We start from the raw sequence: 54,801 nt of genomic DNA, 5'->3' as shown, positions 1-54,801 counted from the left end.
CCTGCACAACCCCCAGTTCACCACGGTCGAGGGCGAGATCCTCCTGGACGGCCAGGAGTTGATCACCGCCCGCGAGTCCGAACTGGAGAAGGTGCGCGGCAACAAGGCCGCCATGATCTTCCAGGACCCGCTCACCGCGCTGTCGCCGTACTACACGGTCGGCCGGCAGATCGCCGAACCGTTCATGAAACACCGGGGCGCCTCCAAGCGGGCGGCCTGGGACCGGGCGGTCGAGATGCTCGCCAAGGTCGGCATCCCCAACCCGAAGGAGCGGGCGAAGGACTACCCGCACCAGTTCTCCGGCGGTATGCGGCAGCGCGCGATGATCGCCATGGCCCTGGTCTGCGACCCGGACCTGCTCATCGCCGACGAGCCGACCACCGCCCTGGACGTGACCGTCCAGGCGCAGATCCTCGACCTGCTCAAGGACCTGCAACAGGAGTTCGGATCGGGCATCATCTTCATCACCCACGACCTGGGGGTGATCGCCGACATGGCCGACGACATCATGGTGATGTACGCGGGCAGCGCGGTGGAGCGTGGCACGACGAACGAGGTCCTGCGCGCGCCCCAGCACCCCTACACCTGGGGCCTGCTGAACTCGATGCCACGCCTCGACTCCGACCTGGGCACGCCGCTGAGCCCGATCCCCGGTACCCCGCCCTCCCTGCTGACCCCGCCCTCCGGCTGCCGCTTCCATCCGCGCTGCACCTTCCAGGACCGGGTGGCGGGCGCGGGGCGCTGTGTGAACGAACGCCCCCTGCTGGCTCCCGACCGGGCCTCGGCATGCCACCTGACGGCGGACCAGAAACGCACCATCTTCCTCGAAGAGATCAAGCCCCGGCTGGGCTAGGAGACGACACGTCATGACCCAGGACATGGTCCTTCCCGCCTCGCGCGAGGCGGCCGCCGGCGAACCGCTCCTTGAGGTCTCCGGCCTGACGAAGTACTTCCCGGTCAAGGGCGGCTTCCCGATCCGACGCACGGTCGGGCAGGTCCAGGCCGTGGACGGCATCGACCTGACCGTACGGGTGGGGGAGAGCTTCGGCCTGGTCGGCGAGTCCGGCTGCGGCAAGTCCACGACCGGCCGCCTGATCACCCGGCTGCTGGAACCGACGGACGGCACGATCAGGTACCGCGGCCAGGAGATCGGCCATGCCTCACGCAGGCAGCTGGCGCCGATCCGCTCCGAGATCCAGATGATCTTCCAGGACCCGTACTCGTCGCTGAACCCGCGGCAGACGGTCGGCAAGATCATCTCGGGCCCGATGGAGATCAACGGCATAGAACCGGAGGGCGGCCGCGAGAAACGCGTACGCGAACTCCTCGAAATCGTCGGCCTGAATCCGGAGCACTTCAACCGCTTCCCGCACGAGTTCTCCGGCGGCCAGCGCCAGCGCATCGGCGTGGCCCGCGCCCTGGCCCTGGAACCGAAGCTGATCGTCGCCGACGAACCGGTCTCCGCCCTGGACGTCTCCATCCAGGCGCAGGTGGTCAACCTCCTCCAGCAGGTCCAGAAGGAACTGGGCATCGCGTTCCTGTTCATCGCCCACGACCTGGCGATCGTGCGGCACTTCTCGCAGCGCGTCGCGGTGATGTACCTCGGCAAGATCATCGAGGTCGGCGACCGGGAGGCGATCTACACCCGCCCCCGCCACCCCTACACCCACGCCCTCCTGTCCGCCGTCCCCGAGGTCAGCCTCACGGACGACGGCGACTCGGCGGGCCGCGAACGCATCCGCCTGGCCGGCGACGTCCCGTCCCCGATCTCCCCGCCCTCCGGCTGCCGCTTCCGCACCCGCTGCTGGAAGGCGCAGGACAAGTGCGCGACGGAGGAACCCCCGCTGGTCCGGATCTCCGGCAACCACGAGGGCCACCTCACCGCCTGCCACTTCCCGGAGGACCCGACCACCGAGGCCCGCGACGAGGACATCGTGCTGGATCCGGCGCTGCAGGCGCTGGAGGAGGAGGGGTAGGGCCGCCGTGCGCAGCGGGACGGGTCAGGCGCGCCGGGCGACCGTGATGATCTCGGGGCTGCCGGGGGAGAGCGGCCCGCGCGCCCAGTCCCCGTACTGCTCGACGACCTCCAGACCGGCATCGCCCAGGAAACCGGCGAGGGCGTCGGGCCCGAGGAAGCGCAGGGTGGACCGGCACACCTGGGGCCGGGGCCAGGGCGCCCCGTCGTACGTCTCCGTGAAGGTCACCCGCTCTCCGCTGGGCACCCCCTCGACCTCGTGCCAGACCCGGACGGCGCTGCCGTCCGGGCCGGTGACGTGCCGCACGCGGTCGGGGGTCCAGCCCTCCCAGGCCCGCGCGCCGGGGTTGCGGGTCTCGAACACGAAGCGGCCGGTCGCGGACAGCGCGGCGCGCACGGCGGCCAGCGCGGTCCGAATCTCTTCGTCCCCCAGCAGTTCCTGGAACGCGTGACCGGTCATGACGACGAGGCCGAAGCCCTCGGCGTCCCAGCGGCGGGTACGCAGATCACCGAGCAGCCACTCGACGGCGGGCTCTTCGCCCCGCGCCTGCACCAGCATCGCGGCGGCCGGATCGAGCCCCGCGAGCCGCCCGCCGTGCCCTTCCCCACGCGCCCGCCGCAGCAGCCGCCCGGTACCGCAGCCCACATCGAGCACCGACCCGGCGGCCATCACCAGGTCCAGGTAGAAGTCGTCACCCGGCCCCCACGGGTTGAGGCTGTCGTAGAGCGCGGCGAGCGAGAGATCCGCGTACGAATGATCGACCACCGCGGCAGTGTGCCACATGATGTTGAACGAGGGGTCAGGAACGGGCCTCTTCTTGAGCTTCTATCAACTTCCTTGGGGCTGCGGGTGCTTCATCACGTCGAGCTGTGGGTGCCGGACCTGGACCGGGCGGGGGAGTCCTGGGGCTGGCTGCTCGGAAGCCTGGGCTGGACGCCGTACCGGGACTGGCCGGACGGACGGAGCTGGCGGCTGGGGGAGACGTACGTGGTGGTCGAGCGGTCACCGGCGATGCGGGACGGCGGCGCCGGGTACGACCGCATGCGGCCCGGCCTGAACCACCTGGCGTTCCACGTACCGGACCGGGCGACGGCCGACGCGCTCGCGGAAGCGGCCCCGGCCCATGGCTGGACCCTGCTCTTCCCGGACCGCCATCCGTTCGCCGGCGGCCCGGACCACTACGCGGCGTACCTGGAGAACGAGGACGGCTTCGAGGTGGAGCTGGTGGCCCGGGGGTGAACGGCCTGCATGGCGCCGACGAAGGCGGCGAAGGTGCGGGGGCGGAAGGTGAGGGTGGCTCTGGTGGGGGTTTTGGAGTCGCGGACGGATATGTGGGTCCCCCGGTGAGCGACTTCGACGCAGTCGTTTCCCTCGCCTCCGCCGGAGAATGACGACTTCTTCCATGCGGTGGGGGCGATCATGCCGATCCTCACAGCTCCTTGGCCAACTGATGGATGAGCTCGCGCGATTGCCGCGCCGGCAGGGCCTGCTCCTTCACCTTACGGAAAAGCTTTCGAAAGTGCTCCAGTTGGGCCTCGGAGTCTACGAACGCCGTTCCGTGCGGGGCGTCACGCACGACGGTGTCGAGCCGAGGGACCGCTCCTCCCAGGTACACCATGCTGCTACCTGCGCCGGCGAAGTCGTCGAGTGCGAACGGGACGACCCGAACGATCACATGCTCGGCCTCGGACATGTCTAGGATGCGCGTCAGTTGGGCCCTGGTTGCATCGCGTCCGGCCACCTTGAGGCGTAGGGCCGCTTCGTGGATCACGGCTTCGTACGGCGTGGGGTCGGGGCCGTTGACGACGACCCTCCGCTTCATCCGGTGCTCCACTCGCAGGTCCACCTCGGTGTCCGGGAACTCCGGGTTCATGAAGGCGAAGAGCGCTCTGGCGTAGGCCTCCGTCTGGAACAGGCCCGGCACATGGATGACCGCCACATCGTGGCGGAACCTGGCGTGATGGTCCAGCTCGGCGAGGTCCTGGTACGCGGCGGGGAGGACGCCCCGGTACTCCTCCCACCAGCCACGCGTGCGGTCGGTCGCCAAGGCCGCCAGGGCGTCGATCAACTCCTGATCTGGACAGGTGTAGTTGGCCGCGAGTCGACGAACCCGCTGTTCGCTCACTCCGGCGATTCCGGATTCCATCTGGCTCATCTGAACTGAGTTCACTCCGAGCAGGCCCGCGGCCTCGGTCGCCTTGAGCCCGGCGGCTTCGCGCAGCCTTCGGAGTTCGGTCCCCAGGCGCATCTGGCGTGCCGTCGGGTGCCGTCGTGCTGGCAAGGCGTCCCTCTTTCCTCAACGTCCGTGGTGGGGCCACTCGTTCGGAGGCCAGATTACGCGATGCGCTTGCGGCGAATGAAATTTATGACCTACCTTCAGTGACGTAATGCACACGCTGTGGAAGTGCACCGCACCGTTGCTGTGCGGCGATGCCACCGTGCGTGAATTCCCCTTCACCTGACCGGAGTTGATGACGCATGCCCGAGACCTGGGACTACACGCTCTACATCCCCAACGACCTGAGAGCGGTCACGATCTCCCGCCGCACCCTGCGTCTGATCCTGACCATGCACGGGCTCATCGGTCTGGTGGACACGGCGGAGCTGCTGGCTGCGGAGCTGGTCTCCAATGCCGTGCGGCACACGAAGGGGCCGGCGGCGCTGAGGGTCCGGCGTTCTCCGGAGGGGGTGGTGTGGATCGGGGCGTGGGACGCGGATCCCGTGCCTCCGGAGCCGCCGGGGTCGTTGGAGGCGGTGGCGGGCCTTGAGGAGGCGGGGCGGGGGCTGGGGCTGGTGGTCGCGTGTGCGGACTGCTGGGGCTGGCAGCCGTCGTCCCGCTTCGGTGACCGGGGCAAATACGTGTGGTGCGAGTTGGGGGTGGCGTGATGGTGGGGTCTACGCATGAGGCGCTGCACCGGATCTTCCAGAAGGATCCGGCGCTGCTGACCCGTGCTCTGCAGCAGGTGCTGTGTCTGCCGTTTCCGGAGCCGCGGGAGGTCGTCGCGCTGAACGTCGATCTCACGGAGGTCGAACCGGTGGAGCGTCGGGTGGACACGTTGTTGCGGGCGGAGACGGATGACGGGACGTACCTCCTGGTCATCGAGTCCCAGGGGGAGGTGGACAGCCGTAAGCGGGGGAGCTGGCCGTACTACCTGTCGTATCTGTACGAGAAGTACCGCTGTGAGCCGGTGCTGATCGTGGTCACGCAGAGCAGCGCCACGGCACGATGGGCGGCCCAGCCGATCCGGTTCGGATTTCCGGGGTGGGAGTCGTTGACGGTGCGTCCGCTGGTGCTGGGGCCGGACAACGTGCCGGTGATCGCGGATGCGCGGGCGGCCGAGGACGACGTACCTCTTGCGGCGCTTTCGGCCATGACACATGGGCGGGGTCCCCAGGCCGCCGCCATACTGGAATCGCTGGCAACCGCCCTGAAGACCATTGACGCAGACAGCGCCGCGACCCTGGTGCAGTTCGTCGACTCGTGCCTGGCCGATCCCCGGGCGAAGCAGATGTGGAGGGACCTGATGACGGACATCCAGTACTTCTGGCGGCACCCGCTGGCGGAGCAGGTACGCGAGGAAGGGCGCGAGGAGGGGCGTGAGGAAGGGCGCGAACAAGGGCGGGCCGAGGCGAAGGCCGAGACGGTGCTTCAGATTCTGCAGTGGCGCGGCATTTCGGTGAGCTCTGCCGTCAGCGAGCGGGTGAAAGCCTGTCGGGATCTGGATCAGCTGGAGACCTGGGCACAGCGGGCGATGCACGTCGCGAATGCCGCGGAGCTGTTCGCCGAGGAGTGAGCGCACTTGGCGTGAAGGGTGCGTGACGGGGACCTGCCCGAGGCGGCCAGAGCGTAAGGTGCCCGTCCATGTCTGCCGCTGAGCACCCTCCGTCCTCCCTGCTGCGCAACACCGCTTTCGTGCGCCTCGCGTCCGCCCGGGTCATCTCCGTCCTCGGCAACGGGTTCGCCCGGATCGCGCTGGCTTTCGCGGTGCTCTCGCTGCCCGGGTCGACCCCGGGGGACCTGTCGCTCGTCGTCGCCTGCCAGGCGGTCCCGCAGCTCGCGCTGGTCCTCGTCGGGGGCGTGATCGCGGACCGGGTCTCCCGCTCGGCGCTGATGGCCGTGGCGGACCTGCTGGGTGCGCTGTCCTACGGCGGCCTCGCGGCCATGGTGCTCAGCGGCCATGCCCCTGTCGCCGCGCTGTGCGCACTCGCCGTCACGGCGGGCACCGCGACCGCTCTCTTCGCGCCCGCGATGGACGGGGTCGTCCCGCAGCTGGTGCCGTCCGGGGTCCTCCAGCGGGCCAACGGCCTGCTGCGGGTCGGCACCAACACCGCACTCCTGCTGGGGCTGGCGCTGTCGGGCGTGACCGTCGCATGGGTCGGCGCGGGCTGGGCGCTGGCCGTCAACGGGCTCTCCTTCGTGGTCAGCGCCGCACTCACCTCCTCCCTGCGGCTGCACCGGCGGCCGCGGAAGGCCGCCTCGGGCTGGGCCGATCTGCGCGAGGGCTGGCGGGAGTTCGCCTCCCGGCAGTGGCTGTGGGTGGTCGTCGTCCAGTTCTCCCTGGTGATGGCGGCGACGAACGCCAACGCCGGCGTACTGGGTCCGCTGGCCGCGAGCGCCCACTTCGGCGGGGCCCGCGCATGGTCGCTGGTGGTGGCCGCGCAGGCGCTCGGGGCCGTGGCGGGCGCCGGGATCGCGGCCCGCGCGAGGGTGACCCGGCCCATCCTGGCGGCGGTTCTGTTCACCCTCCCGTCCGCCCTGCCGCCTGCCCTCCTCGGCGCCGGAGCACCTCTGTGGGCCGTTGTCGCGGGCGCCTTCACCGCCGGAGTCAGCCTGGACTTCTTCGGCGTGCTGTGGTCCACCACCATGCAGCGCGAAGTCCCCGAGGAAGCCCTGTCCCGCGTCAGCTCCTACGACTGGTTCGGCTCCCTCAGCCTCGCTCCGCTCGGCCTCGCGCTGGCAGGACCCGCCGCCGACGCCTTCGGCACCGACCGGATACTGATCGTCTGCGCCGCCCTGATCGTCACCGCGACCCTCGCCGCGCTCCTGTCGCCAGGGGTGCGGTCGCTGCGGGCGGCTCCGGCGGCGGACCGGCCGGAGCTCCTCGAAGCCGGTACGCCTTCCTGATTCCTGAAGGCGCCCGGTGGCAACGAGAAGGGCCCGCACCTGGGGAGGTGCGGGCCCTTGCTCCCCTGGAGCGGACGTTCGGGCTCGGGTCAATGGGCCGATGAAAGTCCGTTCCGCAGGCGGCGGCTGACGGAAAAGGGGTGTGTCAGGCCGCGGCCTCGGGGTCCTTGGAGAGACGCGGGGCGGGAATCGTGTCCTGCGCCTCAGGGTAGTGGCACGCGGTGAGGTGGCCGGGCTTGTTGCCGTCGGCCTGGACCAGCGGCGGGGCCTCCGTCGCGCACTTCTCCGTCGCCTTCCAGCAGCGGGTGCGGAAGCGGCAGCCGGAGGGCGGGTTGATCGGGGACGGGACGTCACCGACCAGGCGGATCCGCTCGCGCGGCTCCACGTCCACCGTCGCCTCGGGCACGGCGGACAGCAGGGCCCGCGTGTAGGGGTGGCGCGGGTTGTCGTACAGGTCCTCGCGGTCGGCGATCTCCACGATCTTACCGAGGTACATCACCGCGACGCGCTGTGAGAAGTGCCGCACGATCGCGAGGTCGTGGGCGATGAAGACGAAGGCGATGCCCAGTTCCTTCTGGACCTTCTGGAGAAGGTTCACGACCTGCGCCTGGATGGAGACGTCGAGCGCCGACACCGGTTCGTCGGCGACGATCAGCTTCGGTTCCAGGGCGAGCGCGCGGGCCACGCCGATGCGCTGGCGCTGGCCGCCGGAGAACTCGTGCGGGAAGCGGTTGAAGTGCTCCGGGTTCAGGCCGACGATCTCAAGGAGCTCACGGACCCGGTTCTCGCGACCGCCGGCCGGGTTGATGTTGTTGATCTCCATCGGGCCGGCGACGATCTTGCCGACCGTCTGGCGGGGGTTCAGCGAGGCGTACGGGTCCTGGAAGATCATCTGGATCTCGGACCGGATCGGGGCCAGCTGCCTGCGGTTGGCGTGCGTGATGTCCTGGCCGCGGTAGGTGACCTTGCCGCCGGTCGGCTCCAGCAGGCGGGTGATCAGCCGGCCGGTGGTCGACTTGCCGCAACCGGACTCGCCGACCAGGCCCAGGCTCTCGCCCTCGGCGACCTGGAAGTCCAGGCCGTCCACGGCCTGCACCGCGCCGACGGTCCGCTTGATCGGGAAGCCGCCCTTGATCGGGAAGTGTTTGGTCAGCCCGGAGACGTCCAGGAGGGGGTTGGTGTTGCTCATGGTCGTGAAGTCCCGTCTCGTGTCCGTCAGTTGTGGCCGGCAGCGGCCGCGTAGTCGGCGAAGAGTTCGTCTCGCTGGCTCAGTTCCAGGTGGCAGGCGGAGCCGCGGCCCTCGACCAGTTCGAGCACCGGGCTCTCGCTGGAACACTTGCCGCCCGCGACCTTGTCCACGAACGCGCAGCGCGGGTGGAAGCGGCAGCCGGACGGCGGGTTGAGCAGTGACGGCGGCGACCCGGGGATCGGCGACAGCGGGACGTCCACGGGTCCGTCGAGGCTCGGCATGGAGTTGAGCAGGCCCAGGGTGTACGGGTGCTGCGGTGCGCCCAGTACCTGCTTCTTGGTGCCGCGCTCCACGCACCGGCCGCCGTACATCACCAGGACGTCGTCCGCGATGTCGGCGATGACACCGAGGTCGTGGGTGATGAAGATGATCGCCGTGCCGAACTCCTGCTGGAGATCCTTGAGGAGGTCCATGATCTGGGCCTGGACGGTCACGTCGAGGGCGGTGGTCGGCTCGTCGGCGACCAGTAGCTCGGGGTCGCAGACCAGCGCCATCGCGATCATCGCGCGCTGGCGCATACCGCCGGAGAACTGGTGCGGGTAGTCGTCCACCCGGACGTCCGGCTGCGGGATGCCGACGCGCTTCAGCATCTCGATCGCCCGCTCTCGCGACTCCTTCTTGGAGGCGCCGGTGTGCTTGCGGTACACCTCGGAGATCTGCGTGCCGATGGTGTGGTACGGCGACAGCGAGGCCAGCGCGTCCTGGAAGATCATCGACATCTTGTTGCCGCGCAGCTTCTCCAGCTCCCGCTCGGAGGCCGTGAGCAGCTCCTTGCCGTCGAGCAGGATCTCGCCCTCGATCGCCGTACGGTCGCGGTCGTGGAGGCCCAGGATCGTCAGGTTGGTGACGGACTTGCCGGAGCCCGACTCACCGACGATGCCGAGCGTCTTGCCCTTGGCGATGTCGAAGGAGAGCCCGTCGACGGCCTTGACGATGCCGTCCTCGGTGGAGAAGTGGACCTTTAGGTCCTTGACGGAAAGGAACGGCTGCTGATCGGTGCTCGTCACGGTGACGCTCCTGGGGGTGATGCGGGGGGTAGGGGTTACGGGCGGAGGTCAGGCGAGCCGGATCCGCGGGTCGATGAAGGCGTAGACGGCGTCGACGATGATGTTGGAGAACACGATCGCGGCCGCGGACAGCACCGTGACGCCGAGCAGCATCGGCAGGTCGCTCTGGATGACGGAGGTCACCGAGAGGCGGCCGATGCCCTGGAGGCTGAAGACCTGCTCGGTGATGATCGCGCCGCCGATCAGCGTGCCCAGGTCGATGCCGAACACGGTGACGATCGGGCCCATCGCACCGCGCCAGGCGAAGCGCAGGAACACGTTGGCACGTGAGAGGCCCTTGGCGCGCGCGGTGCGGACGTAGTCCTCGCTGAGCTGCTCGACCAGCTGGGAGCGGGCCATACGGGTGTAGTTGGCGGTGAAGATGATCGACAGCACGAGCCACGGCAGCAGCAGTCCCGAGAACCACTGGACGGGGTTGTCGGTCAGCGGCGTGTACGCGGGCTGGTCGAGGATGCCCACCTTGAAGACCAGGAAGTACAGCGCGATGTAGCCGACGAAGTAGATCTGCAGCGAGGAGCCGAGCAGCGAGGCCGAGGTCGCGAGCTTGTCCAGGAACTTGCCCTGCTTGAGCGCCGCGATCATGCCGGTGCCGACACCGAAGATCAGGAAGATGACGGCCGAGCCGAAGGCGAGCGAGAGGGTCAGCGGCAGCCGGTCCATGATCGTGCCGAAGACGGGCTCGTTGTTGGCGAAGGAGTAGCCGAGGCACGGCGCGTTGCAGTGCCCGAAGCCGCTGTACTCACGCCCGACGAAGATGCCCTTGAGCCAGTACCAGTACTGGACCGGTATCGGATGGTCGATGCCCAGGTTGTGCCGAATCTGCGCCAGCGAGGCCGGCGTGCAGTTCTTGCCGCAGGACATCATGGCCGGGTCACGCGGGACGGCGTAGAAGAGCCAGAACGTGATGGCGCTGATGATCAGCAGAATGACCAGCGCGCCGATCGTACGGCGGACAAGGAAGCGGAACATGGGGTCAGGACTTTCCGGACGGGGCGCCGTTGCCGGGGCGTGAGGGGTGTGGAGCCGGTGGGGGGCGGCCCGGAGGGGCCGCCCCTGATGCCGTGTGGCGCCTACGCCTTGGCGTAGAGCCTGGTGAGCGCGATGCCGGTGTTTCCGCCGTCGTAGACGAAGCCGCCGACCTTCGAACCGTGCATCCAGTTGCGGATGGCGTGGTAGTCCGGGACGCAGGCCGCGAGCTCCATGACCTGCTTGTCGATGGCGCCCCAGGCCTTGTTGGCCTCGTCCGCGTCGGTGATCAGGGAGGCGGCCGCGATGGCCTTGTCGACGCTGGCGTTCTTCAGCTGCGCGTAGTTGCTGCGGCCGTCACCGATGTTCTCGCCGTCCCAGCAGGGGTAGAAGACCGAGTAGCCGCCCGGCCAGTCCGGGCTCCAGCCGGCCGCGAACACGTCGTACTGGTTGTCGATCTTGCCGATCTGGGTGTAGAAGGTCGACTTGTCGATCTGCTTGTTGACGACCGTGAAGCCGGCGGCCTCCAGCGCGTTCTTGATCGCGACGGCCTGCTTCACCGCGTTGTCCGACGTCTGGTAGGCGATGACCAGCTTCTGCCCGAGCTTGCCGGCCTCCTTCAGGAGGGCCTTGGCCTTGTCCGGGTCGCCGCCGGGCTTCGTCTTCTTGCCGTAGAGGTCGAAGTCCGTGTAACCGGGCGTCACCGGGCTGAAGATCGTGGTGGCGATCTCGCTGGTGGACGCGCCGCCGCGGATGGTCTGCAGCTGCTGGTTCGGCCAGGCGTAGTTGATGGCCTGGCGGACCTTGACGTCCGTGATCCGGGTGGTGTTGATCGGCCAGTAGTAGGTGACCGTGTCGACCGCGGTGAGCACCTGCTGCTTGAGCTTCGCGTTGGTGAGAACCGTGGCGATGCGCTCCGGGGCGACCTCGTTGAAGATCGACATCGTGTACTGGTCGTTGCCCTTGTCCGCGATGTAGCGGTCGGTCGACGCCAGCAGTTCGAAGCCGAACTGGAAGAGGTACTTGTCCGGGTAGGCGTTGCGGATCGGGTCCGTCGCCGCGTCCCAGTGCTCGTTGCGGGTGTACGTCAAGGACTTGCCGACGTCACGGGCGGAGATCTTGTACGGGCCGCAGGAGAACGGCTGCTTGTCGTACTTCTCCTTGGTGTCCTTCGACTTCTTCACGAAGGAGTACGCGCGCTCGGCGAGCGTGAAGTTGAAGTCACCGCGGGCCTGGTTGAGGCGGAAGGTGATGGTCTTGCCGTCGATCTCGATGGAGTCGAGGTTCTTGCCCTCGTAGGGGCCCTTGTACTTGTCGCCGCCCACCAGGAACTGCTGGACGTAGCGCGGACCCTCGGTGACGAAGGAGGCGAAGAGGCGCTCGAAGGTGTGACGGACGTCGTCCATGGAGAGGTCGGAGCCGTCCTCCCACTTGATGCCGTCCTTGATCGTGAACGACCAGGTCTTGCCGCCGTCCTTGGCGGTGCCCGCGTCCGTGGCCACGTCGCCGACGAGGGTGGCGCCGCCCTTGGAGTCGAGCTTGTAGCCGGTCAGGCCGCGCATGATCGGCGTGGTGATGAGGATCTCGGTGGAGACGTAGATCTGGGCCGGGTCGAGGTGGTCCATGTCGAACTGGTCGAGCCCGTAGATCGTCCCGCCCTTGACCGCGCCGGCGACCTCGGGGGCCGGGCCGGTCGAGTCGGCCTTCGTGCCGACCGCGATCTTGCTCTGCTTGGCCTTGCTGACCGAGGGGATCTTGTTGGCCGACGACTTGCTGCCGCCACCGCCACAGGCGGTCAGCACCGTGCTCGACGCGGCGACCACGCCGGTGGCGATCATGAAGTTTCTGCGGGAAAACGACACAGCAAACCCTGCCTTATGGTGGGACGGGACCAGCCGGACGACGTTGACCGGACCGGGAGATGAGAGATGGGTCAGCGCTTGGACTTCGGGTCGAGCGCGTCGCGCGCCGAGTCACCGAGCAAGTTGAACGCCAGGACGAAGATCACCATGGCCAGGCCCGGGAAGAGCATGAAGGTGAAGTCCTGGGTGTAGAACTGGGCGCCTCGCTGGATCATGACGCCCCAGTCGGGGGTCGGGTCGATCATGCCGACACCGAGGAAGGCGAAGCCCGCCTCCGCGGTCACGTAGGCCGGGAGCATGAGCGTGGACTGGATGAGGATCGGGGTCCACAGGTTCGGCAGCAGTTCTTTGAACACGATGCGCGCTGGTGACGCCCCGGTCACCTTGGCGGCCTCGACGAACTCCCGCTCGCGCAGGCCGAGTACCTGGCCGCGCAGCAGACGGGCGATGGACGCCCAGCCGAAGAAGGACATCATGAAGATGAGTGCGACCGCCCGCAGCCAGGTCGGGATGTTGTCGTCTGCGGCGACGAACAGTCCGAAGACCACCGGCATGAAGGCGATGATGAACAGCGTCGAGGGGATCGACAGCACGATGTCGATGATCCGGCCGACGAGGTAGTCCGTCTTGCCGCCCAGATAGCCCGCGGTCACACCGACCACGACGCCCACGACCGTGGTGATCAGGGTGGCGGCCAGGGCGATGCCCAACGAGGTCCGGATGCCGTAGATCAGGAAGGTGAAGACGTCACGGCCCAGCTGCGGCTCGATGCCGAACCAGAACTGCGAGCTCATGCCGCCGTTCGCGCCCGCCGGGTACGAGAAGGCGTCCAGCAGGCTCGGGTCCTGGCTCGCGTACGTCGTGTACGGATCCTTCCCGTACAGCTTGGATATCAGCGGCGCGGCCAGCGCGATCACGAAGAAGAAGATCACGATGATCGCCGATATGACGCCCGTACGGTCGCGTTTGAAGCGGCGCCACGCGAGCTGTCCCGGGGACCTGCTCTGGCCGGCCTTCGAGTCGGGAGAAGTGATCGACTTCTCGGCGCTCTCGTCGGTCACCTCGAGCGGGGCCGCGGATGGAGTTGGGGGGGTCATGGTGCTCCTGGCCCAAGGGAGGGTCTGATGACTCCGCAGGGCACTCTCCCCTACGGGCTACGCCGGACTTTTTCAACGCAATTCATTCAAGGTCAATAAATTCTCGGTCGGCTTGGGTTTCTCTTTACTTTCTTTGCCCGTTCTTGACCGTTCCGTAGCTACGCGGGTAGCGCCTCGTAATCGCATCGTGCTTTAGATCGGGCAAATGCCTCGAAACGGGCAATGAGTTCGTTATGCGGACGCCTGGGTGCCGAAATGCGTACATCGGAGGGACGTAATCCAACGTTTCGGCATCGTTGCGCGGAGATCCATTGCGCCGCCGTCACAAGATCCTCAAGAGGGTACCGGAGGGGTGCCTGCAATCGGGTGACGTGTCCCTCTAAAGGTCGTCATGGGGCCTCCGGGGGCCTCCGTTCGGGGCAGTTGGTGAGCAGTATCGACCTATTTGGTCGATATTGACCGATAGCGGATCATCTGTGGATCCGCCGGTCCACCGATCACCCTTCACTGAGGAGGCACGCCATGCGTTCAGCCACGCACGCCCGAGGGGCGGCCTGTGCGGTCGCGGTGGCGCTCGCCGCGACGGCCTGCGGGGGCGGTGGCGGCAGCGGGGGCGGCGGAGGCGAGAGCGGCGTGCTCAGCTCCTCCTGGGGCGACCCGCAGAACCCCCTGGAGCCGTCCAACACCAACGAGGTCCAGGGCGGCAAGGTCCTCGACATGATCTTCCGGGGCCTGAAGAAGTACGACCCGAAGACCGGCAAGGCCACGGACATGCTCGCCCAGAAGATCGACACGAGCGACTCGCAGAACTTCACGATCACGCTCAAGGACGGCTGGACCTTCTCCAACGGCGAGAAGGTGACCGCCAAGTCCTTCGTCGACGCCTGGAACTACGGAGCGAGCCTCAGGAACAACCAGAAGAACGCCTACTTCTTCGGCTACATCCAGGGCTACGACAAGGTCCACCCGGCCACCGGCTCACAGAGCGCCGACATGCTCTCCGGCCTGAAGGTCGTCGACGACAAGACGTTCACCGTCGCGCTCAACCAGAAGTTCTCCAGCTTTCCCGACACCCTCGGCTACGCGGCCTTCGCCCCGCTCCCGCAGACCTTCTTCACCGACCACGCCGGCTGGCTGGCACAACCGGTCGGCAACGGGCCGTACCGGATCGAGTCCTACACCAAGGGCTCGCAGATGGCCCTGAAGAAGTGGGACGGCTATCCCGGTGCCGACAAGGCACAGAACGGCGGAGTGACCCTCAAGGTCTACACGGACAGCGACACCGCCTACACCGACCTCATCGCCGGCAACCTCGACCTCGTCGACGACGTTCCCGCGTCGCAACTGAAGAACGTCAAGAACGATCTCGGCGACCGCTACATCAACACTCCGGCCGGCATCATCCAGACGCTCGCCTTTCCCTACTACGACAGTGCCTGGAACAAGAGCGGATCGGAGAAGATCCGCACCGGACTGTCCATGGCGATCAACCGGAAGCAGATCACCGACACCATCTTCCAGAACACCCGCACCCCGGCCACCGACTGGACCTCGCCGGTGCTGGGCACGGCCGGCGGCTTCAAGGAAGGGCTGTGCGGGAGCGCCTGCGACTACGACCCCGCCCAGGCCAAGAAGCTCATCCAGGAGGGCGGGGGTCTGCCCGGCGGCCAGCTCAAGATCACGTACAACGCCGACACCGGCTCGCACAGGATGTGGGTGGACGCCGTGTGCAACTCCATCAACAACGCGCTCGGCAACGACAAGGCGTGTGTGGGAAATCCGGTCGGCACGTTCGCCGACTTCCGGAACCAGATCGGGCAGCACAAGATGACCGGACCGTTCCGCGCGGGCTGGCAGATGGACTACCCGCTCATCCAGAACTTCCTCCAGCCGCTCTACTACACGAACGCCTCCTCCAACGACGGCAAGTGGTCCGACAAGGACTTCGACAAACTCGTCGACCAGGCGAACGCCGAAACCGACACCGCCAAGGCCGTGTCGACCTTCCAGCAGGCGGAGGGAGTCGTCCGCGACAACATGGCCGCCATTCCGCTCTGGTACCAGAACGGCAGCGCCGGCTACTCCGAGCGGCTGTCCCATGTGGCCCTCAATCCGTTCAGCGTTCCCGTCTACAACGAGATCAAGGTCAGCTGAACCGGCATGGGGCGCTATGTCGTCCGGCGGCTGCTCCAGATGGTCCCGGTGTTCGTCGGGGCCACGCTGCTGATCTTCCTCATGGTCAATGTCATGGGCGACCCGATCGCGGGGCTGTGCGGTGAGCGCGCGTGCGATCCGGCGACCGCCGCCCAGCTGAAGAAGGAGTTCGGACTCGACAAGCCGGTGTGGCAGCAATACCTCACCTATATGGGGAACGTCTTCACCGGCGACTTCGGTACGGCGTTCAACGGGCAGCCGGTCACCGAGCTGATGTCCACCGCGTTCCCCGTCACCATCCGGCTGACGATCGTGGCGATCGTCCTCGAGATCGTCATCGGCATCACGCTGGGCGTGGTGACCGGACTGCGGCGCGGGCGCCCCGTCGACACCGGCGTGCTGCTGGCCACCCTGGTCGTCATCTCCGTGCCGACCTTCGTCACCGGCCTGCTGCTCCAGCTGCTGCTGGGAGTGGAGTGGGGCTGGATCAAACCCTCCGTCTCCCCGGAGGCCACCTTCGGCGAGCTGATCGTGCCGGGGCTGGTGCTCGCCTCCGTGTCGCTCGCCTACGTCACCCGGCTGACCCGCACCTCCATCGCCGAGAACAAGCGGAGCGACTACGTCCGTACGGCCGTTGCCAAAGGGCTGCCCAGACGCCGGGTCATCACCCGGCACCTGCTGCGCAACTCCCTCATCCCCGTCGTCACCTTCATCGGCACCGACATCGGCGCCCTGATGGGCGGGGCGATCGTCACCGAGCGGATCTTCAACATCCACGGCGTCGGCTACCAGCTCTACCAGGGCATCCTGCGGCAGAACACCCAGACGGTGGTGGGGTTCGTGACCGTGCTGGTCCTGGTGTTCCTGGTGGCCAACCTCCTGGTGGACCTGCTCTACGCCGTACTCGACCCGAGGATCCGCTATGCCTGAGCAGCCGTTCGAGCCCGACCGGGCGATCGCGGGGACCGGGGCGGGCGGGGCGATGGACCTGGCGGCGAGCGAGGCGCAGACGCTGGAACGGACGCCGGGCGGACCGCTGGGCACGGGGCCGGCCGCCAAGCCGCGCTCGCTCTGGTCCGACGCGTGGCGGGACCTGCGGCGCAACCCGGTCTTCCTCGTCTCCGCCCTCGTCATCCTCTTCCTCGTCGTCATCTCCCTGTGGCCGTCCCTGATCGCCTCCGGCTCCCCCCTCAAGTGCGACCTCGCCAAGGCCCAGGAAGGCTCCCGGCCGGGCGCTCCCTTCGGCTACGACGGGCAGGGCTGCAACGTCTACACACGGACCGTCTACGGCGCCCGCACGTCCGTCACCGTGGGCGTCTGCGCCACCCTCGGGGTCGCGCTGTTCGGGTCGGTGCTCGGCGGGCTCGCCGGGTTCTTCGGCGGAGTCTGGGACTCGGTGCTCTCCCGGATCACCGACGTCTTCTTCGCGATCCCGGTCGTCCTCGGCGGTCTCGTCCTCCTCTCGGTGGTGACGAGCAATACGGTCTGGCCGGTCATCGGGTTCATGGTGCTGCTCGGCTGGCCGCAGATCTCCCGGATCGCCCGCGGCTCGGTGATCACCGCCAAGCAGAACGACTACGTCCAGGCCGCCCGCGCCCTGGGCGCCTCCAACTCCCGGATCCTGCTGCGGCACATCGCGCCCAACGCCGTGGCGCCCGTGATCGTCGTCGCGACCATCGCGCTCGGCACCTACATCGCCCTGGAGGCGACCCTGTCCTACCTCGGCGTCGGCCTGAAGCCGCCCAGTGTCTCCTGGGGCATCGACATCTCCGCCGCCTCGCCCTACATCCGCAACGCCCCGCACGCGCTGCTGTGGCCCTCAGGGGCCCTCGCGCTCACCGTCCTGGCCTTCATCATGCTCGGCGACGCGGTGCGCGACGCCCTCGACCCGAAGCTGAGGTGAGCGCCACCGTGCTGCTCGAAGTGCGCGACCTGCACGTGGAGTTCCGGACCCGGGACGGGGTCGCCAAGGCGGTCAACGGCGTCTCGTACGCCGTCGACGAGGGGGAGACGCTGGCCGTGCTGGGCGAGTCGGGGTCCGGCAAGTCGGTGACCGCCCAGGCCGTGATGGGGATCCTGGACGTGCCGCCCGGACGGATCGGCGGGGGCGAGATCCTCTTCCGGGGCCGCGATCTGCTCAAGCTGAAGGAGGAGGAGAGGCGGCGGATCCGGGGCGCCGAGATGGCGATGATCTTCCAGGACGCGTTGTCGGCGCTCAACCCGGTGCTGAGCGTGGGCGACCAGCTCGGCGAGATGTTCGTCGTGCACCGCGGGATGTCGCGGAAGGACGCGCGGGCCCGGGCCGTCGAGCTGATGGACCGGGTACGGATCCCGGCCGCCGCCCAGCGGGTCCGGGACTATCCGCACCAGTTCTCCGGGGGCATGCGCCAGCGCATCATGATCGCCATGGCGCTGGCCCTGGAACCGGCGCTCATCATCGCCGACGAGCCGACGACCGCCCTGGACGTGACCGTGCAGGCCCAGGTCATGGACCTGCTCGCGGAGTTGCAGCGCGAGTACCACATGGGGCTGATCCTCATCACCCACGACCTGGGGGTGGTCGCCGACGTCGCCGACCGGATCGCCGTGATGTACGCGGGGCGGATCGTCGAGTCCGCGCCCGTGCACGACATCTACAAGGCGCCCGCCCACCCCTATACGCGCGGTCTCCTCGACTCGATCCCGCGCCTCGACCAGAAGGGGCACGAGCTCTACGCCATCAAGGGCCTGCCGCCCAACCTCATGGACATCCCTCCGGGCTGCGCCTTCAACCCGCGCTGCCCGATGGCCCAGGACGTGTGCCGCACCGACGAGCCGCCGCTGTACGAGGTGGACCGGCACCGGGGCAGCGCCTGCCACTTCTGGAGGGAGTGCCTCAATGGTTGAGAGGGTGGTTGAGCCGATCCTGGAAGTGAGTGGACTGGTCAAGCACTATCCCTTGACTCAGGGCATCTTGATCAAGAAACAGATCGGTGCCGTCAAGGCTGTCGACGGCGTCGACTTCGTGCTCGGCAAGGGAGAGACGCTCGGCATCGTCGGGGAGTCCGGCTGCGGCAAGTCGACGGTTGCCAAGATGCTCGTCAACCTCGAACGGCCGACGGCGGGGTCGATCAAGTACAAGGGCGACGACATCACCAGGTTGAGCGGGCGGGCGCTCAAAACCGTCCGCCGCAACATCCAGATGGTCTTCCAGGACCCGTACACCTCCCTCAACCCCCGGATGACCGTCGGCGACATCATCGGGGAGCCGTACGAGATCCATCCGGAGGCGGCTCCCAAGGGCGACCGGCGCCGGCGGGTCCAGGAGCTGCTGGACGTCGTGGGGCTCAACCCCGAGTACATCAACCGCTATCCGCACCAGTTCTCCGGCGGCCAGCGGCAGCGCATCGGCATCGCACGGGGGCTGGCGCTGCGCCCCGAGGTGATCGTCGCCGACGAGCCGGTGTCCGCGCTCGACGTCTCCGTGCAGGCCCAGGTGATCAACCTGCTCGACCGGCTCCAGAACGACTTCGACCTGTCGTACGTCTTCATCGCCCACGACCTGTCGATCGTGCGGCACATCTCGGACCGGGTCGGGGTGATGTACCTCGGGCGGATCGTGGAGACCGGCAAGGACGAGGAGATCTACGAGCACCCGACCCACCCCTACACCCAGGCGCTGCTCTCCGCGGTGCCGGTGCCGGACCCGGAGGCGCGCGAGCACCGGGAGCGGATCATCCTGAGCGGGGACGTGCCGTCGCCGACGAACATCCCGTCGGGGTGCCGGTTCCGCACGCGGTGCTGGAAGGCGCAGGAGCGGTGCGCGGTGGAGGTGCCGCTGCTCGCGGTGCCCGCGGTGTTCCGGCTCACGCCGGGGCCGGCGGCGCATGACTCGGCCTGCCACTTTGCGGAGGAGAAGCAGGTCGTGCCGCCGGAGGAGCCGGCCGGGGGAGCGGCGGACGATCTTGGTAACCCGGGTTCATAACGGGGCGTATGTGCATCAATCGCGTTAACACACAGGCAACTTCGCCGACCCGGTCTCGATATACGGACGCTGCACTCTAATCAACGTACGGCCGTGCGGGTGCCGTAAACGGGCCGGAGCGCGCCATGTCGCTCCGGCCCGTTGCCGTGTGCGGGTGCGTGGGGGCTGGTCGCGCAGTTCCCCGCGCCCCTAGAGGGGCGCCAGCCCCAACGTCCGCTTCAAAAAGTCCAGCTGAAGCAGCAGCAGGTTCTCCGCCACTTGTTCCTGCGGGGTCATGTGGGTCACGCCCGAGAGCGGGAGCACCTCGTGCGCGCGGCCCGCGGCCAGCAGGGCGCTGGAGAGGCGCAGGGAGTGGGCCACGACCACGTTGTCGTCCGCCAGGCCGTGGATGATCATCATGGGGCGGTGGGGTTCGGCGGCGTCGACCAGGCCCGCGTCGTCGATCACGGAGTTGCGGCGGTAGACCTCCGGCTGCTCGCCGGGGTGGCCGAGGTAGCGCTCCTGGTAGTGGGTGTCGTACAGGCGCAGGTCGGTCACGGGGGCGCCCACCACCGCCGCGTGGAAGACGTCCGGGCGGCGCAGGGCCGCGAGGGCGGCGAGGTAGCCGCCGAAGGACCAGCCGCGGATCGCCACCCTGGTCAGGTCGAGGGGGAAGTCGGCGGCGAGCGCCTGGAGGGCGTCGACCTGGTCCTGGAGGACGATTGCCGCGACGTCGTCCTTGATGGACTTCTCCCAGGCGGGGGAGCGGCCCGGGGTGCCCCGGCCGTCGGCGACGAGCACCGCGAAACCCTGGTCGGCGAACCACTGGGAGGTCAGGTGGGCGTTGTGCGCGGCGACCACCCGCTGGCCGTGCGGACCCCCGTACGGGTCCAGCAAAACCGGAAGGGGAGTGTCCCCGTGGTAGTCCTGTGGCATAAGCACGGCGCACGGAATTCGGCGTGCGCCCCCTGCGGTGAGCGTTACGCGCGGGGACAAACCGGGGTCTTCGGCGTATGACGTGACAGTCGCCAGGTGCTTTCCGTCGCGGAGCACCTGGGTGCGGGCGCCCGGGCTGTCCAGCGTGGCGGAGACCAGTACGGTCACGCCCCCGGCGCGCACCGCCGTATGCACGCCGGGTTCCTGCGACACGCGCTCCACGCCGAGTTCGTTCACGCGGTAGACGTGCACCTCGCCGATCTCGGGGGACTCGGCCTCCTCGCCGGCGGAGGCCGAGACCAGCACGTCGTCGGTGGTCACGTCGAGAACCGCACGGATGTGCAACTGGGGTCCCGTGAGCGGCCGTTCACCCACCGCGAGCACCCGGGCGCCGCCCTCGTCGGCGATCCGGACCAGCTGTCCGGAGGGGCTCCAGCAGGGCACTCCACCGAACAGTTCAAGCCATGTTGGATCTTCGTCGGCGTGCACCATCCGGGTCGCCCCCGACCCCGGGTCCACGGCCAGGAACAGCTGGCTGCGCTGGTCGCGCGCCTGTACGAGCAGCAGCGGGGCACCCGCCTCTGACCAGTGCACATGCGCCACATACGGATAGCGCGCCCGGTCCCAGGAGACCTCCGTGCGCTCCCCGTCGAGGTCCTGGACGAACAGGCGTACGTCCGCGTTCCCGGTGCCCGCCGCCGGATAGGCGACATGATGTGGCTCACGCCCCGGGTGGGCGGGGTCGGCGATCCACCACCGCTGCACCGGCGTGTCGTCCACGCGCGCCACGAGCAGCCGGTCGGACTCCGGGGACCACCAGAAGCCGCGCGAACGCCCCATCTCCTCGGCCGCGATGAACTCGGCCAATCCGTAGGTGACCTGTTCCGACTCCGGCTCCGCGAGCGCCCGGTCGCCCTCGCCCTCGGCGCCCACCACGCGCAGAGCACCCGCCGCGACGTACGCGACATGGCGTCCGTCGGGGGACGGGCGCGGGTCGATCACCGGCCCGGGGACGGTGAGTTCACGTGCCGTGCCGGCCCTCAGCTCGGCCGTGAAAAGCCGTCCTGACAAGGCGAAAGACGCCAACTCCAGGGCCGCGTCGGTGGCGTAGCCGACGATGCCGGCACCGCCCTCCCGGCTGCGTTCGCGACGGGCCCGCTCCTGGGGCGAGAGGTGCTCCTCGGCACCGCCGAGCAGGGTGCGCGGGTCCGCCGCGAGACGCTCCTCGCCGCTCGGTACGTCAAGGACCCAGAGGGAGTTGGCGCGGTCGGTGCCGGAACCGGAGCGAAGGAACGCCACGCGGGAGCCGTCGGGGGCCACGGTGAACGCGCGCGGCGCGCCGAGCGTGAAACGCTGGGTGCGGGCGTGCCGGCGGGGGAATGAGACAGCCTCGGTCGTCATCCCCCGACCATATTGGCCATGCGCCCCCTTGTGCGGCCGTGCGCCGAGCGATGCGCGAGCACGCATAGTTATGATCACTACCGCTGGGTGGGTATGAACCTGCTGGCATGCGCATGGATTTGCTGTACCGATCTACAACCCCCATAGTCCGAACCCCCCGCGTCCCTGGGATCTTTGGAGGTGAGCCGCCGTGGCACTCTCGATTTCGGCGGTGGTGCTGCTGGCGATCATCGTCTTCTTGTTGATCAAGAAGTCAGGTCTGAAAGGCGGTCATGCGGTCGTCTGCATGCTGCTCGGTTTCTATCTCGCCTCCTCGACCATCGCGCCGACGATCAGCGATCTGACGACGAACGTCGCCAGCATGATCGGCAGCATCAAGTTCTGACCCCGGTCACGTTTCGCACCGGTCGACCGGGGCTGCGCGGCACTGTCGGTGTCGTTTCGTAGGGTGGGCACATGACGGAACTGCCCACCCGGCGTCTGTTGCTCGTGCACGCGCACCCGGACGACGAGTCGATCAACAACGGCGCCACCATGGCCCGCTACGCGGCCCAGGGCGCCCATGTGACGCTGGTCACCTGCACGCTCGGCGAGGGCGGCGAGGTCATCCCGCCCGAGCTGCGGCACCTCACCGGCCCCGCCCTGGGCGAGTACCGGCTGGGCGAGCTGGCCGCTGCCATGCGCGAGCTCGGTGTCGAGGACTTCCGGCTGCTCGGCGGCCCCGGCCGCTACCGCGACTCCGGAATGATGGGCGTGCCCGACAACGACGCGCCCGACTGCTTCTGGCAGGCCGACGTCGACGAGGCCGCCGGGCACCTGGCCGAGGTCATCCTGGAGACCCGCCCCCAGGTCGTCGTCACCTACGACGACAACGGCGGGTACGGCCATCCGGACCACATCCAGGCCCACCGCGTCGCCATGCGAGCCGTCGAGCTGGCCGCCGGGGCCGGCCACCGCGTCCCCAAGGTCTACTGGAACCGCGTGCCGCGCACCGTCGCCGAGGCCGCCTTCGCCGGGCTCCGGGACGACCTGCCGGGGCTGCCCTTCGCCAAGTCCGCCGCCGTCGACGACGTGCCCGGCGTGGTCGACGACCGCCGGGTCACCACCGAGATCGACGGCACCTCGTACGCCGGCGCGAAGGCCGCCGCGATGGCCGCCCACGCCACCCAGGTCGAGGTGGCACCCGACGGCGCCCGCTACTTCGCGCTCTCCAACGAACTGGCCCAGCCGTTGTTCACCACGGAGTTCTACGAGTTGGCGGGCGGCGCGCCGGGCGCGGCGCGCGAGACCGATCTCTTCGCGGGCCTCGGGGAGGCGTCATGAGCTCCGGTGGACGCGGGTCGATGCTCGCGCAGCCGCTGCAGGCGCCCTCGGCGGGGCGGGCCGCGGCCCTCGTCGGGCTGGTCGTGCTCGGGGCCGTGGTCGGCGCCGCGGGCGCCCTCGTCCAGGCCGGCTGGTTCCCGGGCGGACTGCTGCTCGCCCTGGCCGGTGCCGCCGGGGTCTTCCTCGGCGGGGCCCGGGCCGTGGCGAGCCGCTCCGGAGCCGTCGCGCCCGCGTTCGGCTGGGTCGTGGCCGTCATCTTCCTCACCGCCAGCAGACCGGAGGGCGACTTCCTGTTCGGCGCGGGAGGCGGCTCGTACCTCTTCCTGCTCGGCGGCATGGCGCTGGCTGTGATCTGCGCCACAATAGGTTTGGGGCGGCAACCCGAAGCGGGCGGCGCCCGACTTGGCAAGTGACGTACCACTTCGCCATGGGGCGCCCGTGCGAGTCCGGTGTGGGTTTCCCCAGCGGTCATGGGATAAGCGTCAGAAGTGGCCAGTATGGTGGTGCGCGCCGCCGAGCCGCCCCAGCAAGGTCGTCACGGGCGGTGGAGCCAACCGGGAGAACCTGCCTTGAGTCGTGAAACTGACACTCCGTCCTCCGGGCCCGACGGGCGCGGTGGATCCGCTTACCCCTCGGGCACGCCGCCGTACGGGACCCCCATGGCTTCCGACGACGGTACGGACGCGGCCCGTTCGGCCGCGCAGCCGGAGGAACGCAAGACCGAGACCACGCTGACGACCCGGATCCGGATCAACATCCCCGGCTCCCGGCCGATTCCCCCCGTGGTCGTCCGCACCCCCGTCGCGGACGTCGAGGGCGGCGCGGCCGCCCCGGGCATGAGCGGTACGGCCGAGGAGACGGGCACGCACGCGCGGCCGGCGGGCGCCACCATGCCCACCGGCAACGCCGAGCCGCCCGCCGCCGAACCGGCGCCCGCGCCCACCACCGACTGGTTTGCGCCACGCAAGTCCGGCCCCGCCAAGGGCGGACAGCGCGCCGGTGCCGCCAACGGGGCGGGTGCACCCGGCGGTTCGCCCACCGCCTCACCGAACGCTTCGGGTGCGGCGCGTCCGAACGGCGGCGGCGCCCCCCGTCCCGGCGCCGCGAACGGCGGCCGTCCCGGCGGTGTCGTCGGCTCCATGAGCGTGCCGGGCGCGTCCCGTCCCGGCGGGACCAACGGCGCGGGGCTGCCCGCGGGCGCGACCGGCGGCCCGGTGGCCCCCGGCCACGGCGGCGGCACCGGCTCCTTCGACGTGACCGAGGCGCTCGCCGCGGGCCCGCTCGGAGGCTCCCGCGGCGGCGCGCCGGGCGGCGGCGACGCGCGCCGCGACGACCTGCCGTACTTCTCCGACAACGGCGGACAGAACGGCGCCCAGGGCGGCCCCGGCGTGCCCGGCGGCGGCCCGGCCGGTCCCGGCGGCCCCAGCGGCTTCAGCGGTCCTGGCGGCCCCGGCGGCCTCGGCGGCCCGCAGGGCCCGGCAGGCCCCACCGGCGGCCCGGTCACCGGCGACGGCCCGTTCGTCCCGCCGGTCAACGGCGGCGAGCCCTTCGGCGGCGGCGAGGCCTTCGGCGCCCCGGGCGGTCCCGCGGGTCCCGCGGCCCCCGGCGGCGGCCCCATGGGCCCCGGCGGTCCTCGCGCCCGCGCCGCCCAGGCCCGGCCCGGTGCGCGCACCGCGCCCGGCGGCCCCGGCCTCCCCGGCGGCGGCCTGAGCGACGACACCGCGATCCTCACCCCGCAGAAGCCCGCCCCCGAACCGGGCATGCCCGGCTACGGCTCCCCGGCAGGCTCCCCGGCGGACAACGTCTCCGGGCACACCGTCACCAGCGGCATCCCGGTCGTACCGCCGGGCGCGGGCTCCCCGTTCGCGCCGGGCGCGCCCACCGACGGACCGCTGCCGCACACGCCCCCCAAGCTGCCCGAGCCGGTCTCGCCGCCCCCGGCCGAGTCCAAGTCCAAGGGCAAGGCGAAGGCCAGGAAGAAGCGCGGCAAGCTGCCGCTGCTCGGCGGCGTCGTGGTGGTCGCCGGCCTCGGCGTCTACGGCGCCGGGCTGCTCATGAACCACTCCGACGTGCCCAAGGGCACCACCGTGCTCGGCGTCGACATCGGCGGCGGCACCCGCGACGACGCGGTCAAGAAGCTCGACGACGTGTTCGGCAAGCGGGTGAACCAGCCGCTGAAGCTGTCCGTCGACGGCAGGACCGTCTCGCTGCCGCCGGACCAGGCAGGCCTCCAGTTCGACATCCAGAACACCGTCGAGGCCGCCGCCAAGAGCGACTACAACCCGGTCTCCGTGGTCGGCTCCCTGTTCGGCCAGAAGCGGGTCGTCGACCCCGACATGCCGGTCGACGAGGAGAAGCTCCAGGCCGCCCTCAAGGACCTCGGCGGCAGCTCCGGCACGGTCACCGACGGCACGATCAAGTTCGCCTCCGGCAAGGCCGTCGCGGTCTACGGCAAGGCGGGCAAGGGCATCGACGCGGCCGCCTCCACGAAGGCGGTGGAGCAGGCGTACGAGACGATGGTCGAGACCGGCACCACCTCCGCGGTGAGCGTACCGACGACCACCGTGCAGCCGTCGGTCTCCAAGGCGGAGGTCGACCGCGAGATGAAGGCGTTCGCGGAGCCGGCGATGTCGGACAAGGCCTACGTGCAGACGGACGCGGCGCACAGCATCCCGTTCGGTCCCGTGTCACTGCCGAAGATCCTCGGCTTCAAGGCAGTCGACGGCAAGCTGGTGGAGACGTACAACCTGGAGGCCCTCAAGGAGGCCTACGGCAGCACCTTCGACGGGGTGCTGATCACCCGGGCCACCGGCCAGAAGACCGCCGTCACACCGCAGGACGTCGCCTCGGCGCTGCGCAAGGCGCTGGTCGGCAAGACGGCGGCCCAGCGCATCGGAGTCATCGACACCAACCCCAGCTGACGCAGGCCCAAGAAGGGGCGCCCGGTGTCCACCGGGCGCCCCTTCGCGCGTGTCACGCGCTGCTCATGACATCTGTCATGCGGCTCTCCGGACGGTCGGCACTGCCCCCGGCCAGGGGCTCGCCGCCAGCATGGAGGCATGACAACGACAGCGGCGACGACGGCCACCGGGACCCCGGTGGTGGTCGGGTTCGACCAAGTGAGCAAGACCTACGGGAACGTGCGGGCCGTCGACGGGCTCTCGCTGCGGCTGCACCCGGGGGAGACCGTGGCCCTGCTCGGGCCCAACGGCGCGGGCAAGTCGACCACGCTCGACCTGCTGCTCGGCCTCAAGCAGGCCGACGCCGGCACGGTCAGCGTGTTCGGCCTGAGCCCGCGCGAGGCCATCGTCGCCGGACGCGTGGGCGCGATGCTGCAGAGCGGCGGCCTGATGGACGAGGTCACCGTCCGGGAACTGGTCAAGCTCGCCTGCGACCTGCACCCGAAGCCCTACAAGGTCACCGACGTCCTCGCCCGCGCGGGCATCTCGCAGATCGCCGACCGCAAGGTCAACAAGCTCTCCGGCGGCCAGTCCCAGCGCGTCCGCTTCGCCCTCGCCACCGCCGGCGACAGCGACCTGATCGTCCTGGACGAGCCGACCACCGGCATGGACGTCTCCGCCCGCCAGGCCTTCTGGGCCACCATGCGCGAACAGGCCGACCAGGGGCGGACGGTCCTCTTCGCCACCCACTACCTCGAAGAGGCCGACGCCATCGCTGACCGGGTGCTGGTGCTGCACCGCGGCCGGCTGCTGGCCGACGGGACGGCCGCCGAGATCAAGGCGAAGGCGGGGGCCCGGCGGATCTCCTTCGACCTGGAGGGCGGGATCGACGAGGCACCGCTGCGGGCGCTGCCCTTCCTCACCGCCGTGGACATTTCCGGCCAGACGATCCGCATGCAGTCGTCCGACGCCGACGCCACCGTCCACGCCCTCTACGGCCTGGGCGTATACCCCCACAACCTCGAAGTCGCCGGGCTCGGCCTGGAGCAGGCGTTCGTCGCCATCACGGAGGCCGAAGAGGCCAAGGACGCCAAGGAGGCCACGCAGTCATGAACGCCCTCATCAAGCTGGAGCTCGCCCGCGCCCTGCGCAACCGCAAGTTCCTGTTCTTCTCGGTGATCTACCCCTCGATCATCTTCCTGCTGGTCGCCAGCCAGGGCGCAACCGGCGAGACCGTCGACAACTCCGGGCTGTCCGTCGCCGCCTACGTCATGGTCTCCATGGCCTCCTTCGGCGCCCTCACCGCCGTCCTGATGGGCAACAGCGAGCGCATCGCCAAGGAACGCGAGAGCGGCTGGGTACGGCAGCTGCGGCTGACCACCCTGCCCGGCCGCGGTTACGTCCTCGCCAAGACCGCCAGCGCGGCCGTGGTCAGCCTCCCGTCCATCGTGGTGGTCTTCCTGGTCGCCGCCTCGGTGAAGCACGTACGCCTCGACGCCTGGCAGTGGTTCGCGCTCACCGGCGCGATCTGGGCCGGCAGCCTGGTCTTCGCCGCGCTCGGCGTCGCCATCGGCTATCTGGCGAGCGGTGACGCGGTCCGCCCGATCACGATGATCACCTACTTCGGCCTGTCGATCCTCGGCGGCCTGTGGTGGCCGTCCTCCTCCTTCCCGACCTGGCTCCAGGACATCGCGAAGTGGCTGCCCACGCACGCGTACGCTGCCCTGGGGCGGGCCATCGAGCAGAGCCAGGCCCCGAAAGCCCAGGACATCGCCATCCTCGTCGTCTTCTTCGCCCTCTTCGTGGGCGGCGCGGCCTGGCTGTACCGGAAGGACACGCTGAAGGCGTGAGCATGATGACGGAAGACCTGCGGTCCGAGGACGAAGCCCGGGCGGACCGGCTGGTGCGCATCGGCCGGCCGCCCCGCACCCGGAGCGAGGCGATGCGCAAGCTGGTGTGGGTCCTGCCCTGGCTGGTCTTCCTGGCCTCCCCGGCGCAGGACCTGGCCTCCGGCGACCACACCACCGCGGCCACGGCGGCCGGCTGGGCGGGCCTGACGGCCTTCGTCGGGATCTACCTCGCCATCGTCTTCCGCTCCATGGGCCGGCCCTACCGCGGCTGGGTCGTCACCGCCGCGATCGTCGTGGAGGGGGTGCTCGCGGTCACGCTGGCCTTCGGCCTCGGCGGCTCCTGGTTCGGCCTGTTCGTGTACGTCTCCGTGATGTGCGGGGTGACCTTCCCGCTGCGGATCGCCTACTGGACCATCCCGCTGACCACCGCCGTCATGCTGCTGGCGGGCTGGTACGTCCACGAAATGGACGAGGCCTGGGGGCTGTTCGTGGTGGTGCTGCTGGTCGGCTTCTCCATGACCGGCGTCCGGCAACTCGTCGCCACCACCATCGAGTTGCGCAAGGCCCGTGCCACCGTCGCCCAACTGGCCGCCAACGAGGAGCGGTTGCGCCTCGCCCGCGACCTGCACGACCTGCTGGGCCACTCCCTCTCCCTGATCACCCTGAAGAGCGAGCTGGCCGGCCGGATGCTCCCCGGCCAGCCCGACAAGGCGGCCCAGCAGGTCTCCGACATCGAACAGGTCAGCCGCCAGGCCCTGGTGGACGTCCGCGAGGCGGTCACCGGCTACCGGCGGCCCCGGCTCGCCGCCGAACTGGCGGGCGCTCAGGTCGCCCTGACCGCCGCCGCGGTCACCGCCGAGGTCCCGGCCGACCCCGACCTGGCCGGCGTACCCGAGGACGGCGAGGCGGCCCTCGCGTGGGCGCTGCGGGAGGCGATCACCAACGTCGTACGGCACAGCGGCGCGAGCGTCTGCACGGTCGAGCTGCTGCGCCGTCAGACCCTGGACGGCCCGGTCCTCGAACTCGCCGTCGAGGACAACGGTTCGGGCGGCTCGGGCAAGGGCCCCGGCAACGGGCTCACCGGGCTCACCGAGCGGCTGGAGAAGGCGGGCGGCACGCTGGAGGCAGGCCGCCTGAAGCGCGGTTTCCGGCTGGTCGCCCGGGTCCCGCTGGGCTCCGGCATGGCCGTAGGATCCGGGGCATGAGCAGCACGATCAAGGTCCTCCTCGCCGAGGACCAGTCGATGGTCCGCGAGGCGCTGGCCGCCCTGCTGGGCCTGGAGGACGACATCGAGGTCGTGGCCCAGGTCGCCCGCGGCGACGAGGTGCTGCCGACGGCCCGGCAGCACGACATCGACGTCGCCCTGCTCGACATCGAGATGCCGGGCTGCACGGGCATCGAGGCGGCGGCCCGGCTCCACGAGGCGCTGCCCGCGGTCAAACTGGTCGTCCTCACCACCTTCGGCCGCCCCGGCTACCTGCGCAGCGCGATGGAGGCCGGCGCCGACGCGTTCCTCGTCAAGGATGCCCCCGCCGCCCAGCTCGCCGAGGCCGTCCGCAAGGTCCTCGCCGGCGAACGCGTCATCGACCCCACCCTCGCGGCAGCGGCCCTCGCCGAGGGCGCCAACCCCCTGACCGACCGCGAGCGCGAGGTCCTCCGCGCGGCGGCCGACGGCTCCACCAACGCGGAACTGGCGGCAGCGCTGCACCTCTCCCAGGGGACGGTACGGAACTACCTCTCGACGGCGATCCAGAAGCTGGCGGTACGCAACAGGGCGGAAGCGGTGCGGATCGCGCGGGAGAAGGGCTGGCTGTAGGGGAGCCCTCGGGATCGCCCAAGAGCCCTCAGAACACCCGCGAACCCGCTCAGTTGAGACGAGCCCGCGCCGCTCGGGCCTCCCCCCGTACCTTCTCCGCCGCTCCCTCGTCGACCACGTCGATCAACCCGGCGTACTTCTCCAACTCCTCGGCCCCGTCGACGAACTCGCCCCGCTCCACCAGCAACCGCGCCCGTTCGTACCGCAGCCGCGCCGGATGCGACGGCAGCAGCAGGGACAGGTCGACCGCCCACAGCCCCACGTCCGACCGCTCCGGGCGGGCCGCCGCCCACGCCCGTACGTTGTTCAGGATCCGCCGTACGACGTCCAGGGGATCGGCCGGCTCCAGCATCGCCGGCTCCAGCGGCACCCCCGCGGCCCCCACCACCAGCAGCTCCGCGTCCGACCCGGTCAGCACCCGCCCCCCGTCGAACGGATCGGCCAGCACCTGCTCCTCGACCGCCCCGAACCCGACCACGAAGTGCCCCGGCAGCGCGACCCCGTACACCGGCGCCCCCGCCCGCCGGGTGACCTCCAGCCACACCACGGACAGCAGGATCGGCAGCCCGCGCCGCCGCCGCAGCACCTCGTGCAGCAGCGAGGAGTCCAGCCGCTGGTAGTCCGCGGCGGTGCCCCGGAAACCGAACCGTTCGCCGAGGACCCGGTGCGCCGCGGTGGCCCACGCGTGCGGCCCGCCCGGCCGGTACGGCAGCTGCCCGGCCAGCCGGTCCAGTTCCAGCTGCGCCGCGTCGATCCCGGTCTCGTCCAGCGAGCCGTCGGCCGCCGCGCACAGCAGCAGGCACAGCGCCGCCAGATCGGGCCGCTCGGACCGTGCCTCCGCGGCGAACCGCCCCCGTACCTCGGCGGCCCGCGCCGACGACGGCGGACGTGGATGCGGCTGACCGGAAGCCATAGCTCTCTCGTGCCCCTTCGGAATGATCGGTACCGCCCCGGCTCCAGGATTCAGGAGCCGTCCGCCCCCGGCGCCCGGTAGTGGTGGTACGCGTGGTGCGCCGCGAAGCCCAGCCGCCCGTACAGCGCCCGCGCCCCCTCGTTGTCCGTCTCGACCTGCAGCCAGGCCGCCGACGCGCCCTCCTCCAGCGCCCGGCGCGCGAGCGCGGCCATCACCTCGGTGGCCAGCCCCCGCCGCCGCAGCGCCGGATCCACCTCGACGGCGGCGAACCCGGCCCACCGGCCGTCCACCACCAGCCGCCCGATGGCCGCGGGGGCGCCTCCCGGGGTCTCGGCGGGAACGGTCGCGAACCACACCGACGGCCCGCCCCCCAGCACCTTCAGCGCAACCTCGCTCACCCCTTTGCGCTGGTAGCGCGCCAGCCAGTCCTCGCCGGCCTCCCGGGCGAGCACCACACCGGCACCCTCCACCCGGTCCGCCACCGGCGCCAGCGCCCCGGTCCACACCTCGGCGCTCACCTCACGCACCCAGCCGCGCCGCTCCAGCTCCGCGCAGAGCAGCTCCTGCGTACCCTCGGCGCCGGTCGCGGTCTGCACGTACGCGGGCAGCCCCCGCTCCCCGTACCACCGCCGCACGGCTGTCAGCGCCGCGTCCAGCGGCAGCCCGGGATCACCGAGCGGCAGCACGCTGTTGGCCCGCCGGGTGAACCCCGCGGCCGCCCGCAGCTCCCACTCGCCGAGCCGCTCGCTCTCCACCGGCCGCCATCCGCGCGAGGCGACACGCGCGAGTTCGGGATACGTCGCGGCGGGCCCCCGGCGGCGCGCCGGAGCGGCCGGCACCACCTTCCCCGCCACCAGCACGGACTCCGGTATCCGGACGGTTTCGCCGTCCCGCCGTGTGATCGTCAGCATGCCGTCGTCGTCCCATGATGTGAGAACACCCACCGTGTCGGTGAACTTCTCCGTGGTGACACCATTTCCGGCCAAACGGCGCACCGATACCCGTTTGCCCACGTCAGCAGCGGTGATACGGACCTCGAAGCGTCCTGCGGCAGAGATTTCCACTGGTCAGTTCACCCCTCCTGTTCGGATCATGCCCAGGAACGGAGATACTAGGGGCGGGCATCGACGACGCCGCGCTCCAGCGCGCCAGGCGGCGGAGCCTACGGAGGCCCGCCAGCGCCCAATCGAGGAGGAACGACAGCGTGACCTACGTCATCGCGCAGCCTTGTGTCGACGTGAAGGACAAGGCGTGCATCGAGGAGTGCCCGGTCGACTGCATCTACGAGGGCCAGCGGTCCTTGTACATCCACCCGGACGAATGCGTCGACTGCGGAGCCTGTGAGCCGGTCTGCCCGGTCGAGGCGATCTTCTACGAGGACGACACTCCGGAGGAGTGGAAGGACTACTACAAGGCCAACGTCGAGTTCTTCGACGACCTCGGTTCCCCGGGCGGCGCCAGCAAGCTGGGCCTGATCGAGCGCGACCACCCGTTCATCGCCGCGCTGCCCCCGCAGGCCGGGTAGTCCGCACCGGCGGCCCGCCGCAACACCGTGCCGCCTCGGTCCCGTGCGGCCTGATCACGCCCGATCAGCGCCGTACGGGGCCGAGGCGTTTGCCGTACCGGTCGTACCGAGGAAGTACCGGCCGTACCGAAGAAAGTGAGCAAGGAACCGTGTCCGCAGTCTCCGACCGTCTGCCCACCTTCCCCTGGGACAAGCTGGAACCGTACAAGAAGACGGCAGCGGCACACCCGGACGGCATCGTCGACCTGTCGGTCGGCACCCCGGTGGACCCGGTCCCCGACCTGATCCAGAAGGCGCTGATCGACGCGGCCGACTCGCCCGGCTACCCCACGGTCTGGGGCACCCCGGCGCTGCGCGACGCGATCACCGCCTGGGTCACCCGCCGCCTCGGCGCCCGGGACGTCACCCACCGCCACGTCCTGCCGATCGTCGGCTCCAAGGAACTCGTCGCCTGGCTCCCCACCCAGCTGGGCCTCGGCCCCGGCGACCGCGTCGCCCACCCGCGCCTGGCGTACCCCACCTACGAGGTCGGCGCCCGCCTCGCCCGCGCCGACTACGAGGTCTACGACGACCCGCGCGACCTGGACCCGGCCGGCCTGAAGCTCCTCTGGCTGAACTCCCCGTCCAACCCGACCGGCAAGGTCCTCTCCAAGCGGGAGCTCACGGAGATCGTCGCCTGGGCCCGCGCCCACGGCATCCTGCTCTTCTCCGACGAGTGCTACCTCGAACTGGGCTGGGAGGCCGACCCGGTCTCGGTCCTGCACCGGGACGTCAACGGCGGCTCGTACGACGGCATCGTGGCCGTCCACTCGCTCTCCAAGCGCTCCAACCTGGCCGGCTACCGCGCGGCCTTCCTGGCCGGCGACCCGGCGGTCCTCGGCCCCCTCCTGGAGATCCGCAAGCACGGCGGCATGATGACGTCGGCCCCGACGCAGGCGGCGGTGGTGGCGGCCCTCTCCGACGACACCCACGTCCAGGAGCAGCGCGAGCGGTACGCGGCCCGCCGTACGGCCCTCCGGGCGGCCCTCCTGTCCCACGGCTTCCGCATCGAACACAGCGAGGCGAGCCTCTACCTGTGGGCGACACGGGACGAGTCCTGCTGGCAGACGGTCTCCCACCTGGCCGACCTGGGCATCCTCGTCGCACCGGGCGACTTCTACGGCGAGGCCGGCGAGAAGTTCGTACGCGTGGCCCTGACGGCGACGGACGAACGCGTGCGAGCCGCTGTGGAGCGGCTTTCCTGATACGCACCCTGGCTGTGGCGCCCCTCAAGGGGCGCGGGGAACTGCGCGACCAGCCCCCACCGGCCCACAGCCGAAGCACGACGTGAAGGGGCCCGGGGGAAACCCCGGGCCCCTTCACGGCAAGCGGCTGACCCACTCACCCGAGCGGCAGCCCCTTCACCGGCAGCCCACTCGTCGGCAGCCCACCCTTCGTCGCGGTGGACGCCGTCTCACCCAGCAGCCCACCGGCGGAGCCCGCCGCGTCGCCCGCGGTGTGCTGCACCACCGGCGCCGCCTTCTTGACGGCCTTGCCGCCGGTCTGGCCCGCGGCGGGCACCGCCGACTCGATCGCCGCGCCACCGGCGCGGCCGACGGTCCCGGTGACGGTCTGCGCCGCCGCGTCGGCGGTGTTGCCGACGCTCGCCCCGTCCAGGGCGGTCAGGCCGCCGAGGTTCGGGGTGGCGGCCGGCAGACTCGGGGCCGCGCCGGCGGAGCCGGCCGCACCGACCCCGGCTGCCGCTCCCGCTGCGACGAGCAGCGCGGCACGGGCGATCCGGCGGGTCAGAGGCAGGGACATGATGCTCCATTCGACGGGAGGGAACGTGATCGCCGTGACTACCGCTCGAAGCCCGCGAAGGTTGCGGAGGCCCAAGGTAAAGAGTTGATAACGCATCGCATTATCGGGTGTGGAGAAAAACGGGCAAACGGCACACTGTCGGCACTCCCGCAGAATCCTTACCGCGTAGCGCTCCCAAGGGATTTCGCGCGTGCGCGAGTGACCGTGCGAAAACGTGAGCACACCACGCGTGCGGCGTGTCCCGGCTGACCCGCCGGAGGGAACCCCCGAACTACTGCCCGGTCACGATCCGCACCGAGCCCGCGGACTTCTCCGCACCGCTCGCGCCCTGCGTACCGGCCGCCGGCTGCCACTGGCTGTCCGTGCTCCCGGCGGCCCACTCCCGGCCCGCGTACGACACCCGCTCGATGTGCAGCGCCGACGAGTTGGCCACCGCCCAGTGCGCCAGCTGCCAGCCCCGCTCGCTCTCGGTGCGCCCCGACTTGTCGGTCTTCTTCCCCTCCGGCACCGGCACCGTCACGGTCCGCCCGTGCGCCGTGGCGGTCACGCTCGGGGTGGGGGTCGGCGTGGCCGACTGGCTCACCTCGGCGCCGGCCTCCTCGACCGCGTCCCGCCCGAAGTCCCGCACGAGCGCGGTCCGCACCGCGTCCGGACCCGTCGGCGCGGCCGCCGTGGCGGTCCTGGCCGCCGGGCGCCCGTCGCAGGTCAGGGTGGCCGCCGCCTGCCCGGTCAGGGCCGCCGCGAGCAGCGTGGCGTCGGTCTCGTGCTTGGCGTACGCCTCCGGGTACCCGCTGCGCTGCACGCGCTGCGCGGCCACCGTCAGCGGCAGCGTCTCGTAGTCGCGCACCTTGGCCAGGTGGGCGTAGAACATGCCCGCCGCGTACGCCGGGTCCAGGATCTGCTTCTCGGTGCCCCAGCCCTGCGAGGGCCGCTGCTGGAACAGGCCCAGCGAATCCCGGTCGCCGTGCTTGATGTTGAGCAGCCCCGACTCCTGGATCGCGGTCGCCAGCGCGATGGCCACGGCCCGTTCGGGCATGCCGCGGCCGGTGCCGACGGCGGCGATGGTCGCCGCGTTCACCGCCTGCTCGGGCGTGAACTGGTACGACTCGGCGTCGCTTCGGCCCGAGACGACCTTGCAGCCCTCGGCGCCACCGCCGCCGGTGACGTACTGGACCACCAGGTAGGCCGCGACGGCGCACAGGATGAGCAGGCCCGACACGAAACGCAGGACACGGCCGCGACGCTTGGGGCGGATGGGGGACGGCTCTGGCACCCGTACAACATACTGGAGAGTACGAGCCGCTCACCCCCGGGTCCGGAAGCCTGTGAACCAGACCGCGGTATCGCGCGCGCTAGGGTCGAGGTCATGGCCGACACCTCGCTTGACCTCACGCTGGACGCCGCCGCGCTCACCGCGCAGCTCGTCGACCTCCCCTCCGAGAGCGGCACCGAGAAGCCGCTCGCGGACGCGATCGAGAGCGCGCTGCGCGCCCTGCCGCACCTGACGGTCGACCGGTACGGCAACAACGTGATCGCCCGCACCGGCCTCGGCCGCTCCGAGCGCGTGATCCTGGCCGGCCACATCGACACCGTCCCGATCGCGGAGAACGTGCCCTCCCGCCTCGACCCGGACGGCGTGCTCTGGGGCTGCGGCACCTGCGACATGAAGTCGGGCGTCGCGGTCCAGCTGCGCATCGCGGCCACCGTCCCGGCCCCCAACCGCGACCTGACCTTCGTCTTCTACGACAACGAGGAGGTCGCCGCCGACCTCAACGGCCTCAAGCACATCGCCGAGGCCCGCCCCGAGTGGCTGGCCGGCGACTTCGCGGTGCTGCTGGAGCCCTCGAACGGCGAGGTCGAGGGCGGCTGCCAGGGCACCCTGCGCGTCCTGCTGAAGACCTCGGGCGAGCGGGCCCACTCGGCGCGCTCCTGGATGGGCTCCAACGCGATCCACGCGGCCGCCCCGATCCTGGCCCGCCTCGCCGCCTACGAGCCGCGCTGCCCGGTCATCGACGGCCTGGAGTACCGCGAGGGCCTGAACGCGGTCGGCATCTCGGGCGGGGTCGCCGGCAACGTCATCCCCGACGAGTGCGTGGTCACCGTCAACTTCCGGTACGCCCCGGACCGTTCCGAGGCCGAGGCCGTCGCCCACGTCCGCGAGGTCTTCGACGGCTGCGGGGTCGAGGAGTTCGTGGTCGACGACCACAGCCCCGGCGCGCTGCCCGGCCTCTCCCACCCGGCCGCGGCCGCCTTCATCGAGGCGGTCGGCGGCACGCCGATGCCCAAGTACGGCTGGACCGACGTCTCCCGCTTCTCGTCGCTCGGCGTTCCCGCGGTCAACTACGGCCCCGGCAACCCGCACTTGGCACACAAGCGGGACGAAAGGGTGGAAATCGCCAAGATCCTGGCGGGCGAGGAGCGCCTGCGCACCTGGCTGACCAGCTGAGCCACACGACGGTGCTGCGCACCCGACATGCCGACGTCCCGCGCCTGTAACCCGCGCGGATCTACGCTGGGGCGGATACACCTGCAAGTGGAGGGAGCGCGCATATGCCTACCGGGAACCCCGAGGGGAAAAAGGTGCCGCCGGACGAGCAGCGCCTGGGACCGGTCCTCCGACGGCGCGGCCAGGTGACCGCGAGCACGACGGACCAGCGCCTGCTGGACGCGGGCGGCCCCTCCGACTGGGTCCACACGGACCCCTGGCGGGTGCTGCGCATCCAGTCGGAGTTCATCGAGGGCTTCGGCACGCTCGCCGAACTGCCGCCCGCGATCAGCGTGTTCGGCTCGGCGCGGACGCCGGTCGACTCGCCGGAGTACGACTCCGGTGTGAAGCTGGGCCGGGGCCTGGTCGACGCGGGCTGGGCGGTCATCACGGGCGGCGGACCCGGCGCCATGGAGGCGGCGAACAAGGGCGCCCTCGAAGCGGGCGGCGTCTCGGTCGGCCTCGGCATCGAGCTCCCCTTCGAACAGGGCCTCAACCCGTACGTCGACATCGGCCTCAACTTCCGCTACTTCTTCGTGCGGAAGATGATGTTCGTCAAGTACGCACAGGGCTTCGTGGTCCTGCCCGGCGGCCTCGGCACCCTCGACGAACTCTTCGAGGCCCTCACCCTCGTCCAGACCCAGAAGGTCACCCGCTTCCCGATCGTCCTGTTCGGCAGCGGCTACTGGGGCGGCCTCGTCGACTGGCTGAAGAACACGCTGGTCGCCCAGGGCAAGGCGGCGGAGAAGGACCTCCTGCTGTTCCACGTCACGGACGACGTGGACGAGGCGGTGAGCCTCGTCTCGAAGGAGGCGGCCCGCTAGCACCGGCGGTCGCCCGCCCACCCGACTCGGCCCCGTCCTTCCAGCTGACCGGGTCGGGTGGTGGGCGGACGAGGAGAACGGAGGGCCGGGGGCGGAGCCCCCGGGGCGCTACGCCAGCCCTCGCCGGGCCACCGCCGGAGGCCGGTGCCCGGCGATCGACGCCACCATGTCCAGCACCTGCCGTGTCTCCGCCACCTCGTGCACCCGGTACACCTGCGCCCCCAGCCACGCCGACACCGCCGTCGTCGCCAGCGTGCCGATCACCCGCTCCTTCAGCGGCCGGTCCAGGGTCTCGCCCACGAAGTCCTTGTTGGACAGGGAGACCAGCACCGGCCACCCCGTCTCCACCATCTCCCCGAGCCGCCGCGTCGCCTCCAGGCTGTGCCGGGTGTTCTTGCCGAAGTCGTGCCCGGGATCGATCAGCACCGACTCCCGCGGCACCCCCAGCGCGACGGCCCGCTCGGCCAGCCCCAGGGTCACCCGCAGGATGTCGGCCACGACGTCGTCGTACGTCACCCGGTGCGGCCGCGTCCGGGGTTCGGCCCCGCCCGCGTGCGTGCACACCAGCCCCACCCGGTACCGCGCCGCGACCTCCGCCAGCCCCGGGTCGACCCCGCCCCACGCGTCGTTCAGCAGATCCGCCCCGGCCTCGCAGGCGGCCTCCCCGACCGACGCCCGCCAGGTGTCCACGCTGATCACGACGTCCGGGAAGCGCCTGCGCACCTCCGCCACGAACCCGACGATGCGCCGCGCCTCCTCGTCGGCGTCCACCTCCTCGCCCGGCCCGGCCTTCACCCCGCCGATGTCGATGATCTCGGCCCCTTCGGCGATCGCCTGCTCCACGCGCGCGAGGGCCGGCTCGTCACGGAAGGTCGCCCCCTGGTCGTAGAAGGAGTCCGGCGTCCGGTTCACGATGGCCATGATCACCGGTTCGTTCGGCCCGAATTCCCGCCTGCCCAGCCTGAGCATCGCCTGTGACCTCTCGTAGTAATTCCCTCGGTGCGACCGCCTGCGACCCTAACTGTCAGACTCGCATGGCACGATCGGACACAGACACATTCGACACCGAGCACGCTGAGCACACCGAACACAACGAGTGCTGCTGCACCGAGCTTCATCGAGCCTGGGAGCCCACCGCGATGGTTATGTTCCTGTTCCTCGTCGTCGCGCTGGCGGTCGTGGTCGCCGCGGTCACCCTCTCGGTGGTGAGCGGCGGCGAGAGCGGACCGCTGCCCGAGGTGGCGCCCGAGCGGTTCGAGGACGAGCTGCCCCCGGACCGCCCGGTGAACCGCGCGGACGTGGAGAGCATCCGCTTCCCGCTAGTCCCGCGCGGCTACCGCATGGCGGACGTCGACGACGCGCTCAGCCGCCTCGGCGCCGAGCTCGCGGAGCGCGACGCCCGGATCGCCGACCTGGAGTCCGCGCTGGCCGGCGCCCAGTCCGCACCGCGCGGCCCGCACGCCCCGCACACGTCGCTGGACAAGCCCGAGCCGGAGGACCGGCCATGAGCGAGACGACCGGCATGACCGAGGGAGCGGCGGTTCCCGGGCCGGACGGCAGGCTGCGCTGCCCCTGGGCGCTGTCCACCGAGGACTACGTGGCGTACCACGACGAGGAGTGGGGCCGCCCGGTCCACGGCGACGACGCCCTCTACGAACGCCTCAGCCTGGAGGCCTTCCAGTCCGGCCTCTCCTGGATCACGATCCTGCGCCGCCGCCCCGGCTTCCGGGCCGCCTTCGCCGACTTCCACATCGAGAAGGTGGCCGCCTTCACCGACGAGGACCGCGAACGCCTGCTGGCCGACCCCGGCATCATCCGCAACCGAGCGAAGATCGACGCGACGATGGCCAACGCGAAGATCCTGGCGGAGTGGGGGCAGGGCGAGCTGGACGAACTGATCTGGTCGCACGCCCCGGCGCCGGGCACCTACCCGGCTCCCAAGACCATCGCCGACGTACAGGCGGTGACCCCCGAGTCCACGGCCCTCTCCAAGGCCCTGAAGAAGCGCGGCCTGCGCTTCATCGGCCCGACGACCGCCTACGCCTTGATGCAGGCATGCGGGCTGGTCGACGACCACTTGGAGACATGCGTGAGCAGACGCGCCCTTTAGGGGCGCCGGCGGAGGAACTGCGCGGCCGGCCCCTACCGGCCCCGCAGTTCCCCACCACCGTCACCGCCCCAAGTACTTCGGCTTCTCCTTGTTCACGAACGCCTGCACGGCGATCCCGTGATCCTCCGACGCCCCGGCCCGAGCCTGCAGCTCGTCCTCCTTGTCGAGCGTCTCGTCGAGGGAGTGCGTGAGCCCGTAGGCGACCGCCTCCTTCAGCGCCGCGTACGCCACCGTCGGCCCTTCGGCCAGCTTCCGGGCCACCTTCTCGCCCTCGGCCCGCAGCTCGGCCGAAGGCACCACCTTGTTCGCGATGCCCAGCTCGTACGCGTCCTGCGCACTGATGCTCCGCGGAAAGAGCAGCAGGTCGGCGGCGCGGCCCGGTCCCACGACCCGCGGCAGCGTCCACGAGACGCCGGAGTCCGCGGTCAGCGCCACCCCGGCGAACGACGTGTTGAAAGCGGCCGTGTCGGCCACCACCCGGTAGTCCGCCGCGAGGGCGAAGCCGAATCCGGCGCCGGCGGCCACCCCGTTCACGGCGGCGACGACCGGCTTCGGCGCCGACACCAGCGCCCGCACGATCGGGTTGTAGTGCTCCCGCACCGTCGTCATCGTCTGCCCCGCCCCGGTCTCCCGGTCGGACGCGAGCAGCGTGATGTGCTCCTTGAGGTCCTGGCCCACGCAGAACGCCCGGTCCCCGGCGGCGGTCAGCAGGATCGCCCGGACGGCCGTGTCGGCCGCCGCTTCCTGCGCGGCCTCCCGAAGGGCCACCTTCGTCGCGATGTTCAGGGCGTTCATCGCCTCGGGGCGGTTCAGCGTGATCGTCGCGAGCCCGTCGCCCACCTCGTAGAGCACGGTGTCGGTCATGGGGCGTCCCCTCCGTCGTCTCGTCCGTCGTCGTTCGGCTGCGCCGTCGTTCGGATGCGTCGTCGCGGCTGACGTACCGCTCAGTACGTCCGCGTCCGAAGGACAGCATGGCGGAGATCGCCGTCGGGGGACCGGAGCGGGCGTGTGACCTGCGTCAAAGAATTCCGGAGCCGACTCGGTCGGCGTAAGGACACGAGGTGGCGAAGTATCGCAGTCACATCGCCGAATTGGGTGGTTTTGCTCGCGTGCGTTGCCCAAGCGATGCCGACTGATGTTGGTCATCGGGTCCTGAGATGCGGGATAATGGCTTGGAAGCAATGTGTTCGATGCCGGAGTCGCGTGTCCCGCCAGAGACCGCGCGTGCCCTCGGGGGCCGTCGGCAGACGATGAGCTGTTTTCAGGAAGGGGAACCAGCATGGCGGCCATGAAGCCGCGGACGGGTGACGGCCCGCTCGAGGTGACCAAGGAGGGGCGGGGCATCGTCATGCGCGTTCCGCTCGAAGGCGGCGGTCGGCTCGTCGTCGAGCTGACCCCTGACGAGGCCGCGGCGCTTGCCGACGCTCTCAAGAACGTCGTCGTCTGAGGCGTCGGCGACCATACCCTTTCGGCCGCCCCGGCATCCTAAGCGGTGCCGGGGCGCTGCCGTATTCCCGGCTCCGCGGTGTCGACCCGTAGCCGGACCCGGACCCGCACCCGCACCTGTTCCCGGGTCCGCTCCGCGCTCGCGCGGGCTACCTCTTGACCGCGCACAGCAGCCCGTCGCCCACCGGCAGCAGCGACGGCACCAGCTCCGGGCTCTCCCGGACCGTGCGCAGCAGCTCGCGCAGCCGCAGTACCTCGGTCGGCTGCGGCCCCGAGTCGACGGTGCGGCCGTTGGCGAAGACGCCCTCGAAGACCACCAGGCCACCCGGACGCAGCAGGCGCAACGATTCAGCGAGGTAGTCGGAGTACTCCTGGCGGTCCCCGTCGCAGAAGACGAGGTCGTAGCCGGCGTCCGCGAGGCGGGGCAGCACGTCGAGGGCCCGGCCGGGGATGAAGCGGGCCCGGTTGCTGGCGAAGCCGCAGGCGCGGAAGGCCTGCCGGGCGAACTGCTGGTGCTCCGGCTCCGGATCCACGGTGGTCAGCACGCCGTCCGGACGCATGCCGTGCAGCAGATACATACCGGAGACCCCGCACCCCGTGCCGATCTCGGCGACCGCCTTGGCGTCCACGGACGCGGCGAGCATGCGCAGCGCGGCGCCCGTGCCGGGCGACACCGAGCGCAGCCCTGCCCCGCGGGCCCGGTCACGGGCCCACCGCAGTGCTTCGTCCTCGGCGACAAAGGCGTCGGCGAACGCCCAGCTCGTCTGCCGGTTGCCGGTAATGACCCTCTCCTGTCCCCGTGGTTGCCTGGGCGTGACTGTATCCGTTGGCGTCGGGAACCCGCAGATGGGACCGGGCGTTTAGAGGGGTGGAAGACAAGGCGGGGGGACACGAATGGATCACGGCGCGGAGACGGCGGCCGACCACCTGCTGTCGCAGCTGGATGAGCCGTACCAGCACAGATCAAATTCTTGTAAAACCGCTTATCCGGTGCTAACGGGCGAGGTGGCTATGGTAGGGGCTCCACTGGACACCACCAGAGCCGACAGGGGAGGTGCGGCCGCGCCTGGGGATCGGGGAGGAGTGCTGCGGCGCTTTCTCGGATCGGCAGGCAGGCCGAAATCCGTGAACGACACCGCTGCTGACCCAAGCCACGCCGCCGCGCTCGCCATGGGCGAGGACCGGACCGCGACCTTCTCCACCGACGCGGACGGGCAGGCATGGACTCCGCCCACGTGGGAGGAGATCGTCAGCACACACAGCGGCCGCGTCTACCGCCTGGCCTACCGACTGACCGGTAACCAGCACGACGCCGAGGACCTCACCCAGGAGGTCTTCGTCCGCGTCTTCCGCTCCCTGTCGACCTACTCGCCGGGCACCTTCGAGGGCTGGCTGCACCGCATCACCACCAACCTGTTCCTCGACATGGTCCGCCGCAAGCAGCGCATCCGCTTCGACGCCCTCGGTGAGGACGCGGCCGAGCGCCTGCCCAGCCGCGAGCCCACCCCCTCGCAGGCCTTCAACGACGCGCACTTCGACGCCGACGTCCAGCAGGCCCTGGACACCCTCGCGCCCGAGTTCCGCGCCGCCGTCGTGCTCTGCGACATCGAGGGCCTGTCCTACGAGGAGATCGCCGCGACCCTCGGCGTGAAGCTCGGCACGGTCCGCTCCCGTATCCACCGCGGCCGCTCCCAGCTCCGCAAGGCCCTCGCGCACCGCTCCCCGGAGGCCCGCAAGGCCGAGCGCCGTTCCTTCGTGCCCCGTGTTCCCGCACTGGGAGGAGGGGGCGCGACCGCGTGAGTGGATCACGACCGAAACCGGCCGAGCGACAGCTCGCCGAGCAGCACCTGGGAGACCGACTCTCCGCCCTGGTGGACGGAGAGCTCGGTCACGAGACGCGTGAGCGCGTCCTGGCCCACCTGGCGACCTGCGCCCGGTGCAAGGCCGAGGCGGACGCCCAGCGCGCCCTGAAGAGCGTCTTCGCGGCGGCCGCCCCGCCGCCGCCCTCCGAGAGCTTCCTGGCCCGCCTGCAGGGGCTGCCCGCGGGCGGCGACCCGGACGGCGGAGGTTCGCCGTTCGGCGGGGGAGACCCCTCGGGACGCGGACCCGACAGCGGGGTCTTCGGCATGAGCCAGGACGACCGCTTCGAGTTCGGCTACGTCCCGGCCCGCCCGCACGACCCGGCCGCGGCCGCCGGCCGGGGCTTCCGCATCCACCCCGTCGGCCGCCCGGACGGCGACCGCTCCGCCTCGCGCGGCATGCGGTTCGCGTTCGTCGCCGCCGGCGCGGTCTCGCTCGCCGCCGTCGCCCTCGGCGGCGTCACCGCGGGGCTCCCCGGCACCCCGGCCGCCGACGCCCGCACCGGTGGCGGCAGCGTCGCCCCGGCCGGCACGGCGGGCTCGGGCACGGCCGGTACCGCCGACACGCAGCGCCGCCGCCTGCTCACCCCGCTGCTGTCGTCCGGCACGCTGCTCGGCGGCGCTCCCGCCATGCCCACCTCGGTGTCCGCGCCGCTGCTGCCCGGAGTGCCCTCCCCGGCCGCCGCACAGCAGAAGCTGCGGGAACTGACCGCACCGGTGATGGCCGGCGCGGCCGCGGTCTCCCCGCTGATACGACCGCTGAGCACCAACCCGCCGTTCGCCCTCACCTCGTGGACCACCGTCCCCGAGGCGACCGGCACCAGCCTGCTCGCCGCACCCGTCCCCGACACGACCTCCGCCCCTTCCCCGTCCCCGTCCCGCTCCTCCCGCGCGGCCCGCTGACCGGTCGCTGCCCACCTGCTGAACGCCCCTGCGCGGCGACTCGCGAACCTGGTTGAATCCTGTGAGCCAGCCATGTCCGTGACACCACCGCGGGCACGGAGCCGACCTTCCGCGAGCCCGCCCGTGCACAGGGCCGCGGTGAGCCCGCGAGGAGACCATGGACGAGGGGATACCGACGGCGCCGGCGGCTTCCGGCGACACCACCGGCAGCGTTCCGTCCCTCCCGCAGGGCGATGCGGCCGCGGTCCAGCGGCGGCGGTCGCGGAGCCGGCGGACGTTCGCCGCGGGGGCGCTGGCGCTCTCCCTGCTCTGCGCCGCGGCCGGCGCGCTCATCGGCGGCTGGCTGGAGCACACCGGCGGTCCGGAGGCCGTACAGCTGCCCCGGTCCGGTCCGTTCCAGCCGGGTCCCCCGCCGCCCGGGCGGCCGCCCGGCAGCGCCGCCGGGATCGCCGCGCGGGCACTGCCCAGCGTCGTCACCCTGCGCGTCACCGGCACCGGCACCGGCGAGCAGGCCACCGGCACCGGCTTCGTCCTCGACACCCGTGGGCACATCCTCACCAACAACCACGTCGTCGCCCCCGCGGCCGCCGCGGGCGGCCGGATCACCGTGACGTTCTGCAGCGGAGCCACCGCCCGGGCGACCGTCGTCGGCCGGGACACCGGCTACGACCTCGCCGTCGTCCAGGTGCACGGCGTGCAGGACCTCACTCCGCTGCCGTTCGACGGCCCCCCTGCCGGCTCCGACTCTTCGGACAGGAACTGACAGAAACGTCACAGGCAGGGCCTCGCTCGTGCCCCGACTAGGCAAACAACCCGGAAAACCGGTCGTACACACGCAGTCGGACACCTCGGGGCGGTACCGGTCGGACAGGTGCGCCGGGTACCGTGGACCCGGCCCGGACCACGGAACAGCCGCAACAGCGACCGGAGGGCCGAGGACCGAGGACATCGCAAGGAGCTTCAGGTGTTCAATGACATAGGACCACTAGAGCTGGCGACGATCGTCGTGCTCGCCGTGCTCGTCTTCGGTCCGGACAAGCTCCCGAAGGTCATCCAGGACGTCATGCGGACCATCCGCAAGATCCGGGAGTTCTCGGAGAGCGCCAAGGAAGACATCCGGCAGGAACTCGGCCCGGAGTTCAAGGACTTCGAGCTGGAGGACCTCAACCCGAAGACCTTCATCCGCAAGCACCTGGACAGCGACGAGCTGGGGCTGAAGGAGATCCGCAACGGCTTCGACCTGAAGAAGGAGATGGCCGAGGTCACGGACGCGGTGCACGGCCGCGAGACCGACGCCTCGCCGTCGTCCTCCGGGAGCGGTTCTTCGGGGAGCGGCCGGATCGACATGACCAAGAAGCCGGAGGACCCGGGCAAGGACGACCGTCCGCCGTACGACGCGGACGCCACCTGAGCCCGGATCCACCGACCCGCGCATGAGCGGCGCACGTGACGCGTTTCATACCGCGTGTGCGCCGCTCATACGTCTCTTACGGCCCGAACCAGCCGCCCGTGCGACCCACGCACCGGGCGGTTTCGCGGCTGGTCCCAGCGGTGTCGATATGCTGCCGAGTTGTTGTGCGGACCGGACGAGTGCGCCCGAAGGGGGGCGGGCCGCCCCGGACCGACGAGAGCTAGGAGGCGTCCGGGCAGATGGAGACGACAAGTCGGGTGGACGGACAGGCGCCGGTCGTGGAGGGCGAGCAGCAGGCCCCCTCCGCCCGCCGCACGGTCGACGGCTACCTGGAGGCGCCCTTCCCCTGGTACGGCCTCGACGAGGCGTTCACGGGGCCGCGCTGGCTGATGCAGGTGGGTACGGCGGCCGACGGTGCGGTGGAGCACGGGTCGATCGGGCACGGCGACGAGCCGTCGGTGCGCAACGAGCATCTCGCCGCGGCCGTCGGTGAGCCGCGGGAGAAGTTCGCGGTCGTCGTGACCGTGGCGGCGAATCCGTCGCGGCGGAGCGCCGACGGGACGGGGCTGCTGGAGGCGACGTCGGTGTCGTCCGCCGCGTGGCTGGCCGGGGTCGGGCTGCTGTCCTTCACGTGGCCGGGCCAGATGGACCACAGCCTGCGGGACGACTGGCTGGAGCAGCAGACCGAGACGGCGTGGGAGCTGGCCGACGAGCTGGCCGGGCCGGAGTGGTCGACGCTGTCGCTGCCGGTGGACGGGGTGGCGACGCCGTTCCACTACCGGGAGTCGGAGTTCGGGTGGGTGCTCGCCGGGTCCACGGCGGAGGGGGTGCACCTCGGGGCGTACGGGCGGGGGATGTCCGCGTACGGACTGGGGTTCGCGATGATCAAGGATGTTGCCGCGTACGCCTAGGGGGAGCGGGCCCTGGCGCGAGTCGCGCGCCCGGGCCCAGGCGCATGCTGCCTCAGCCGCGGGCCAACGTATGCCAGAGCCCCACGGCTGCCACTACTTGGGCCACGATCCAGGTGACGTGTGTCGAGAAGCCCCGCACCTGGTAGATCGACAGAAGCAGGGCGACTCGACTGCTCCACAAGTCCTGCTCGTGCTTGAAGGTCGCCGTGTCCAGCCAAATGCCGGTGAGTGCGAGCGTGATGAGCATGAGCAGGAGATAGAGAAGTACGTGGCCGAAGGGTGCATCGGTGATCCTGATGATCAGCAGTGCGAGGCAGATTGGCATCGCGGATGCCAATGTCAGGCTCCAGGCGCGTACCGGACTGCGATGGCCGGGCAACAGGCGCCACAACGCCCCGAGGGCGAATCCGGCGCCGGTCCAGGCCAGCTGATAGAGAAAGAAGCTCGCGACGAATTCCGGAATCCCGGTGGCCTGGTAGGTGTATTGCATAACATTCCGGTCGTCCTGTAGATCGAGAAACACAAGGGCCGCACTGGCCGGGATTCCGAAACAGAACGCCAGGCGTGCGGCATGCACGGCATTCGACCACCAGTGTCCCTGTGGACCCCAGGCGAGCGCGACGTCCAGTACGGAAATGTACTCGGGCGGACTCTCCCCGCCGCACGCGTCGACCAGCCATCGATGCAGTCCATGCAGCTCGTCCTCCAGCTGCTGACGTGTAGCGCTGCCCCCATGGCCCTGGTCCAACAGGTGCAGCTGGTGGTTCAGGCTCCGATAGCGCTGCGCCTTCGACAGCAGTTCGGGTCGGCGCTTCTTGCTGTTCAGTTGCCTTCCGTGGAAGCAGGCTCGCAACTGGCCCAATACCGAGTATCGTCGGCCCATAGCGAGAACCAAGTACAGCGAGCCGATGTTCAGCGGGATCCAGGCGCTGCCGTACAAGGCGCTGGCACCTGCGAAGTTTCCCCCTGGCACGCCCACGAGGAAGGCGAATACGGCCGCGATCAGCAGGAGGTCGGGAGTTCCCGGCCACAAAGAGGCCTGCTCCTGATTGCTCCGAGCCTGCTCCTGCTGTGTCCTGACGCGAAGATACAAAAGCGCCACCAAAGCGACCACGGTCAGGATCCAGCTGTGCGAGAAGACCCAAAGCAGGTCGGCGAAGGAGAAATCCGCCATGAGTTGGTTGACGTACGGAGCCTTGGCGAACGAGCCACCGCCAGTGAGCCAACTGGCGCGCGTCCACTGCCGATAACTTGACCACAAGGCGCACCCGAGCAGGGCCAACGCGACCCCCGTCAGCAGGATTCCGAGCGTTGCGGTGCAGCGGCCCGGCGCGCGATCCCATGCGGCGGCCCAGGTACGTGCCAGACCTCCCTCGCGTGCAAAGCGCCAGGCCCAGGCGGTCATCGCGGCGAGCCACAACCACACGGTCGCCAGTCCCAGCAATGTGAGCCCCAATAGGCCCAGAGCGGTCGGTGGTGCTTTCGGCACCAGGTTCGCCGGCAAGCCGAAGAGCGCATGGCCCAGGAGCACCAGCAGACCGACGGCCACGGCCACGCCCGCGGCCACGGCTACGGCGTGGATCTGGCGGCGCTGGACATCATCCGGATCAGCGGCCCCCTCCGCCTCTGTGTCTGCCGCGACGGGTGACCCGCCGCGCTTCCAGGGGCGGGCGACGAAGAGCAGAGCCAGACCTGCGCCCATGCAGATGAGGTTGCGCCACTTGTGGGGGATGGAATTCTCGGGAATGACCAGAATCAACGTAACGACAACGGCTGTGCTGAGCACGGCCCATTGGAGCATCGTCCCCACAGGACTGTCGATTCGGATGACGCCGGACCGCAACCCGGGTGTCCGCGAACTCTGGCCTGATGAGCCTTGGGCGGCGGAAGGGTACGACTGCCGGCCGCGAAGTGCGGCCAGCGCCATCACGCAGGAAGCGGACACCCACCACGTGGCGACACCCGCTTTACTCAGGAACGACTCAGTGAAAACCAGTGTCACGGAATGCTGGAGGGGAATATCGAAATCGACCTTGACGTCTTTGGGCATTTCATGGTCCCACTCCAGTCCGTTCGCGTCCGAATATTTCACATCCCGTGTGGAGTGATTGTCGAAGTCTAGTCCGTCCAGTTGCACTCCGATATGCTTCCAGGCGAACCCGTCGAGGCTCGGCGGTTGAAGCGCGACCTCCCAATGGTGTTTTTTCAGAGCCGTAATCCGCCAAGGGCCGAGCTGGAAGATGCCGTATCTGTCAATCCAGGTGTATGCGTCGTACTGTACGGTGACCAGGCCGTCCTTTGCGGTCACTCTTGGGTTGCTGGACCGCCATTCTCTGTCACTCGCCACGCCCTTTTTTCCGAGCAGCAGGCAGTGTATTGCCCTTCGGTAATCCCCGGAACTCTCGCTGAATGTGAGATTCTTGGCAAGGTCCCATTTCATGGGCACCTTGACCGTCATGGCGGAATACATCTTGATGTAAGTCTGGTGGTGCTGTGAGAACCGGATGTCTGCGGTCACCTCGCTCGCCCGAAGTTGATCCGTCAAGCAGAGGTCGGGGCTGCCTTCCTGTGCCTCCGCAGGGGGGCACCCCCACCACACCACCGCCAACACCATCAGCGACACCAGTCGCCACCACCTGATCTCCGGCAAGTTCCAGCACCTCCTGCTGGAGAATTTAGACACGCGTTCCACGCGTCACACCCAGGCGCACTGCGGAGCAGGGATAACCCCACCCCTTCGTCCCAGTCTCCCGAATTGCAGGAAAGCAGTCAGTGACTGATAATGGAATCCGATCACCGTCAGCTATTCGACGGAGGGGTTATGGCTGACATAAACGTTTCCGCACCGAGAATTTCGCTTCCCGGTTTCGAGGAGGCCGAGGCGCTAGGCCCTCAGGACGCCGAGTTCGTGCGGGATCTGGCCGCGGTACTGGCCAAGCACGGCAACCTGAACCGGTTCGGTCTGTGTCTGCTGCACGATCATTTCCCGATCGCTGCCGACGAGGTGCTGGTGGAGACCAACGACCCCCGAACCCGCACCCTCCACGCCCATGTGGAGAAGGCGGACGGGAGTCGGCACATCAAGGCGTCGCAGTGGCGGTTCCTGCCGCATACCGAGGCGGCTGAAGGCGGCCGTTATCAGGTGATCCAACTGTGCACCCCGCTCGACCTCTGCCCGGGACGGGCGTCGGAGTAGCGCGAAGGGGGCGCCGTCCGTCACGGACAGCGCCCCCTTCGTCGTAGCGGCTCTAGAACTTGTTGCGCGGCGTGATGCCCAGGGACATGCCCGAGAGGCCTCGCTGCCTGCCGCCGAGCTTGCCGGCGATGCCGAGCAGGGCCGCGCCGGCCGGGCTGTCCGGGTCCGTCAGGACCACCGGCTTGCCCTCGTCGCCGCCTTCCCGGAGGCGGACGTCGATCGGGATCGAGCCCAGGACCGGAACCGTCGCACCCGTCGTACGGGTCAGGCCGGCGGCGACGGTCTGACCGCCGCCGGTGCCGAAGACGTCGACCATCTCGCCGCAGTGCGGGCAGGGCAGGCCGGACATGTTCTCGACGACGCCGACGATCTTCTGGTGGGTCTGGACCGCGATGGAACCGGCGCGCTCCGCGACCTCCGCCGCCGCCTGCTGAGGCGTCGTCACGACCAGGATCTCGGCGTTCGGGACCAGCTGGGCGACCGAGATGGCGATGTCGCCGGTGCCGGGCGGGAGGTCGAGGAGGAGGACGTCCAGGTCGCCCCAGTAGACGTCCGCGAGGAACTGCTGGAGAGCGCGGTGCAGCATCGGGCCGCGCCAGACGACCGGGGCGTTGCCCGAGATGAACATGCCGATGGAGATGACCTTCACGCCGTTGGCCGACGGCGGCATGATCATGTTCTCGACCTGGGTCGGGCGGCCGTCCGCGCCGAGCATGCGCGGCACGGAGTGGCCGTAGATGTCCGCGTCGACCACACCCACCTTGAGGCCGTCGGCGGCCATCGCGGCGGCGAGGTTGACCGTCACCGACGACTTGCCGACGCCGCCCTTGCCGGAGGCGACCGCGTAGACGCGGGTGAGGCTGCCGGGCTTGGCGAAGGGGACCTCCCGCTCGGTCTGGCCGCCGCGCAGGGCGCTGGCCAGCTCCTTGCGCTGCTCGTCGCTCATCACGTCCAGGGTGACGTCGACCCGGGTGACGCCCTCGACCCGGGAGACCGCGTCGGTGACGCGCTGGGTGATCGTGTCCCGCATGGGGCAGCCGGAGACCGTCAGGTACACGGTGACCGCGACCGCGCCGTCCTCCCCGATGGCCACCGATTTGACCATCCCCAGTTCGGTGATGGGTCGGTTGATCTCGGGGTCGTTCACCGTCGCCAGTGCCTCGCGCACCGCGTCTTCGCTAGCCATACCCCCGATGGTACGGCGCGGCGCATCGCCCCTATAACGCCCCTCAGCGGTCGTCTACGTCACGCCCCGGCGACCGTTCTGCCGGGAATACGGCGTGTTCGTGATGCCCGTCCCGCCGCTCGTCGATGTCCTTCAGCAGGTCCTGGAGCTCGGAGCGGATCCAGTCCCGGGTCGCCACCTCGCCCAGGCCCATGCGCAGGGCGGCGATCTCCCGGGTGAGGTACTCGGTGTCGGCGATGGACCGCTCGTTCTGCTTGCGGTCCTGTTCGAGGTTGACCCGGTCGCGGTCGTCCTGCCTGTTCTGCGCGAGCAGGATCAGCGGGGCCGCGTAGGAGGCCTGCAGGGACAGGGCCAGGGTCAGGAAGATGAACGGGTACTCGTCGAAGCGGAGCCCGCCGGGCGCCGAGATGTTCCAGATCACCCAGAGGATGATCACGAACGTCATCCAGACGATGAACCGTCCGGTGCCCAGGAAGCGGGCGATGCGCTCGGAGAGCCGTCCGAAGGCCTCCGGGTCCCACTCGGGCAGCAGCCTGCGCCGCGGCGCGCGCGGCTGGTCCAGGCGGTGACCGCGCGACCGGCCGGCCGCGGTGGCGCCCGACGGCGTCCGCTCACGGGTGCTCTCGCGCTCAGGCGCCATGGCTCCCCGCCCCCTTCTTCTCCGCCGCCGCCGTCTGCTCCTTCTGCTCCGCCTCGTCCAGGTGGAACTCGGTCTCCCGCCAGTCCTCCGGCAGCATGTGGTCGAGGACGTCGTCCACGGTCACCGCGCCGAGGAGCGACCCCGCCTCGTCCACCACCGGCGCCGCGACCATGTCGTACGTGGCGAAGAACCCGGCGATGACCGGGAGCGTGGCGTCGGGGGCGAGGGGTTGCAGGTCGTCGTCGCCGACCAGCGAACTGACGAGGGTGTACGGGGGATCGCGCAGCAGCCGCTGGAAGTGCACGGTGCCCAGGTACTTGCCGGTCGGGGTCTCGTCGGGCGGCCGGCAGACGTAGACCTGGGCGGCGAGGGCCGGGGAGAGGTCGGCGTTGCGGACCCGGGCGAGGGCGTCGGCGACGGTGGCGTCCGGGCGCAGGACGATCGGCTCGGTGGTCATCAGACCGCCCGCCGTGTGCTCCTCGTACGACATCAGGCGCCGCATCTCGGCCGCGTCCGCCGGCTGCATCAGGCTCAGCAGCCGTTCCTTGTCCTGTTCGGGGAGTTCGGCGAGCAGGTCGGCCGCGTCGTCCGGGTCCATGGCCTCCAGGATGTCCGCCGCCCGCTCCTCCTTCAGCTTGCCGAGGATCTCGATCTGGTCGTCCTCGGGAAGCTCTTCGAGGACGTCGGCCAGGCGGTCGTCGTCGAGGGCCGCGGCCACCTCGGCGCGGCGCTTGGCGGAGAGGTGGTGCAGCACGTTGGCGAGGTCGGCGGGGCGCAGCTGCTCGAAGGTGGCGAGCAGGCTCTCGGCGCCCTGGCCGTGCTCCTCCAGGGAGAACCCGGTGACCTGCGACCACTCGACGGTGAGCGTCTCCCCCCTGGCCCGGCGGAAGGCCCCCTTCTTCCCCTTGCGGACGAAGACCCGGTCCACCTCCCAGTCCCGGCGGGCCGGCAGCTGCTGCACGGCCAGGTCGAGGACGGTGACCTCCTCACCGGTCTCGGCCAGCTGGACGCGGCGGTCGAGGAGTTCGCCGAAGACCAGGCGTTCGGTGGGGCGCTGCTCGAAGCGGCGGACATTCAGCACGCCGGTGGTGATGACCTGGCCGGACTCGACGCCGGTCACCCGGGTCATGGGCAGGAAGATGCGGCGCCGGGTGGACAGTTCGACGACCAGGCCGAGCAGCCGGGGCGGGCGGCGGCCGACGCGCAGCATGACGACGAGGTCCCGGATACGGCCCACCTGGTCGCCGGTGGGATCGAAGGCGGGGACACCGGCGAGGTGCGAGACGAAGATGCGGGGAGCGCCGGCTGCCATGAAGTTGCTTCCTTTACCTACCGGAGTACCGCTTGCGTGGATTTCGGTCCCTTCTGCCCGCTCGGTGGGCTTCAGGCTAGCCCGTACCGATCGGATACGCCCTGGTGAGCGGTCCGGACGGACCGGCTCCGGCGGGCCGGTGGGGCACCGGTACGCTGCGGTACGCCCTGCCGGACCCCTCAGAAAGGTGGCCCCGTCCGTGACCGCGATCGCTCCGGGCCGTACTCGCCACGCAGCACTGGTCACCGCGGTGTGCGCCCTGGCCGTCCTCACCGGATGCGGCGGGGATCCGGACGCGGGCACGAACGGCGTGGGCAAGCTGGCGCCGGACGCGATCCAGTCGAGGACGCGGACGGCGGCGTCGTCGGTGGCGACGGTGCGGATGGCGGGGACCGTGGTCACGAGCGGGCGTACGTACGAGCTGGACATGCGCCTGAACAAGGCGGGCGGGACCGGGTCGGTCACCTCGAAGGGCTCGACGTTCCAGCTCCTGCGGGTCGGCGACACGCTGTATCTGCAGGCCGACGCGGGGTTCTGGAACCACGCGGACGGCAGCGACACGACCGCGGCGACCAAGCTCGACGGCAAGTACGTCAAGGTGCCGCGGACGGATCCCGCGTACAAGAAGTTCAGCGGCTTCACGGACAAGGACGTTCTCCTCTCGGGCCTGCTGACCCTGCACGGCTCGCTCGCGACGGCCGGTCATCACGAGCAGTCGGGTACCCGCACGATCCGCATCACCGGCGACGGCGGCTCCGGCGGCACCCTCGACGTCTCCCTGGAGGGCAAGCCGTACCCCCTGCGCCTGGAACGCGGCGGTGGCGCCGGCACCCTCACCTTCTCCGACTGGGGTAAGGACTTCAGCGTGGTCGAACCGGAGAAGGGTGAGACGGTCGACTACGGGAAGCAGCTTCCGGCGTCGTAGCGGCGGTGCAGCGGCGGTGGGACGGGGCGCGGCGGTTCGCGAACCCGGCCCGGGCGTCGGCTACTTGGCCTTCCGGCGCCTCGACAGCAACCGCGGCAGGGCGGCCGGGACCGGGCGCCGGGTCGTTGCGGGGGAGGAGAGCGGGGGCGCTGCCAGGTTCCCTTCCGGCAGGGGCGAGGTCGTCCCCGTCGGTGTCAGGCGCAGCACCCGGCACTCCCTCGCCCAGCGGTCGGTCATCGCCTCGCCGTCGGGGGCGTTGAGGCGTTTGCCCTTCAGTTCCGCCACCGCCGCGTCCCACTCCGGGCTGCCGGCCCGCAGTTCGGTGACCGCCGCGGTCCAGGTGACCAGTCGGCCCCCCTTGTCCTTGCTGCGGACGGTCACCTCCGCCGACCCGCCGTCGGCCAGTTCACCCAACGGCTGCTCGGCCCCGTCACCGACCAGGCACACGCCCCCGTCGGCCCACACGTGCCACACCGCACGCGCCGTCGCGGTCCCGGCGCCCCGCACCCAGATGAGGCCGGACTTCTTCGTGGCCTCCTCGACGAGGGCCTGGCCGAGCAGCTCGCTTGTCATGGCGACCAGCCTATCCAGGCCCGATCACAGCCAGCCGTTGCGCTTCAGCGTGCGGTGGATGCCGAGGCAGATCACCCCGGTGATGGCCATGATCACCGGGTAGCCGTAGCGCCAGTGCAGCTCCGGCATGTACTTGAAGTTCATGCCGTACACACCGCACACCATCGTCGGTACGGCGATGATCGCGGCCCAGGACGTGATCTTGCGCATGTCCTCGTTCTGTGCGACGGACGCCTGCGCGAGGTTGGCCTGGAGGATCGAGTTGAGGAGTTCGTCGAAGCCGACGACCTGCTCCTGGACCCGGGCGAGGTGGTCGGCCACGTCCCGGAAGTACTTCTGGATGTCGGGGTCGACGAGCCGCATCGGCCGCTCGCTCAGCAGCTGCATGGGGCGCAGCAGGGGCGAGACCGCGCGCTTGAACTCCAGTACCTCGCGCTTGAGTTGGTAGATCCGCGCCGAGTCGACACCGCGGGAGACACCGCCCCTGCGGCCCGGCGTGAAGACCTCGGTCTCCACCTCGTCGATGTCGTCCTGCACCGCGTCGGCGACGGCGACGTAGCCGTCCACGACGTGGTCGGCGATCGCGTGCAGCACGGCCGAGGGGCCCTTGACGAGCAGCTCGGGGTCGTCCTGGAGCCGGTGCCGCAGCGCCCGCAGCGAGCCCTGCCCGCCGTGCCGGACGGTGATGAAGAAGTCCCGGCCGGTGAAGCACATGACCTCGCCGGTCTCCACCACCTCGCTGTTGGCGGTGAGCTGGTCGTGCTCGACGTAGTGGATGGTCTTGAAGACGGTGAAGAGGGAGTCGTCGTACCGCTCCAGCTTCGGCCGCTGGTGGGCCTGCACGGCGTCCTCCACGGCCAGCGGGTGGAGCCCGAACTCGCTTGCGATACCGGCGAATTCGGCCTCGGTCGGCTCGTGCAGGCCGATCCAGACGAACCCGCCGTCGCGGCGCACCAGCCGCATCGCCTCGTGCGGGGTCAGCGGTTTGCCGGTCTCGACGCGGGCGCCGTCCCGGTAGACGGCGCAGTCGACGACGGCCGAGGGCGTGCCGGGGTCGCGGGTGGTGTCGTAGGCGCCGTTGTCCGGCCGCAGGCTCTTGCGCAGCGAGGGGCGGGAA

Annotated in this window: 55 protein-coding genes (2 of these 55 running past the window's edge); 33 read left to right on the top strand and 22 right to left on the bottom strand. The window is 70.2% G+C overall.

The genetic code is table 11. From position 1 onward, the window contains the following. Window positions 1-853: the 3' portion of an oligopeptide/dipeptide ABC transporter ATP-binding protein gene (locus ACFZB3_RS33560; RefSeq protein ID WP_391382078.1), read on the top strand. 212 nt of this gene lie to the left of the window's left edge; the window shows 853 of its 1,065 coding nt (coding positions 213-1,065); the start codon falls outside the window, past its left edge; it ends in the stop codon at window positions 851-853. A 13-nt stretch (window positions 854-866) separates the two neighbouring features. After that, entirely contained in the window at window positions 867-1,976 is a 1,110-nt protein-coding gene (locus tag ACFZB3_RS33555) for an oligopeptide/dipeptide ABC transporter ATP-binding protein (RefSeq protein WP_391382075.1), read from the top strand. Window positions 1,977-2,000: 24 nt separating this feature from the next. On the opposite strand, the gene ACFZB3_RS33550 is transcribed toward ACFZB3_RS33555, so the two are convergent. Continuing rightward, window positions 2,001-2,741, bottom strand: a complete 741-nt coding sequence (locus ACFZB3_RS33550) for a methyltransferase domain-containing protein (protein WP_391382072.1) — start codon at window positions 2,739-2,741, stop codon at window positions 2,001-2,003. 84 nt (window positions 2,742-2,825) lie between these two features. Between ACFZB3_RS33550 and ACFZB3_RS33545 the strand changes: the two genes are divergently transcribed. After that, window positions 2,826-3,215, top strand: coding sequence for a VOC family protein (locus ACFZB3_RS33545; RefSeq protein WP_391382070.1), 390 nt, complete (start codon window positions 2,826-2,828; stop codon window positions 3,213-3,215). Here the strand turns inward: ACFZB3_RS33545 and ACFZB3_RS33540 are convergent. Further along, window positions 3,155-3,397, bottom strand: a complete 243-nt coding sequence (locus ACFZB3_RS33540) for a DUF397 domain-containing protein (RefSeq protein ID WP_391382068.1) — start codon at window positions 3,395-3,397, stop codon at window positions 3,155-3,157. The genes ACFZB3_RS33545 and ACFZB3_RS33540 overlap by 61 nt on opposite strands. Window positions 3,398-3,405: 8 nt before the next feature. Beyond that, the gene (locus ACFZB3_RS33535) at window positions 3,406-4,224 is read right to left on the bottom strand and encodes a Scr1 family TA system antitoxin-like transcriptional regulator (RefSeq protein ID WP_391382066.1); all 819 of its coding nucleotides are present in this window, start codon (window positions 4,222-4,224) and stop codon (window positions 3,406-3,408) included. A 230-nt stretch (window positions 4,225-4,454) separates the two neighbouring features. Between ACFZB3_RS33535 and ACFZB3_RS33530 the strand changes: the two genes are divergently transcribed. The 3 genes from ACFZB3_RS33530 (at window position 4,455) to ACFZB3_RS33520 (ending at window position 7,101) form a co-directional block, all read left to right on the top strand. Then, window positions 4,455-4,862: an ATP-binding protein gene (locus ACFZB3_RS33530; protein ID WP_391382064.1), complete on the top strand. Its 408-nt coding sequence runs from the start codon at window positions 4,455-4,457 to the stop codon at window positions 4,860-4,862. Further along, window positions 4,862-5,770 (top strand): hypothetical protein, encoded by a 909-nt coding sequence (locus tag ACFZB3_RS33525; protein WP_391382185.1) that lies wholly within the window; start codon window positions 4,862-4,864, stop codon window positions 5,768-5,770. The genes ACFZB3_RS33530 and ACFZB3_RS33525 overlap by 1 nt, the downstream gene beginning before the upstream one ends. A 68-nt stretch (window positions 5,771-5,838) precedes the next feature. After that, the gene (locus tag ACFZB3_RS33520) at window positions 5,839-7,101 is read left to right on the top strand and encodes an MFS transporter (RefSeq protein WP_391382062.1); all 1,263 of its coding nucleotides are present in this window, start codon (window positions 5,839-5,841) and stop codon (window positions 7,099-7,101) included. Window positions 7,102-7,246: 145 nt separating this feature from the next. Here the strand turns inward: ACFZB3_RS33520 and ACFZB3_RS33515 are convergent, their stop codons facing one another. The 5 genes from ACFZB3_RS33515 to ACFZB3_RS33495 form a co-directional block, all read right to left on the bottom strand. Then, on the bottom strand, window positions 7,247-8,290 hold the full coding sequence (locus tag ACFZB3_RS33515) for a dipeptide ABC transporter ATP-binding protein (RefSeq protein WP_391382060.1): 1,044 nt from the start codon (window positions 8,288-8,290) through the stop codon (window positions 7,247-7,249). A gap of 26 nt (window positions 8,291-8,316) precedes the next feature. After that, entirely contained in the window at window positions 8,317-9,357 is a 1,041-nt protein-coding gene (locus tag ACFZB3_RS33510) for an oligopeptide/dipeptide ABC transporter ATP-binding protein (protein WP_391382057.1), read from the bottom strand. Between the two features lie 48 nt (window positions 9,358-9,405). Then, a complete protein-coding gene (locus tag ACFZB3_RS33505) occupies window positions 9,406-10,386 on the bottom strand; it encodes an ABC transporter permease subunit (protein ID WP_391382054.1) in 981 nt (326 codons plus the stop codon). Window positions 10,387-10,487: 101 nt separating this feature from the next. After that, a complete protein-coding gene (locus tag ACFZB3_RS33500) occupies window positions 10,488-12,221 on the bottom strand; it encodes an ABC transporter substrate-binding protein (RefSeq protein ID WP_391382052.1) in 1,734 nt (577 codons plus the stop codon). Window positions 12,222-12,316: 95 nt separating this feature from the next. After that, window positions 12,317-13,342 (bottom strand): ABC transporter permease subunit, encoded by a 1,026-nt coding sequence (locus ACFZB3_RS33495; protein WP_391382050.1) that lies wholly within the window; start codon window positions 13,340-13,342, stop codon window positions 12,317-12,319. A 522-nt stretch (window positions 13,343-13,864) separates the two neighbouring features. Between ACFZB3_RS33495 and ACFZB3_RS33490 the strand changes: the two genes are divergently transcribed. From ACFZB3_RS33490 to ACFZB3_RS33470, 5 genes are read left to right on the top strand one after another with little or no spacing between them, the layout of a single operon-like run. Beyond that, window positions 13,865-15,496, top strand: coding sequence for an ABC transporter substrate-binding protein (locus ACFZB3_RS33490; protein WP_391382047.1), 1,632 nt, complete (start codon window positions 13,865-13,867; stop codon window positions 15,494-15,496). Window positions 15,497-15,502: 6 nt separating this feature from the next. Continuing rightward, window positions 15,503-16,426, top strand: coding sequence for an ABC transporter permease subunit (locus ACFZB3_RS33485; RefSeq protein ID WP_391382045.1), 924 nt, complete (start codon window positions 15,503-15,505; stop codon window positions 16,424-16,426). Continuing rightward, the gene (locus ACFZB3_RS33480; protein WP_391382043.1) at window positions 16,419-17,399 is read left to right on the top strand and encodes an ABC transporter permease subunit; all 981 of its coding nucleotides are present in this window, start codon (window positions 16,419-16,421) and stop codon (window positions 17,397-17,399) included. The genes ACFZB3_RS33485 and ACFZB3_RS33480 overlap by 8 nt, the downstream gene beginning before the upstream one ends. 8 nt (window positions 17,400-17,407) lie before the next feature. Beyond that, window positions 17,408-18,382 carry an oligopeptide/dipeptide ABC transporter ATP-binding protein gene (locus ACFZB3_RS33475; protein WP_391382183.1) on the top strand — a complete coding sequence of 325 codons (975 nt, stop codon included), beginning with the start codon at window positions 17,408-17,410 and terminating at the stop codon, window positions 18,380-18,382. Next, complete coding sequence (locus ACFZB3_RS33470) at window positions 18,375-19,460, top strand: dipeptide ABC transporter ATP-binding protein (protein WP_391382041.1); 1,086 nt, start codon at window positions 18,375-18,377, stop codon at window positions 19,458-19,460. The genes ACFZB3_RS33475 and ACFZB3_RS33470 overlap by 8 nt, the downstream gene beginning before the upstream one ends. Before the next feature lie 189 nt (window positions 19,461-19,649). On the opposite strand, the gene ACFZB3_RS33465 is transcribed toward ACFZB3_RS33470, so the two are convergent. After that, complete coding sequence (locus ACFZB3_RS33465) at window positions 19,650-21,776, bottom strand: prolyl oligopeptidase family serine peptidase (RefSeq protein ID WP_391382039.1); 2,127 nt, start codon at window positions 21,774-21,776, stop codon at window positions 19,650-19,652. 190 nt (window positions 21,777-21,966) lie between these two features. On the opposite strand from ACFZB3_RS33465, the gene ACFZB3_RS33460 reads away from it, so the two are divergent. From ACFZB3_RS33460 to ACFZB3_RS33425, 8 genes are all read left to right on the top strand, one after another. Next, window positions 21,967-22,161, top strand: coding sequence for a hypothetical protein (locus tag ACFZB3_RS33460; RefSeq protein ID WP_089098958.1), 195 nt, complete (start codon window positions 21,967-21,969; stop codon window positions 22,159-22,161). A 71-nt stretch (window positions 22,162-22,232) separates the two neighbouring features. Continuing rightward, on the top strand, window positions 22,233-23,099 hold the full coding sequence (gene mshB, locus ACFZB3_RS33455) for an N-acetyl-1-D-myo-inositol-2-amino-2-deoxy-alpha-D-glucopyranoside deacetylase (RefSeq protein ID WP_391382037.1): 867 nt from the start codon (window positions 22,233-22,235) through the stop codon (window positions 23,097-23,099). Continuing rightward, window positions 23,096-23,512, top strand: coding sequence for a DUF6113 family protein (locus ACFZB3_RS33450; RefSeq protein WP_391382035.1), 417 nt, complete (start codon window positions 23,096-23,098; stop codon window positions 23,510-23,512). Before mshB ends, ACFZB3_RS33450 begins: the two co-directional genes overlap by 4 nt. 156 nt (window positions 23,513-23,668) lie before the next feature. Next, window positions 23,669-26,020, top strand: a complete 2,352-nt coding sequence (locus ACFZB3_RS33445; RefSeq protein WP_391382033.1) for a hypothetical protein — start codon at window positions 23,669-23,671, stop codon at window positions 26,018-26,020. A 138-nt stretch (window positions 26,021-26,158) separates the two neighbouring features. After that, entirely contained in the window at window positions 26,159-27,112 is a 954-nt protein-coding gene (locus ACFZB3_RS33440; RefSeq protein WP_391382031.1) for an ATP-binding cassette domain-containing protein, read from the top strand. Beyond that, complete coding sequence (locus tag ACFZB3_RS33435; protein WP_391382029.1) at window positions 27,109-27,849, top strand: ABC transporter permease; 741 nt, start codon at window positions 27,109-27,111, stop codon at window positions 27,847-27,849. Before ACFZB3_RS33440 ends, ACFZB3_RS33435 begins: the two co-directional genes overlap by 4 nt. A gap of 5 nt (window positions 27,850-27,854) precedes the next feature. Beyond that, window positions 27,855-29,054 carry a histidine kinase gene (locus ACFZB3_RS33430; RefSeq protein ID WP_391382181.1) on the top strand — a complete coding sequence of 400 codons (1,200 nt, stop codon included), beginning with the start codon at window positions 27,855-27,857 and terminating at the stop codon, window positions 29,052-29,054. Next, on the top strand, window positions 29,051-29,665 hold the full coding sequence (locus ACFZB3_RS33425) for a response regulator (protein WP_391382026.1): 615 nt from the start codon (window positions 29,051-29,053) through the stop codon (window positions 29,663-29,665). Before ACFZB3_RS33430 ends, ACFZB3_RS33425 begins: the two co-directional genes overlap by 4 nt. A gap of 49 nt (window positions 29,666-29,714) precedes the next feature. On the opposite strand, the gene ACFZB3_RS33420 is transcribed toward ACFZB3_RS33425, so the two are convergent. Together ACFZB3_RS33420 and ACFZB3_RS33415 are read right to left on the bottom strand one after the other, a co-directional pair. Next, window positions 29,715-30,578 carry a tetratricopeptide repeat protein gene (locus ACFZB3_RS33420; protein WP_391382024.1) on the bottom strand — a complete coding sequence of 288 codons (864 nt, stop codon included), beginning with the start codon at window positions 30,576-30,578 and terminating at the stop codon, window positions 29,715-29,717. Window positions 30,579-30,628: 50 nt separating this feature from the next. Beyond that, window positions 30,629-31,642 (bottom strand): GNAT family N-acetyltransferase, encoded by a 1,014-nt coding sequence (locus ACFZB3_RS33415; RefSeq protein WP_391382022.1) that lies wholly within the window; start codon window positions 31,640-31,642, stop codon window positions 30,629-30,631. Between the two features lie 140 nt (window positions 31,643-31,782). Here ACFZB3_RS33415 and fdxA point away from each other — a divergent pair, with 140 nt between their 5' ends. Together fdxA and ACFZB3_RS33405 are read left to right on the top strand one after the other, a co-directional pair. Further along, the gene (gene fdxA, locus ACFZB3_RS33410; RefSeq protein WP_352092847.1) at window positions 31,783-32,103 is read left to right on the top strand and encodes a ferredoxin; all 321 of its coding nucleotides are present in this window, start codon (window positions 31,783-31,785) and stop codon (window positions 32,101-32,103) included. A 149-nt stretch (window positions 32,104-32,252) separates the two neighbouring features. Next, window positions 32,253-33,347 (top strand): bifunctional succinyldiaminopimelate transaminase/glutamate-prephenate aminotransferase, encoded by a 1,095-nt coding sequence (locus ACFZB3_RS33405; protein ID WP_391382020.1) that lies wholly within the window; start codon window positions 32,253-32,255, stop codon window positions 33,345-33,347. A gap of 136 nt (window positions 33,348-33,483) precedes the next feature. On the opposite strand, the gene ACFZB3_RS33400 is transcribed toward ACFZB3_RS33405, so the two are convergent. Beyond that, entirely contained in the window at window positions 33,484-33,903 is a 420-nt protein-coding gene (locus tag ACFZB3_RS33400; protein WP_391382018.1) for an ATP-binding protein, read from the bottom strand. Window positions 33,904-34,174: 271 nt separating this feature from the next. Next, on the bottom strand, window positions 34,175-35,176 hold the full coding sequence (locus ACFZB3_RS33395; protein ID WP_391382016.1) for a heavy metal transporter: 1,002 nt from the start codon (window positions 35,174-35,176) through the stop codon (window positions 34,175-34,177). Between the two features lie 93 nt (window positions 35,177-35,269). Here ACFZB3_RS33395 and dapE point away from each other — a divergent pair, with 93 nt between their 5' ends. Both dapE and ACFZB3_RS33385 read left to right on the top strand, forming a co-directional pair. Next, on the top strand, window positions 35,270-36,349 hold the full coding sequence (gene dapE / locus ACFZB3_RS33390; RefSeq protein ID WP_391382014.1) for a succinyl-diaminopimelate desuccinylase: 1,080 nt from the start codon (window positions 35,270-35,272) through the stop codon (window positions 36,347-36,349). 104 nt (window positions 36,350-36,453) lie between these two features. Further along, window positions 36,454-37,212, top strand: coding sequence for a TIGR00730 family Rossman fold protein (locus tag ACFZB3_RS33385; RefSeq protein WP_391382012.1), 759 nt, complete (start codon window positions 36,454-36,456; stop codon window positions 37,210-37,212). A gap of 108 nt (window positions 37,213-37,320) precedes the next feature. On the opposite strand, the gene folP is transcribed toward ACFZB3_RS33385, so the two are convergent. Further along, window positions 37,321-38,181 (bottom strand): dihydropteroate synthase, encoded by an 861-nt coding sequence (gene folP, locus ACFZB3_RS33380; protein ID WP_391382010.1) that lies wholly within the window; start codon window positions 38,179-38,181, stop codon window positions 37,321-37,323. A 170-nt stretch (window positions 38,182-38,351) separates the two neighbouring features. On the opposite strand from folP, the gene ACFZB3_RS33375 reads away from it, so the two are divergent. Both ACFZB3_RS33375 and ACFZB3_RS33370 read left to right on the top strand, forming a co-directional pair. After that, entirely contained in the window at window positions 38,352-38,720 is a 369-nt protein-coding gene (locus ACFZB3_RS33375) for a DivIVA domain-containing protein (RefSeq protein ID WP_391382008.1), read from the top strand. Window positions 38,721-38,734: 14 nt separating this feature from the next. Then, window positions 38,735-39,322, top strand: coding sequence for a DNA-3-methyladenine glycosylase I (locus ACFZB3_RS33370; RefSeq protein ID WP_391382179.1), 588 nt, complete (start codon window positions 38,735-38,737; stop codon window positions 39,320-39,322). 60 nt (window positions 39,323-39,382) lie between these two features. Here the strand turns inward: ACFZB3_RS33370 and ACFZB3_RS33365 are convergent, their stop codons facing one another. Further along, window positions 39,383-40,186, bottom strand: a complete 804-nt coding sequence (locus ACFZB3_RS33365) for an enoyl-CoA hydratase-related protein (protein WP_391382005.1) — start codon at window positions 40,184-40,186, stop codon at window positions 39,383-39,385. A gap of 415 nt (window positions 40,187-40,601) precedes the next feature. Between ACFZB3_RS33365 and ACFZB3_RS33360 the strand changes: the two genes are divergently transcribed. Continuing rightward, complete coding sequence (locus tag ACFZB3_RS33360) at window positions 40,602-40,769, top strand: DUF3117 domain-containing protein (protein ID WP_004950282.1); 168 nt, start codon at window positions 40,602-40,604, stop codon at window positions 40,767-40,769. A gap of 148 nt (window positions 40,770-40,917) precedes the next feature. Here the strand turns inward: ACFZB3_RS33360 and ACFZB3_RS33355 are convergent, their stop codons facing one another. Further along, window positions 40,918-41,616, bottom strand: a complete 699-nt coding sequence (locus ACFZB3_RS33355; RefSeq protein ID WP_391382177.1) for a class I SAM-dependent methyltransferase — start codon at window positions 41,614-41,616, stop codon at window positions 40,918-40,920. A gap of 235 nt (window positions 41,617-41,851) precedes the next feature. Between ACFZB3_RS33355 and sigE the strand changes: the two genes are divergently transcribed. From sigE to ACFZB3_RS33330, 5 genes are all read left to right on the top strand, one after another. Beyond that, a complete protein-coding gene (sigE, locus tag ACFZB3_RS33350) occupies window positions 41,852-42,568 on the top strand; it encodes an RNA polymerase sigma factor SigE (RefSeq protein ID WP_089098938.1) in 717 nt (238 codons plus the stop codon). Continuing rightward, on the top strand, window positions 42,565-43,530 hold the full coding sequence (locus tag ACFZB3_RS33345) for a zf-HC2 domain-containing protein (RefSeq protein ID WP_391382002.1): 966 nt from the start codon (window positions 42,565-42,567) through the stop codon (window positions 43,528-43,530). Before sigE ends, ACFZB3_RS33345 begins: the two co-directional genes overlap by 4 nt. Window positions 43,531-43,687: 157 nt before the next feature. Then, window positions 43,688-44,293: a trypsin-like peptidase domain-containing protein gene (locus tag ACFZB3_RS33340; protein ID WP_391382000.1), complete on the top strand. Its 606-nt coding sequence runs from the start codon at window positions 43,688-43,690 to the stop codon at window positions 44,291-44,293. A 201-nt stretch (window positions 44,294-44,494) separates the two neighbouring features. Next, window positions 44,495-44,941, top strand: a complete 447-nt coding sequence (locus ACFZB3_RS33335; protein ID WP_391381998.1) for a sec-independent translocase — start codon at window positions 44,495-44,497, stop codon at window positions 44,939-44,941. Between the two features lie 239 nt (window positions 44,942-45,180). Further along, the gene (locus ACFZB3_RS33330) at window positions 45,181-45,852 is read left to right on the top strand and encodes a hypothetical protein (RefSeq protein ID WP_391381996.1); all 672 of its coding nucleotides are present in this window, start codon (window positions 45,181-45,183) and stop codon (window positions 45,850-45,852) included. 52 nt (window positions 45,853-45,904) lie between these two features. Here the strand turns inward: ACFZB3_RS33330 and ACFZB3_RS33325 are convergent, their stop codons facing one another. Further along, window positions 45,905-48,466 (bottom strand): DUF6185 family protein, encoded by a 2,562-nt coding sequence (locus ACFZB3_RS33325; protein ID WP_391382175.1) that lies wholly within the window; start codon window positions 48,464-48,466, stop codon window positions 45,905-45,907. Between the two features lie 207 nt (window positions 48,467-48,673). Between ACFZB3_RS33325 and ACFZB3_RS33320 the strand changes: the two genes are divergently transcribed. Next, window positions 48,674-49,048: a hypothetical protein gene (locus ACFZB3_RS33320; RefSeq protein ID WP_391381994.1), complete on the top strand. Its 375-nt coding sequence runs from the start codon at window positions 48,674-48,676 to the stop codon at window positions 49,046-49,048. Window positions 49,049-49,100: 52 nt separating this feature from the next. Here the strand turns inward: ACFZB3_RS33320 and ACFZB3_RS33315 are convergent, their stop codons facing one another. The 3 genes from ACFZB3_RS33315 to ACFZB3_RS33305 are packed head-to-tail and all read right to left on the bottom strand — an operon-like array spanning window position 49,101 to window position 52,186. Beyond that, window positions 49,101-50,234, bottom strand: coding sequence for a P-loop NTPase (locus ACFZB3_RS33315; protein ID WP_391381992.1), 1,134 nt, complete (start codon window positions 50,232-50,234; stop codon window positions 49,101-49,103). A 43-nt stretch (window positions 50,235-50,277) separates the two neighbouring features. Continuing rightward, window positions 50,278-50,874, bottom strand: coding sequence for a DUF1003 domain-containing protein (locus ACFZB3_RS33310; protein ID WP_391381990.1), 597 nt, complete (start codon window positions 50,872-50,874; stop codon window positions 50,278-50,280). Further along, complete coding sequence (locus ACFZB3_RS33305; RefSeq protein WP_391381988.1) at window positions 50,864-52,186, bottom strand: magnesium transporter MgtE N-terminal domain-containing protein; 1,323 nt, start codon at window positions 52,184-52,186, stop codon at window positions 50,864-50,866. The genes ACFZB3_RS33310 and ACFZB3_RS33305 overlap by 11 nt, the downstream gene beginning before the upstream one ends. Before the next feature lie 199 nt (window positions 52,187-52,385). On the opposite strand from ACFZB3_RS33305, the gene ACFZB3_RS33300 reads away from it, so the two are divergent. After that, a complete protein-coding gene (locus tag ACFZB3_RS33300) occupies window positions 52,386-53,111 on the top strand; it encodes a hypothetical protein (protein WP_391381986.1) in 726 nt (241 codons plus the stop codon). 60 nt (window positions 53,112-53,171) lie between these two features. On the opposite strand, the gene ACFZB3_RS33295 is transcribed toward ACFZB3_RS33300, so the two are convergent. Next, window positions 53,172-53,684, bottom strand: coding sequence for a hypothetical protein (locus tag ACFZB3_RS33295; protein WP_391381984.1), 513 nt, complete (start codon window positions 53,682-53,684; stop codon window positions 53,172-53,174). Between the two features lie 24 nt (window positions 53,685-53,708). Next, window positions 53,709-54,801 carry the 3' portion of a CorA family divalent cation transporter gene (locus ACFZB3_RS33290; RefSeq protein ID WP_391381982.1) on the bottom strand. Its footprint extends 38 nt past the window's final position, so only the last 1,093 of its 1,131 coding nucleotides appear in the window; its start codon lies beyond the right edge, outside the window; the stop codon is at window positions 53,709-53,711.

This window comes from Streptomyces sp. NPDC008092, assembly GCF_042957285.1.
In the GTDB taxonomy this organism is placed as follows: domain Bacteria; phylum Actinomycetota; class Actinomycetes; order Streptomycetales; family Streptomycetaceae; genus Streptomyces.
The sequence above is the reverse complement of the archived record's forward strand: the minus strand, read 5'-3'. Positions and strand labels throughout refer to the sequence as shown.

What these genes read in the sequence shown, in the direction of transcription:
- ACFZB3_RS33425 (WP_391382026.1), top strand. Translation starts at nt 29,051, where the DNA reads ATGAGCAGCACGATCAAGGTCCTCCTCGCCGAGGACCAGTCGATGGTC.
- ACFZB3_RS33400 (WP_391382018.1), bottom strand. Translation starts at nt 33,903, where the DNA reads ATGTCCCTGCCTCTGACCCGCCGGATCGCCCGTGCCGCGCTGCTCGTC.
- ACFZB3_RS33515 (WP_391382060.1), bottom strand. Translation starts at nt 8,290, where the DNA reads ATGAGCAACACCAACCCCCTCCTGGACGTCTCCGGGCTGACCAAACAC.
- ACFZB3_RS33325 (WP_391382175.1), bottom strand. Translation starts at nt 48,466, where the DNA reads ATGGTGTTGGCGGTGGTGTGGTGGGGGTGCCCCCCTGCGGAGGCACAG.
- ACFZB3_RS33295 (WP_391381984.1), bottom strand. Translation starts at nt 53,684, where the DNA reads ATGACAAGCGAGCTGCTCGGCCAGGCCCTCGTCGAGGAGGCCACGAAG.
- mshB (WP_391382037.1), top strand. Translation starts at nt 22,233, where the DNA reads ATGACGGAACTGCCCACCCGGCGTCTGTTGCTCGTGCACGCGCACCCG.
- ACFZB3_RS33450 (WP_391382035.1), top strand. Translation starts at nt 23,096, where the DNA reads ATGAGCTCCGGTGGACGCGGGTCGATGCTCGCGCAGCCGCTGCAGGCG.
- ACFZB3_RS33440 (WP_391382031.1), top strand. Translation starts at nt 26,159, where the DNA reads ATGACAACGACAGCGGCGACGACGGCCACCGGGACCCCGGTGGTGGTC.
- ACFZB3_RS33465 (WP_391382039.1), bottom strand. Translation starts at nt 21,776, where the DNA reads ATGACGACCGAGGCTGTCTCATTCCCCCGCCGGCACGCCCGCACCCAG.
- ACFZB3_RS33500 (WP_391382052.1), bottom strand. Translation starts at nt 12,221, where the DNA reads ATGATCGCCACCGGCGTGGTCGCCGCGTCGAGCACGGTGCTGACCGCC.
- ACFZB3_RS33320 (WP_391381994.1), top strand. Translation starts at nt 48,674, where the DNA reads ATGGCTGACATAAACGTTTCCGCACCGAGAATTTCGCTTCCCGGTTTC.
- ACFZB3_RS33330 (WP_391381996.1), top strand. Translation starts at nt 45,181, where the DNA reads ATGGAGACGACAAGTCGGGTGGACGGACAGGCGCCGGTCGTGGAGGGC.
- folP (WP_391382010.1), bottom strand. Translation starts at nt 38,181, where the DNA reads ATGCTCAGGCTGGGCAGGCGGGAATTCGGGCCGAACGAACCGGTGATC.
- ACFZB3_RS33305 (WP_391381988.1), bottom strand. Translation starts at nt 52,186, where the DNA reads ATGGCAGCCGGCGCTCCCCGCATCTTCGTCTCGCACCTCGCCGGTGTC.
- ACFZB3_RS33420 (WP_391382024.1), bottom strand. Translation starts at nt 30,578, where the DNA reads ATGGCTTCCGGTCAGCCGCATCCACGTCCGCCGTCGTCGGCGCGGGCC.
- ACFZB3_RS33525 (WP_391382185.1), top strand. Translation starts at nt 4,862, where the DNA reads ATGGTGGGGTCTACGCATGAGGCGCTGCACCGGATCTTCCAGAAGGAT.
- ACFZB3_RS33375 (WP_391382008.1), top strand. Translation starts at nt 38,352, where the DNA reads ATGGTTATGTTCCTGTTCCTCGTCGTCGCGCTGGCGGTCGTGGTCGCC.
- ACFZB3_RS33480 (WP_391382043.1), top strand. Translation starts at nt 16,419, where the DNA reads ATGCCTGAGCAGCCGTTCGAGCCCGACCGGGCGATCGCGGGGACCGGG.
- ACFZB3_RS33310 (WP_391381990.1), bottom strand. Translation starts at nt 50,874, where the DNA reads ATGGCGCCTGAGCGCGAGAGCACCCGTGAGCGGACGCCGTCGGGCGCC.
- ACFZB3_RS33490 (WP_391382047.1), top strand. Translation starts at nt 13,865, where the DNA reads ATGCGTTCAGCCACGCACGCCCGAGGGGCGGCCTGTGCGGTCGCGGTG.
- ACFZB3_RS33340 (WP_391382000.1), top strand. Translation starts at nt 43,688, where the DNA reads ATGGACGAGGGGATACCGACGGCGCCGGCGGCTTCCGGCGACACCACC.
- ACFZB3_RS33530 (WP_391382064.1), top strand. Translation starts at nt 4,455, where the DNA reads ATGCCCGAGACCTGGGACTACACGCTCTACATCCCCAACGACCTGAGA.
- ACFZB3_RS33370 (WP_391382179.1), top strand. Translation starts at nt 38,735, where the DNA reads ATGACCGAGGGAGCGGCGGTTCCCGGGCCGGACGGCAGGCTGCGCTGC.
- ACFZB3_RS33470 (WP_391382041.1), top strand. Translation starts at nt 18,375, where the DNA reads ATGGTTGAGAGGGTGGTTGAGCCGATCCTGGAAGTGAGTGGACTGGTC.
- dapE (WP_391382014.1), top strand. Translation starts at nt 35,270, where the DNA reads ATGGCCGACACCTCGCTTGACCTCACGCTGGACGCCGCCGCGCTCACC.
- ACFZB3_RS33365 (WP_391382005.1), bottom strand. Translation starts at nt 40,186, where the DNA reads ATGACCGACACCGTGCTCTACGAGGTGGGCGACGGGCTCGCGACGATC.
- ACFZB3_RS33485 (WP_391382045.1), top strand. Translation starts at nt 15,503, where the DNA reads ATGGGGCGCTATGTCGTCCGGCGGCTGCTCCAGATGGTCCCGGTGTTC.
- ACFZB3_RS33435 (WP_391382029.1), top strand. Translation starts at nt 27,109, where the DNA reads ATGAACGCCCTCATCAAGCTGGAGCTCGCCCGCGCCCTGCGCAACCGC.
- ACFZB3_RS33540 (WP_391382068.1), bottom strand. Translation starts at nt 3,397, where the DNA reads ATGATCGCCCCCACCGCATGGAAGAAGTCGTCATTCTCCGGCGGAGGC.
- ACFZB3_RS33520 (WP_391382062.1), top strand. Translation starts at nt 5,839, where the DNA reads ATGTCTGCCGCTGAGCACCCTCCGTCCTCCCTGCTGCGCAACACCGCT.
- ACFZB3_RS33495 (WP_391382050.1), bottom strand. Translation starts at nt 13,342, where the DNA reads ATGACCCCCCCAACTCCATCCGCGGCCCCGCTCGAGGTGACCGACGAG.
- ACFZB3_RS33315 (WP_391381992.1), bottom strand. Translation starts at nt 50,234, where the DNA reads ATGGCTAGCGAAGACGCGGTGCGCGAGGCACTGGCGACGGTGAACGAC.
- ACFZB3_RS33535 (WP_391382066.1), bottom strand. Translation starts at nt 4,224, where the DNA reads ATGCGCCTGGGGACCGAACTCCGAAGGCTGCGCGAAGCCGCCGGGCTC.
- ACFZB3_RS33555 (WP_391382075.1), top strand. Translation starts at nt 867, where the DNA reads ATGACCCAGGACATGGTCCTTCCCGCCTCGCGCGAGGCGGCCGCCGGC.
- ACFZB3_RS33360 (WP_004950282.1), top strand. Translation starts at nt 40,602, where the DNA reads ATGGCGGCCATGAAGCCGCGGACGGGTGACGGCCCGCTCGAGGTGACC.
- ACFZB3_RS33430 (WP_391382181.1), top strand. Translation starts at nt 27,855, where the DNA reads ATGACGGAAGACCTGCGGTCCGAGGACGAAGCCCGGGCGGACCGGCTG.
- ACFZB3_RS33385 (WP_391382012.1), top strand. Translation starts at nt 36,454, where the DNA reads ATGCCTACCGGGAACCCCGAGGGGAAAAAGGTGCCGCCGGACGAGCAG.
- ACFZB3_RS33505 (WP_391382054.1), bottom strand. Translation starts at nt 10,386, where the DNA reads ATGTTCCGCTTCCTTGTCCGCCGTACGATCGGCGCGCTGGTCATTCTG.